Here is a 57,671-nt window from a genome sequence, read left to right on the forward strand (position 1 = left end):
CCAGCCGGTGGATAAAGTGTATACTGGCGTACTCCCTTGCGCAGATTGTTCAGGTATTGAAACAACGGTTCTTTTTAATCCGAATGGTACATATATTGAACAATTAACTTATTTGGGTAAGGAAGAACAAAAAAATACTTTTTTTTCTAGCGGAAATTGGGCTAAAAAAGGTACTAAATTATTTTTGATCGATTCTGCAGAGCAAAAAACCTATTTTCAACCTAGCACTGATGATAAAACAATAGAATATCTCGATCAGGAAGGAAATAAAATAGAAAGCAATTTAAATTATACATTAGAGCAAGTAAAGCCTGACAAAAAGAGCGGAGAATATAGCTATATCGCCGACGCGGCTTTATTTAAAGAATGTAAAACTGGACGTACTTATAGCGTGAGTGGTATCGATTTAGAAAACCAATATCGCGCAACTGGTATTGAAGCGGGTAAACCGGTTTATGTTGAAGTTGAGGGCTATTATACTATCCGTCCTTCGATGGAAGATGGGTTGTTTGATGCAACATTGATCCAGACAGGTGCGATTAAATTTGATAAATTGCGTACTTGTCAGTCTCGCTAATTATCAGTTATATGAAATGCCCAGCTAAAAGAGCTGGGCATTTTGCCTTAATGAGGCTGATTAGTTAAGTTTTATATGCAGAAAATCAACTATCCCAGCAATATTAATATATTCTTTCTCATTATTTCGCCGTTGTTTATATTCAACCTCGTTGTTATCTAAATTACGATCACCGATCACTATCGTATGAGGTATGCCAATAAGCTCCATATCGGCGAACATCACACCAGGCCGCTCTTTGCGATCATCAAAAAGGACATCAATTCCTTTGGCTTGCAAATCACGGTAAAGTTTTTCAGCAACCTCTTTAACACGATAGGATTTATGCATATTCATCGGTAAAATAGCAACCTGAAAAGGCGCAATAGCATCAGGCCAAATAATTCCTTTATCATCGTGGCTTTGTTCAATTGCTGCTGCGACAATCCGCGTGACACCAATACCATAACATCCCATCGTTACCGTTTGATTATGGCCATCTTCATTTTGCACACTGGCCTTCATTGCTTCAGAATATTTAGTTCCAAGTTGAAAAATGTGACCAACTTCTATCCCACGTTTAATTTGTAGAGAACCTTTACCGTCTGGACTCGGATCGCCTTCGACGACATTACGTAGATCGTAAACTTCAGGTAAAGAGAGATCCCGTTGCCAATTGATACCAAAATAGTGTTTATGATCGATATTAGCACCAGCACTAAAATCACTCATCACAGCAACGCTGCGGTCGATAATCGCCGGTATTGGCAAGTTAACAGGGCCTAATGAACCTGGGCCAGCTTTCAGGGTGGCACGTATTTCTTCTTCTGTTGCGAATCTCAGTGGACTTGCGACCAAAGGATGTTTTTCTGCTTTGATCTCATTGAGTTCATGATCACCGCGGATCAATAAAGCAATAAGCTGGTGACCACTCTCTTTTACGGCACTAACAATTAAAGTTTTAACTGTTTTCTCAATAGGTAAATTATGTTGCTCTACAAGTTCGGCAATGGTTTTGGCGTTAGGCGTATCGACAAGACGCATATCTTCAATTGGTGCAGCACGTTCTTCCGAAAGACAAATGGCTTCGGCCAGTTCAATATTAGCGGCATAATCAGAAGCAGTAGAAAAAACAATATTATCTTCACCACTATCAGCTAATACTTGAAATTCATGCGAGGCATTACCACCAATAGAACCAGTATCTGCTTGGACTGCCCTAAAATTGAAGCCAATACGCGTAAAGATTGCACTATATGCCGCATACATAGCATCGTAAGTTTGTTGCAGCGAGTCTTGGTCGGTATGAAAAGAATAAGCGTCTTTCATAATAAATTCACGGGAGCGCATCACACCAAAACGTGGCCTTACTTCGTCACGAAATTTTGTTTGGATTTGATAAAGGTTCAATGGAAGCTGCTTATAAGAAGTCACTTCATTACGAATAAGATCGGTAATTACCTCTTCATGAGTTGGGCCCAACACAAAAGGTCGCTCGCTACGATCAACAAAACGAAGTAATTCTGGACCATATTGCTCCCAACGCCCACTTTCTTGCCATAGATCTGCTGGCTGAACTATTGGCATGGAGATCTCAATTGCACCAGCGCGATTCATTTCTTCACGAATAATGTTCTCAACTTTGCGCAGCACACGGACACCGGTTGGTAGCCAGTCATATAGCCCTGAAGCAAGTTTACGGATCATACCTGCGCGAAGCATCAGCTTATGACTGATAACTTCAGCATCGGCGGGAGTCTCTTTTAAAGTAGAGAGAAGATATTGGCTTGTACGCATTATTAGCTTCCATCAACGACGAATTACTTCCAGTTGGCATTAACCAACCATTAAAACAAAATTATTCCTAGTCTACCAGCGACTTGCTAATGTCAAAAGCGATAACTTAATTTTTTAGCGTATCTAAGGAGAAAACGACCACTATATTCGCTGAAATTCGCCATCTAACGTTAAAATCAAGTAGATGAACAGCATATGTTTTTTCATCAGCAACATTTTTTTTATATGCTGGACGCGGATCTTGGGCTAAAACTTGACGAATAAAACGCTCAAGGAAAGGGTAGCGGGTTTGTTGCTCAATTAGCTGTTTTTGGGCAGTAGCAGCAAAAACAACAGACATTTCACTGACCGGCGCAGCTTGCGCAAATCCAGCAACCGCATTTGGTAAAGATTCGGCAAAGGGAAGATAGGGTTTTATATCAACAACAGGAGTTCCATCAACTAAATCAATACTTCCTAGAGTCAAGCCTACCTCTTTATCACGGATAATTAGATTTTTTAATTCAATTAATGACATACCTATAGAATTAGGACGAAATGGAGAACGAGTGGCGAAAACACCCATTTTAGTATTGCCGCCTAAACGGGGAGGCCTTACCAGTGGGCGCCAACTTTGTTGTATGGCTTGATGAAAAATGAAAATAACCCAAATATGACTAAATTGTTCCAATCCGCGAACTGCATCAGGATGATTATAAGGCGGCAATAGACGCAAATAACCCTGTCCGTCATCAATTAAGCCCGGTTGTCTTGGGATAGCAAATTTTTCTTTATAAGGTGATTCTATCACCCCAATTACGTTAAATTGAAAATTATTCATTGATAATATTCAGTGCAAAACCTTCACAAATAGCAGTTTGATAACAATCTGATGTACTAATTATTTCACAACGGTGCAATAACACGATATTGGCTCCCAGAGAAGAGGCCTTTTTCAACATGTTTTTTTTCGCCAATGGAATACTTACGCTTGGATCTTGTCGATTAGGTTGACATGAAATACCTGAAACAATACCCAGATCCTTATATGGTTTACCTAGCAACGCTTCTTTTTTATCAATAACCTTTACCACAGAACCTTTTTGTGGTGATATTTTGTTGATAACATTTTTTTGTTTTTTTAGCGAGTTATCTTGTTTATTATATTCAGTTGGAGAAAGTAAATTACAGCCTGAGATACAGAGTGTAAGACAACAGAGTAATAGGCGCATATCCATTCCTTTTTAAAGAAAGTAAATAGAACTAAAAATCAGTTTTAGCTATCATAATAGAAATAATTGGCTGAATGAATTTGATAATAAAATAAGCGGATTATATCCGCTTATTTTATTAAAATGTTACTCTTTTTGATAAAGCGATTACCAACCAGGGATAGCACCCCCGTCAAAAATTTTATTCGCTGCTTCAGCGACTTCGGTAGATTGATAGGCTTTAACAAATTTTTTCACATTTTCATTATCTTTATTATCTATACGACTCACGATGAGATTTACATAAGGTGAATTTTTGTCTTCAACGAACAATCCATCTTTTGCTGGTGTTAATTTAGGTTCGGCGCTACTAGCCCAAGTTGTATTAATAATCGCGAGAACAATCTTGGGATCATCTAGACTACGAGGCAATTGCGGTGCTTCAAGTTCAATAAAGTTCAGCTTTTTAGGATTTTCAGTGATATCCAATACGGTAGGTTGTAAACCGGCACTATCACTTACTTTGATTAGCCCTTGTTTTTGTAACAACAATAGTGAACGTCCTAAGTTAGTAGGATCATTGGGAATAGCGATTTGGGCACCATCGGCTAATTGTTCAACGGACTTAATTTTTTTAGAATAAGCCGCAATAGGATAAATAAATGTTTTGCCAACAGCGACTAATTTATAATTGCGATCTTTAATTTGTTGCTCTAAATAAGGTTTGTGTTGAAATGCATTAACATCAATATCGCCTTTGTCCAGAGATTCATTTGGCAGTACAAAATCATTAAAGGTCACTAATTCAACATCAAGCTGATACTTTTCTTTGGCGACTTTTTGTGCAACTTCAGCCACTGCTAACTCTTTGCCCATAATGACCCCCACTCTGATGTGATTAGGTTTTTCTGTTTTTTCACCGCAGCCACTAAAAAATAATATACTTAATAGTGCTGCCACAGCGGCGCTAGTTTTTATTTTGATAGACATAATTACCTCTTTAAGACCCACTAAGACTCAGTTTAACCTTTTTAAGCAGTGATTCTATTTACGTGTTTTTTTCATTAGGTGATTGCCAACAAATTGAATAGCGAAAACTAAAATAATCAGTAAAGCAAGTACCGTATTCATCACAGTTGGGTTATAGGTATAATAACCGTATTGCATCGCAATCTGACCTAATCCGCCAGAACCCACTGCCCCGCCCATCGCAGAGTAACCGACTAACATAATTAACGTAATGGTAGCTGCGTTGACTAAACCGGGTAAAGATTCAGGTAACAAAATTTTAGCAATGATTTGTAGCGGCGTTGCGCCCATTGAACGAGCCGCTTCAATTAAGCCATTGGGGATCTCTAACAGCGTATTTTCAACCATACGGGCAATGAAAGGTGCAGCACCGATAGTCAGTGGAACGATAGCAGCCTGAATACCGATAGATGTGCCGACGATGAATTTAGTTAGTGGAATAATCCAAACCAATAAAATAATAAATGGAATAGAACGAAACACATTAACTAATGCGGACACTGTTCGGTAAAGGGGCAGGTTTTCCATAACTTGGCCGGGGCGAGTCACATAAAGTAATATCCCGATGGGAAGTCCTAATAAAAATCCCAAAAATCCTGACACAAAAGTCATAATAAGTGTATCTAGCATACCATTTAGTAGCAGGATGATCATTTTTTCAGACATAACCTAAGATCTCCACTTTTACATGGTGCTCTTCTAAAAAGGTAATTGATTTTTCAATATCTTCGTCAAGACCATGAAGTTCAGCCAGCATAAAACCAAATTTAACCCCACCGGCGTAATCAATTTGTGAACTTAATATATTAATGTCGATATTAAATTTTCTAGCTACCATTGAAATCAATGGTGCATCGACCGACTTGCCGGTAAATTCCATTTTCAATAATGGCGATAAATCGGCTGCCGGCGCCATCTGTAAACGCCTTTGATAATCTTCAGGAATATCTAATACCAGGGTTGATTTAATAAAATTTTGCGCAATCGGTGTCTTTGGATGAGAAAATACTTCACTCACGCTATCTTGTTCTATTAAGCGCCCTTCACTGATAATCGCGACTTGATCGCATATACGTTTTACAACATCCATCTCGTGAGTAATAAGTAAGATGGTTAAACCTAAACGTCGATTAATATCTTTCAATAACTCAAGAATAGAACGGGTTGTTGCCGGATCCAATGCGCTTGTTGCTTCATCGCATAATAGTACTTTAGGCGAATTGGCTAAAGCGCGAGCTATAGCAACTCGTTGCTTTTGTCCACCAGATAGACTAGCTGGATAGGCATCTTTTTTATTTACTAAACCGACTAGTTTTAATAACTCTGTTACGCGTTGATGGATCTTGGCTTTTGGTATGTTATCTAGCTCCAGAGGCAAGGCAATATTATCGAAAACGTTTCGTGAAGACAGTAGATTGAAATGCTGGAAGATCATTCCGATAGTACGACGTGTGAAAATTAACTCTTTTTCAGAAAGATTGGTCAATGTCTGCCCATCAATGAATACTTCTCCTGATGTTGGGCGCTCAAGCATATTAACACAACGAATTAGCGTACTTTTCCCGGCACCGGAAGCACCGATAACCCCGTAAATTTGGCCTTGAGGAACATGCAAATTAATATTGGCTAATGCGTGAATTGCATGTGTTCCTTGGTGAAAAATTTTATTAATGTTAGAAAGTCTTATCATTGTGATCTACTAAATAATGGAAACAGTGGTGGAGAAAATTCGATCCTATTTAGTATGGATGTTAAGGTGTCTAGACGGCTAAGTCAACAAAAATGTAAATATTGCTCCTGTTCTTATTTAACCGCTTTTCATATAATGAACAAAGTTAAATTTAATGGAGTAATATGGTGAGTCAAAGTATTCCGGCGATTTTCCTTGATCGTGATGGTACTATTAACCACGATCATGGCTATGTTTATGAAATAGATAATTTTCAGTTTATTGAAGGTGCCATTGAGGCGATGCTTGAATTAAAAAAAATGGGTTATGCTTTGATACTTGTTACCAATCAATCAGGCATTGCCAGAGGATTGTTCACAGAAGCGCAATTTCTTGCCTTGACGGAATGGATGGATTGGTCTCTTATTGATCGTGGCATTGAGCTTGATGGTATCTATTATTGTCCTCATCATCCGGCAGCAATTGAACAAAAATATAGACAAATATGCCATTGCCGTAAGCCCAAGGCCGGTATGTTATTGTCCGCGCAAAAACAACTTAATATTGATATGAAAGCTTCTTATATGGTTGGTGATAAGCTTTCTGATATGCAAGCTGGTAAAGAGGCGCATGTTGGGACTAATGTATTGGTTACTACAGCAAAGACTGTCTCTGAAGATGATAAAAAATATGCTGATTGGATTATAAATAGCCTGGCAGATTTACCTAATAAGATAAAAACATTGTCAAAAAAATGAGCTTATTGTTCATAAATAAAGCAAAATTATTTTTTTTAAAAAAGTACTTGTGCAAAGATAAAATAAATCTATAATGCCCTTCCGTTATCGCGACTTATTCATCAACGAGTGAATAAAAGTGTAACGTTAATTTAAGGTGAAAAGCGTAATATACGCCACCTCGCGACTCCGGTCGCACGCTCTTTAACAATTAATCAGACAATCTGTGTGGGCACTCGCAAGACATCATCAAAAACTATTTGAAGATTAAGTCTTGAAGAGTGACAAAACAGTTAATTCATATATGAACTAATAAGCAGTAACGTTATTTTGGGCAACGGTGAAGGCAGTAAAATGTCGACAAAGTAGCAAAAAAAAGCGTTACGGCCAGTAAAACATTCTTTGAGCATCAAACTTTTAATTGAAGAGTTTGATCATGGCTCAGATTGAACGCTGGCGGCAGGCCTAACACATGCAAGTCGAGCGGCAGCGGGAGAAAGCTTGCTTTCTTGCCGGCGAGCGGCGGACGGGTGAGTAAGGTATGGGGATCTGGCCGAAGGCGGGGGATAACCACTGGAAACGGTGGCTAATACCGCATAATCTCTAAGGAGCAAAGTGGGGGACCTTCTGGCCTCACACCTTCGGATGAACCCATATGAGATTAGCTAGTAGGTGGGGTAAAGGCTCACCTAGGCGACGATCTCTAGCTGGTCTGAGAGGATGATCAGCCACACTGGGACTGAGACACGGCCCAGACTCCTACGGGAGGCAGCAGTGGGGAATATTGCACAATGGGCGCAAGCCTGATGCAGCCATGCCGCGTGTATGAAGAAGGCCTTCGGGTTGTAAAGTACTTTCAGTCGTGAGGAAGGTGTTAAGGTTAATAGTCTTAGCAATTGACGTTAGCGACAGAAGAAGCACCGGCTAACTCCGTGCCAGCAGCCGCGGTAATACGGAGGGTGCGAGCGTTAATCGGAATTACTGGGCGTAAAGGGCACGCAGGCGGTTAATTAAGTTGGATGTGAAATCCCCGGGCTTAACCTGGGAATGGCATTCAAGACTGGTTAGCTAGAGTCTTGTAGAGGGGGGTAGAATTCCATGTGTAGCGGTGAAATGCGTAGAGATGTGGAGGAATACCGGTGGCGAAGGCGGCCCCCTGGACAAAGACTGACGCTCATGTGCGAAAGCGTGGGGAGCAAACAGGATTAGATACCCTGGTAGTCCACGCTGTAAACGATGTCGATTTGGAGGTTGTGGTCATGAACTGTGGCCTCCGGAGCTAACGCGTTAAATCGACCGCCTGGGGAGTACGGCCGCAAGGTTAAAACTCAAATGAATTGACGGGGGCCCGCACAAGCGGTGGAGCATGTGGTTTAATTCGATGCAACGCGAAGAACCTTACCTACTCTTGACATCCAGCGAAGCCTTTAGAGATAGAGGCGTGCCTTCGGGAGCGCTGAGACAGGTGCTGCATGGCTGTCGTCAGCTCGTGTTGTGAAATGTTGGGTTAAGTCCCGCAACGAGCGCAACCCTTATCCTTTGTTGCCATCGAGTTATGTCGGGAACTCAAAGGAGACTGCCGGTGATAAACCGGAGGAAGGTGGGGATGACGTCAAGTCATCATGGCCCTTACGAGTAGGGCTACACGTGCTACAATGGCGTATACAGAGAGAGGCGAGCCTGCGAGGGGAAGCGGAACTCAGAAAGTACGTCGAAGTCCGGATTGGAGTCTGCAACTCGACTCCATGAAGTCGGAATCGCTAGTAATCGCGGATCAGCATGTCGCGGTGAATACGTTCCCGGGCCTTGTACACACCGCCCGTCACACCATGGGAGTGGGTTGCAAAAGAAGTAGGTAGCTTAACCTTCGGGATGGCGCTTACCACTTTGTGATTCATGACTGGGGTGAAGTCGTAACAAGGTAACCGTAGGGGAACCTGCGGTTGGATCACCTCCTTACCGAGATAGATGGAATGTGAGTGTTCACACAGATTGTCTGATGAAATCGAGAGTAAAGCCAATCTAAGATTGACTGAAGACCTTGAAGTCCCCTTCGTCTAGAGGCCTAGGACATCGCTCTTTCACGGCGGTAACAGGGGTTCGAATCCCCTAGGGGACGCCACTTCGGTGATTAGAAAGGCCGCACATCAATATTTTGGTGTGTTGTGAAGCTCATGCTGGCTTGCTATGGACTTTACTCAATAATGATTAAGCCAATTCAACGAGTTGGTTTAACAATTATGCTCTTTAACAATCTGGAACAAGCTGAAAATTGAAACACACATTATTGAGAAAAATAATGTGGAGAACTCTCAAACTCCAACGTGAAGTGTATTCGCTGTCAGGAAGGCAGGCATTATGAGCGAGCAGTCAGGAATCGAGGCGGCCAGCGCGCAGCAAGCGCAGCGTACAAAAGTACGTGAGCATTGCGAGCACTGCCCAACAAAGAATTGCTGCACGCGCAGCCATAACCTATCAGAATGATAGTGAAATAAAGACATCTTCGGGTTGTGAGGTTAAGCGAACGAAGCGTACACGGTGGATGCCTAGGCAGTCAGAGGCGATGAAGGACGTGCTAATCTGCGAAAAGCGTCGGTAAGCTGATATGAAGCGTAATAGCCGGCGATGTCCGAATGGGGAAACCCAGTGCATTAATGCACTATCGTTTGATGAATTCATAGTCAAACGAGGCGAACCGGGGAACTGAAACATCTCAGTACCCCGAGGAAAAGAAATCAACCGAGATTCCCCTAGTAGCGGCGAGCGAACGGGGAGCAGCCCAGAGTCAGCATCGATATTAGTATCAGGAGAAGGGTCTGAAAGGCCAGCAATAAAGGGTGATAGCCCCGTATCCGAAGATGTTAGTATTGTGAGCTCGAAGAGTAGGGCGGGACACGTGTTATCCTGTCTGAATATGGGGGACCATCCTCCAAGGCTAAATACTCCTGACTGACCGATAGTGAACCAGTACCGTGAGGGAAAGGCGAAAAGAACCCCGGCGAGGGGAGTGAAAAAGAACCTGAAACCGTGTACGTACAAGCAGGGAGCCCCACCACCAAAGTATTTCTGCACGCTGTTTGGCGGTTTGGCGGAGCGTAGCGACGCCCAACCAATCCAATCAAGCAGTGTAAGTCCCAACGAATCAAGGCGCGTGATTTAGATTGAATCAGGTAAAATCTGATTTAAGACGCATCAGGCCAATTGACTGGGATGGGGTGGGTTGCCGAAGGCAACCGCCGCAAAGTACGGAGTACTTTGGGGTGGGGTGACTGCGTACCTTTTGTATAATGGGTCAGCGACTTATATTCTGTAGCAAGGTTAACCGCATAGGGGAGCCGTAGGGAAACCGAGTCTTAACTGGGCGTTAAGTTGCAGGGTATAGACCCGAAACCCGGTGATCTAGCCATGGGCAGGTTGAAGGTTGGGTAACACTAACTGGAGGACCGAACCGACTAATGTTGAAAAATTAGCGGATGACTTGTGGCTGGGGGTGAAAGGCCAATCAAACCGGGAGATAGCTGGTTCTCCCCGAAAGCTATTTAGGTAGCGCCTCGTGAATTCATCTTCGGGGGTAGAGCACTGTTTCGGCTAGGGGGTCATCCCGACTTACCAACCCGATGCAAACTACGAATACCGAAGAATGTTATCACGGGAGACACACGGCGGGTGCTAACGTCCGTCGTGAAGAGGGAAACAACCCAGACCGCCAGCTAAGGTCCCAAAGTCATGGTTAAGTGGGAAACGAAGTGGGAAGGCTTAGACAGCCAGGATGTTGGCTTAGAAGCAGCCATCATTTAAAGAAAGCGTAATAGCTCACTGGTCGAGTCGGCCTGCGCGGAAGATGTAACGGGGCTAAACCATGCACCGAAGCTGCGGCAGCAACAGCAATGTTGTTGGGTAGGGGAGCGTTCTGTAAGCCGTCGAAGGTGGACTGAGAGGTCTGCTGGAGGTATCAGAAGTGCGAATGCTGACATAAGTAACGATAAAGCGGGTGAAAAACCCGCTCGCCGAAAGACCAAGGGTTCCTGTCCAACGTTAATCGGGGCAGGGTAAGTCGACCCCTAAGGCGAGGCTGAAAAGCGTAGTCGATGGGAAACGGGTTAATATTCCCGTACTAAGGGTTACTGCGAAGGGGGGACGGAGAAGGCTAGGCTATCCGGGCGACGGTTGTCCCGGTTTAAGCGTGTAGGTGGGTCGTGCAGGCAAATCCGCATGGCTATAACACTGAGGCGTGATGACGAGCCACCAAGGTGGTGAAGTAGTTGATGCCAAGCTTCCAGGAAAAGCCTCTAAGCGATAGGTAACCGTTAATCGTACCCCAAACCGACACAGGTGGTTAGGTAGAGAATACTCAGGCGCTTGAGAGAACTCGGGTGAAGGAACTAGGCAAAATGGTGCCGTAACTTCGGGAGAAGGCACGCTGGCGTTAGGTGAAGTGGTTCGCCCATGGAGCTGAAGCCAGTCGCAGATACCAGCTGGCTGCAACTGTTTATTAAAAACACAGCACTGTGCAAACACGAAAGTGGACGTATACGGTGTGACGCCTGCCCGGTGCTGGAAGGTTAATTGATGGGGTAAGCCGTAAGGCGAAGCTCTTGATCGAAGCCCCAGTAAACGGCGGCCGTAACTATAACGGTCCTAAGGTAGCGAAATTCCTTGTCGGGTAAGTTCCGACCTGCACGAATGGCGTAATGATGGCCAGGCTGTCTCCACCCGAGACTCAGTGAAATTGAACTCGCTGTGAAGATGCAGTGTACCCGCGGCAAGACGGAAAGACCCCGTGAACCTTTACTATAGCTTGACACTGAACATTGAGCCTTGATGTGTAGGATAGGTGGGAGGCTTTGAAGTGTGGACGCCAGTTCGCATGGAGCCAACGTTGAAATACCACCCTTTAATGTTTGATGTTCTAACTTAGGCCCGTAATCCGGGCTGAGGACAGTGTCTGGTGGGTAGTTTGACTGGGGCGGTCTCCTCCCAAAGCGTAACGGAGGAGCACGAAGGTTGGCTAATCACGGTCGGACATCGTGAGGTTAGTGCAAAGGCATAAGCCAGCTTGACTGCGAGCGTGACGGCGCGAGCAGGTACGAAAGTAGGTCTTAGTGATCCGGTGGTTCTGAATGGAAGGGCCATCGCTCAACGGATAAAAGGTACTCCGGGGATAACAGGCTGATACCGCCCAAGAGTTCATATCGACGGCGGTGTTTGGCACCTCGATGTCGGCTCATCACATCCTGGGGCTGAAGTAGGTCCCAAGGGTATGGCTGTTCGCCATTTAAAGTGGTACGCGAGCTGGGTTTAGAACGTCGTGAGACAGTTCGGTCCCTATCTGTCGTGGGCGAAGGAAGATTGAGGGGGGCTGCTCCTAGTACGAGAGGACCGGAGTGGACGCACCACTGGTGTACAGGTTGTCATGCCAATGGCATAGCCTGGTAGCTAAGTGCGGAAGAGATAACCGCTGAAAGCATCTAAGCGGGAAACTTGCCTCAAGATGAGTCTTCCCTGACAGCAATGTCCTATAAGGGGTGTTCGAGACGAGGACGTAGATAGGCTGGGTGTGTAAGCGTAGCGATACGTTGAGCTAACCAGTACTAATGACCCGAGAGGCTTAACCTGACAACACCGAAGGTGTTTTGAGAAGAGAGAAGAAATTTTAGCTTGTTCGGAGATTGACTCCTGTAGGAATTTACGTGAATGGCAGTGAGCTGGCGCTAGGTGCATACTGAGGTATGTGAATGAGGCGAAAGGCTGGCCGAGATAGCAGCGTAATGAAACAGGATAGCGAAAAAAGAATTTGTCTGGCGGCAATAGCGCGGTGGTCCCACCTGACCCCATGCCGAACTCAGAAGTGAAATGCCGTAGCGCCGATGGTAGTGTGGGGTCTCCCCATGTGAGAGTAGGGAGCTGCCAGACTTTAATTTAATGCTAATAGCTAAGGCTGTTAGTGAGATAAATCGGGTGGTGCGGTAGTTCAGTTGGTTAGAATACCGGCCTGTCACGCCGGGGGTCGCGGGTTCGAGTCCCGTCCGCACCGCCAATAATATCGGAAGTAAGCCCTGTGAAAATATCACAGGGCTTTTTGTTATTTTTTAAAAATAACTTATTAATTATACAAATATTTTTTATAAAGTATTTTGTTTTTATTTTTCTTGAACTTTAATACGCAAATATGCTTCTAAATAATGAGTTTTATCTATTATCTATATAGTAAGATAGGTTAATAAATATTCGATTTTTAAGGGTTATTTGAGGTGGCAAAAAAAATTTATTCTGTGCGTTATATTGCTGGCCAGCCGGCAAAGCGTATTTTACCTGTATCTGAATATACGCTTGATGATGATTTACCGATAGGGATGCCACTATTCTCAGAAAGTGATGAGTTAAGCATTGTTTCATGGAATATTTATAAACAGCAACGTCCAAACTGGCATTCAGTTTTAAATAAATTAGTCATAGATAAACATTTGATTTTATTACAAGAAGCGCAAACCTCACCTCAACTTATTGATTTTGTTGTCTCTCAACATTTAGTTGCTGATCAAGTGCCGGCAATTGTTTTCCCTCAACACGCCTCTGGGGTAATGACGCTAGCAAGATCGCATCCAATTTATTGTTGTCCATTGCGCGAAAAAGAGCCGTTACTTCGTTTACCGAAATCAGCGTTAATTACCGTTTATCCGCTACATAATGGCCGTAATTTGATGATTATTAATATTCATGCAGTTAACTTTAGTTTTGGTGTGGATATTTATAGTCGGCAGTTACACAATATAGGGGAGCATATTAAAAGACATCAAGGGCCAGTGGTTTTTGCAGGAGATTTTAATACTTGGAGTCGCCAACGTATTAATGCACTTAAACGTTTCACGCGCAGTTTACGAATGAAAGAAGTCAATTTTGATCCCGATGTGCGCACTATAATTTTTGGTTACCCATTAGATTATGTTTTTTATCGTAGTCTGACTCTTCTCGATGCAGAAGTGATTAAAACAGAATCTTCTGATCATAATCCCATTTGTGTCAAATTTAGTATCAAATAGTTTTAATAAGAGAATAGAAAATAGAAATACTGATTCAGCACTTCTATTTTCAACATTATGTTCGCGATCCGATTATGATAGAAGCTATCAATGTTATTTTGTTGATATATTCTCTTTTTTAACAAATAAGTAGTAAGTCATTGACAAGCATACGATCCAAATCATTCCTACGATCAGCGCAATGCGTGTATCTTTAAAAAAGCCTAACAGCACGATAACAAACATCATAAATAAGATAGTGATGAGTGGACCAATCGGCCAAAATGGAACTTTAAATTTCAGTTTGCTTGCTGTTTCAGCGCTCATTTTACGGCGCATAGCAACTTGAGAAAGTAATATCATTAACCAAACCCAAACGGTAGCGAATGTCGCTAAAGAGGCAATTATTACAAAAATATCTTTTGGAATAATATAATTGAGATAAACGCCAATTAGCATGATCACCGACATAACAACCACGGTCATCCAGGGGACACCAGTGCGGCTAACTTTCATAAATGAGCGAGGAGCTTGTCCTTCCTGAGCCATACCATACATCATCCGTCCCGCTCCAAAGATATCACTATTAATAGCAGATATGGCAGCCGTAATGACAACAATATTTAACATATTAGCAGCAGAAGAGATATTTAAATTGGCAAAAATTTGCACAAATGGGCTACCATTCTGCCCAATTTGGTTCCAAGGAAAAATGCACATTAAGACAAATAGCGTTAAACCATAAAACAGTAATATACGCAATGGTACAGCATTAATAGCCTTAGGGATCGTTTTTTCTGGTTCCTTAGCTTCGCTGGCCGTAATGCCGATCACTTCAATACCACCAAAGGCGAACATAACGATTGCTAGCGAGGCAATAATTCCTTCTACGCCATTTGGCATAAAACCACCATGTTGCCAAAGGTTAAATAAACCTGTTGCATGATGTTCGGTACCTTGACCGAAACCGAATAACATAATTGCACCGCCGCCAATGATCATCGCAATAATAGCAATTACCTTAATAATTGATAACCAGAATTCCATTTCGCCAAAAATTTTCACATGACACAAATTCAATGCGCCAATAAAAAGGACAATACTTAATACCCATATCCATTGATCAACATGCGGAAACCAAAAACGCATATAAGTTCCAAAAGCGGTTACGTCGGCTAGACAGACAATTAACATCTCAAAAATATAATTCCATCCAGTTAGAAAACCGGCTAATGGTCCCATATAGTGGCTAGCATATTGAGAAAAAGAACCTGGTACTGGATGATGAACCGCCATTTCACCAAGAGCTCGCATGACCATGAAAACTGCGGCTCCACCGATCATATAGGCAAGCAGTACTGCAGGTCCAGCAGCCTGGATCGCCGAGGCTGAACCATAAAAAAGCCCTGTGCCAATTGCGGAGCCTAACGCCATAAAGCGAATGTGCCTGCCAGTTAATCCCCGTTTAAGTTGATTTGTATTGTTCATGTGTCGTCTTTCCATCTTACTTTTAATGTGCTGGATATGCTCCCAGTTCACAACCTAAAGGGTTTTGATAACTACAAAGCACAAGTTGTTTACCATAACATAAAGAAAGGTGTTCTAGGGATAGATATCTGCAATAATAGGCAAATTATTAAGTTATTTTAGAGAACGTTATGGATTATCCAATTAATCAGATTTTTCAAACAATACAGGGAGAGGGCTATTTTACTGGAGTAGCAGCAATTTTTATTCGTTTACAAGGTTGTCCAGTCGGATGTAGTTGGTGTGATACTAAACATACTTGGGCTAAAAATAAGCAACAGCAACGGCCATTATCGATAATTTTAGCTAAAAAGAGCGACAATGAGGAGTGGGCAACGTGTAGCTCAGAACAAATTATTGATTTATTTGAACAGAGTCATTACACCGCACGTCATGTCGTAATTACGGGTGGAGAGCCTTGTTTATATGATCTCACTGAATTAACTACTAACTTAGAAAAAAAAGGTTATCAGTGTCAAATTGAAACAAGTGGAACACATAATATTTATTGTTCTGAAAAAACGTGGGTAACCGTATCGCCAAAAGTGGCGATGCGTGGAGGTTTTAAGATATTACCGGCAGCGTTAAATCGGGCCAATGAAATTAAACATCCTGTCGGTCGTCAAAAAGATATTGATGCATTAGAATATTTGATTAACCAGCTTGCACCCAATCACCCTGTACCGCATATTTGTTTGCAACCGATTAGTCAAAACGCAAATGCAACTAACCTTTGTATTGAAACCTGTATTAAGCGTAATTGGCGGTTGTCAGTTCAAATGCATAAATATTTAGATATCGCTTAATATATTCAGCACCAAATGGTGCTGAGAATAAAGAGTTGGGTTTATTTACCGCGATAAATACAACCTGCATTGCATGTTTCTTTAATCATTATCGAACTTAATTGTGGCAAAATGGGTTTCATTTTATACCAAATCCAACGTGCAATAACTTCACTGGTAGGATTCTCTAATCCTTCTATGTCATTAAGATAATGATGATCTAATTGTTGCCATAAAGGTTTAAAAGCTTTAGAAATATCGCTAAAGTCAACGACCCAGCCTGTTTGTGGATCAATTTCACCTGTTAATTCTAATCTGACCATAAATGAGTGCCCATGTAAACGTCCACATTTATGTCCTGCGGGAACATGGGGTAGTCGATGGGCAGCCTCAAATTGAAAATCTTTAAAAATTGTTGCGCTCATGTGGCACCTATCAATCGTATTAATGCAAACATTTTATCTGGATGAATGCATTTTTTATATTAGAAACTTTTGATTAATTAGTCTCATTATGTGAATTAAAGATAATTTAATCATTTTAAAAATGAGATAGGGTTATATTATCTTATTATCTTGGTGTTGTGTTATAACTTAATCAATATAAAATAAAATGAAAAGATTTTTCAGCACAATTTTTACTCCAAATTAGAAAAACATTTTGCTAATAAAATATTTTAAATTAATTAACTTATTAGTCAGTAAAAACAAACTTTTTTTTGACATATAGCTAAGCTATACTTTGTCAATGAAAATACCCGTTTGACTCTATTTCATATTTATTTGTCAATTTTTATTAATAACTTATCTGTGATTGGTAGCGTCATGGGGTAAGTTGTGGGATGATGAGTGAGTCTTGCAGGGGGCTTCGATGCGGAAATTAGCGTTGATATTGTTGGCGGTACTTTGCTGGTTACAGTATTCACTGTGGTTTGGTAAGAATGGTGTCCATGACTATTTGCGTGTGAAAAATGAAGTTGCAGCGCTAGAGACGTTGAACATGACATTTAAAGTACGCAATGAACGTTTATTTGCTGAAATAGATGATTTGAATGAGGGACGTGAAGCGATTGAGGAGCGAGCTCGAACTGAACTTGGTATGATTAGACCTGGAGAGTCTTTCTACCGTATAGTGAATGAGAATTCTTTTCCCAAACATAAATAAAATTTTTAATTAATAATATCTTGTCGGGCCTCAAAAATATTTAAAAATATTATGACGAAAAAGTAGTGATTCATAAAAAAACAGTCTAGAACAATGAATAAATTCATATCAAATCATAAAATGCAGATTGCTGCTTTAATACCTGCCGCTGGTATTGGCAGTCGCATGAAAGCTGATTGTGCCAAGCAATATTTGAAAGTAGCGGGGAAAACAATTATTGAGCATAGTATATCTGCCTTACTTAAGCAGACAAGAATTTCCCAAATTATTGTTTCGTTGAATAAAGATGATATTTTTTTTCATCAATTAGCTATTGCAAAAAATCCAAAAATTAAAACTGTTACTGGGGGTTGTCAAAGGGCTGATTCAGTTTTGGCTGGGCTGAATTATTTATCAGACAATTTACAGCTAGATCCTTGTTGGGTTTTAGTTCATGATGCAGCTCGACCTTGCTTACATCAAGCTGATTTAGATAGTATTATTCATTTTATTGATAGTCAGCAATCTTCTTATGGTGGTATTTTAGCTGCGCCAGTAAGAGATACAATGAAACGTTCAATTCAAGGAAAAATAGATATTAGTCATACTGTTGAACGAAGTGAACTTTGGCATGCGCTGACGCCACAATTTTTTCCTTTAGCGTTAATAAAAAACTGTTTGACTCAAGCATTAGCGCAAAAAGCAGTAATTACCGATGAGGCTTCTGCGCTTGAATATTGCGGTTACCATCCTCAATTGCTGGAAGGTAGAGTTGATAATTTGAAGGTTACTCAACCAGAAGATTTGATGTTAGCAGAGTTTTACCTTTCTCGCGTTTTATAAGACTATTGTTAGGAGTATCGTTCATGCGGATTGGACATGGATTTGATGTGCATAAATTTGGTGGAGATGGCCCAATTACAATTTGTGGAGTGAAAATTCCCTATGAACAAGGATTAATCGCGCATTCCGATGGCGATGTCGTCTTACATGCATTAACAGATGCTATTCTTGGAGCAGCAGCATTAGGCGATATCGGTAAACACTTTCCTGATACCAGTCCCGCTTTTAAAGATGCAGATAGCCGCAGTTTGTTACGCGAGGCGTATTCGCAGGTGTTAAAAAAAGGATATTGTATAAGTAATCTAGATATCACAATTATTGCTCAAGCACCTAAAATGCTGCCATATATTGCTGATATGCGCAAAAATATAGCAGATGATCTTGGTTGCCATATTGATGATGTCAATGTTAAAGCCACCACGACGGAAAAACTTGGATTTATTGGTAGAAAAGAAGGCATTGCTTGTGAAGCGGTGGCTTTATTAGTAAAGGATAATAGTCATGACGGTGACAGCACTTCAGTGGCTGCATGGTAAACCAGTAGCAAGCGGAGCAATAAAATTAACCGCTGAAGATTTTATTGTGCGTGAAAATCTCGGATTTTTGCCTGAAGGTGAGGGTGAGCACCTCATGGTTTATGTTAGAAAGAAGGGTTGTAATACCCAATTTGTAGCCGAACAGCTGGCGCGTTTTGTTGGTATTTCTCCACGTAGTGTCAGTTATGCTGGATTAAAAGATCGGCAAGCAGTGACTGAACAGTGGTTTTGTCTTCATTTGCCAGGTAAGGAAGATCCCGATATTAATCAGTTTTCACTAGCAGGATGTGAAATTTTGCTAGCGAAACGACAAAAACGTAAATTACGTATCGGTTCATTAAAAGGCAATGATTTTGAGCTAACCATTCGACAAATTAGTGATCAGCAAGCGGTGGAAACACGTTTGCAACAAATCAGAACATTGGGCGTAGCTAACTATTTTGGTGAACAGCGTTTTGGTCGATCGGGTAATAATCTCGTGCAAGCTGAGCGTTGGGCAAAAGGTGAAATTGAAGTTAAGCAGCGAAACAAGCGTAGTTTTTATCTCTCTGCTGTTCGGAGTGTTATATTTAATTTTATCGTCAGCGAACGTATACTCAATAATAAAATACGTCAGATAATGGACGGTGATGTTATGCAATTAACCGGTAGTGGCAGTTGGTTTGTTGCTAAGAGTGAAGAATTACCTCAATTACAAGAGAGATTGCAGGCTGGTGCAATCCAAATCACTGCTCCGCTTTATGGTGAAAAAGAATTAGGAACTCAATCAGTAGCAAAACTGTTTGAACAACGATGTTTAACCCATTTTTCTGTTTTATTGCCATTACTGCAAGCTGAACGAACAAATTTGATCCGGCGAGCGATCGTCGTTGTTCCACAAAATATGTATTGGGAATGGTTAGAAAAGCAATCCCTAAAACTGTCTTTTTCATTACCTAAGGGTAGTTTTGCCACCAGTGTAATAAGAGAATTAATCAATCAATCGACTAAAAATATTATTGATATTGACGAATAGTATTCGATTAAAAATTAATTTTGTCGATGATAATTCTTATTATATTTATATAATAAAATTTGTAATTTAATAATTATATTAACAGTTTGTTTTTTAAAGATATTACATTTTTTGCAATAAGCAGCATTAAGGTAAAAATTTTATTTTGACATTATCAGTTAGATGTTACCACTTGTTTACAACGCTTAATTAGTCAATGTTGTAATTAACTGAAGCTAAAACAAAATTGACTATAAATAGGTGATTAAATTTAAACAATAGGCATTAAAAGCAAGTGAAAATATTAAAATTTAATCAACAATAAGTTTAATAAAAAAATTAGCGGTTAATAGCTAGGACAGTGGTATTCCTGTTTTTATAAAAGTTAATTTACTTATTTTGTCCATTATCGACTGGTCTTGTTGATAGTATTTAATCAACCATCCTTTATACTTTTTTAATATTTATTATAAATTTTTATTGATTGCTGTATTGCTAGTTAGATATTTGGTTAGGATAGGATATTGACTGGATATTATTTTGGCTTCTCTTGTTGATGTTATTTAAAAACAAAAATTGTAATTAGATATTTTATTATTTTTCAGTCATTTGTTAAAAGAAACAAAATTATATTGTTATTTTATTACACTCACTTACGCTCATATTAGACCTTCATTTTCTATCATAATTTGATGTGTTTTTATTGTTACTTAATGATATTCTTGCTGTAATCTATTATTGACGCTATTTTCAACCCATAATCTTTTTTTCTCATAGATGATAATAGTTGGATAAAATAGCCTGGTTCTTAATATATCGTTCAATATAAATCAACGGGATACAATAATGCTAAGGATATTGCTAAGTAATGATGATGGTGTAACAGCAACTGGCATCCAAACGCTGGCAACTGCGTTACGTAAATATTATTTCGTTCAGGTTGTTGCACCTGATAGAAATCGAAGTGGAGCATCAAATGCATTAACACTTCATAAACCATTACGAATAGCCAAGTTAGCCAATGGAGATATCTCAGTACAAGGAACACCAACGGATTGTGTTTATTTAGGCGTTAATCAGCTTATTCGCCCCTCTCCTGAAATCGTCGTTTCGGGTATTAATCATGGACCTAACTTGGGTGATGATGTTATTTATTCTGGTACCGTTGCAGCAGCGACAGAAGGTCGTCATCTTGGATTACCGGCACTTGCGGTCTCATTAAATGGCGATACACATTTCCAAACAGCGGCAGAGGTAACTTGTCATTTATTAAAATTATTACAAAAAACGCCATTAAAAGCTGGTAATATTCTTAATATTAATGTTCCTGATATTCCTATGGCGGAAATTAAAGGTTACAAAGTGACACGGTGTGGTAGTCGTCATGCTGCTCAGAAAGTTTACTCATCTGAAGATCCAAGGGGAGATATGGTGTATTGGTTAGGGCCTGTTGGAGAAATATGTGATGCGGGCCCAGATACTGATTTTGCTGCAGTAGCAGCGGGATATGTTTCTATCACACCGTTACAAGTGGACTTAACCGCTTATAAGGATCAGCAAGTTGTTAAAGATTGGTTACTAAAAGCAGAGGCAAGTGAGGAATGCTAAAACGGTCAATGAGAGATTTATTGACACAACTACGCCATCAAGGGATTCAAGATGAAGCGCTATTGGCAGCTATTGCAAAAGTTCCTCGTGAGCGTTTTGTCGATGAAGCACTTTCACATAAAGCTTATGAAAATATTCCTTTACCTATAGGTTTTTCTCAGACCATTTCGCAACCTTATATTGTTGCTCGTATGACGGAATTACTTGCGCTTTCTTCCACCGACCATGTATTAGAAATTGGTACCGGTTCGGGTTATCAAACCGCCATTTTAGCGCATCTTGTCGCGCGGGTTTTTTCGGTAGAACGTATCAAGGGATTACAATGGAATGCTAAACGTAGATTAAAACAACTTGATCTACATAATATTTCAACACGTCATGGCGATGGTTGGCTGGGATGGGCTTCTAAGGGGCCTTTTGATGGGATCATTGTCACAGCGGCGCCAGCAGAACTCCCTCTCGTGTTGCTTGAACAGTTGAAAGACGGTGGCCGAATGGTATTACCTGTCGGTGAGAAAAAACAGATGTTAAAAGTAATTAAACGCCAGGGTAATGATTTTCACGCTACAACGGTAGAACCCGTGCGATTTGTTCCTTTAATCCCTGGAAGTTTGGCATGAAATAGGTAATATTTTAGCGATAGATAATTTAAGGTTTTACTAATCTCTGCTTTAATAAACATAATAATTTATTATTTAGCTAGCGCAATAAATTGTCGATTATGACTTACATCATCGATTTTTATTCAAGATTTGTCTTCATGGGAGAAGAAGTATGAATTTTAACAGCCCAAAATTTGCGATTCGCTGGGCAACTATCAGTATAATAACAGGCACAATGTTAATAGGGTGCTCGACACCATATCATCCAGCAGCACCAATTAGTAGTGTCCATGATAGTAGCCGCCCGACTAATACTTATCCTGCTGTCAATACTTCATCCAAAAGTACGCCAATACCCTCTTCTCCTAAAAATATTTCTGTTACCAATCAAAATAGTAGTATAAATCAGCCGATATATCAGCCAGTGATGCCAGCACCTAAGACTAATACCGATGGTCGAATAATTTATAACCGAAATTATGATAATATCCAAAAAGGAAGCTATAGTGGTAACACTTACACTGTTAAAAGAGGTGATACCCTGTTTTATATTGCTTGGATAACAGGCAATGATTATCGTGATCTAGCGCAACGTAATAAAATTACAGAACCTTATAGTTTAAATGTTGGACAAGTACTTAATATTGATAATAGTTCTACCGATTCAGAAATAGTGGTTGCTAATCGTACTCCGAATACAAATGTTGATTCTCAGCCAACTAATGCGTATGCTTCATCTGTCAGTGAGCAAAATTCAGGTAAGATGTTACCGAGAGCAACCAAGCCATTAACACCTTCTACGCCGCCTGCGACAACAGCATCTTCGGGCTTAAATAGTAATAGCGTAGTGAATACAGTAGGTAAGTGGCGCTGGCCGGCCGAAGGGAAAGTGATTGAAGTTTTCTCTGATGTACAAGGCGGAAATAAAGGCGTTGATATTGCTGGATCGCGTGGTCAGCCTGTTTTTGCAACTACAGCAGGAAAAGTGGTTTATTCTGGAAATGCATTACGTGGATATGGAAATCTTATAATAATAAAACATAACGATGACTATCTGAGTGCCTATGCTCACAATGATACTATATTAGTTCGTGATCAACAGGAGGTTCAGGCAGGGCAAAAGATTGCCACTATGGGTAGCAGCGGTACAAGTTCGGTAAGATTACATTTTGAAATTCGTTACAAGGGAAAATCAGTAAACCCGTTGCGTTATCTTTCGCAGCGATAACTTGGACAGATTGCTTGTCAATGCTGTCTGCATTATCAAGGGTAGGAGTGACTGATGAGCCAAAATTCGCTAAAAGTTAACGAGTTATATGACGATTTAGACGAAACTAGCATGGATGCGGAAGCTTTCGATGAAAGCTTGCTAAAAGAAGAGGACTTAAATCTAGAGCAAGATGATGATTTAGATTTATTTCAAAATATTAATCAACGTGTTCTAGATGCAACTCAGCTTTATCTTGGTGAGATTGGATATTCACCTCTTCTGACAGCGGAAGAAGAAGTATTTTATGCAAGGCGCGCTTTACGTGGAGATGCAGCATCACGTCAGCGTATGATTGAGAGTAATTTACGTTTGGTTGTAAAAATTTCTCGTCGCTATAGTAATCGTGGTCTTGCCCTACTGGATTTAATTGAAGAAGGCAATCTTGGATTAATTCGGGCGGTTGAAAAATTTGATCCGGAAAAAGGATTTCGTTTTTCAACTTATGCAACATGGTGGATCCGCCAAACTATTGAACGAGCAATTATGAATCAGACGCGAACTATCCGCTTACCGATTCATATCGTTAAAGAGTTAAATGTTTATTTGCGTATTGCAAGAGAATTGGCTCAGAAACTTGATCATGAGCCAAGTGCCGAAGAAATTGCAGAACGCTTAGACAAACCGGTAGATGATGTTAGTCGGATGTTACGACTAAATGAGCGGATTTCTTCTGTTGATACGCCAATTGGCGGTGATTCAGATAAAGCGTTACTTGATGTGTTATCTGATGATAACGATTCAGGGCCAGAAGGAACTATCCAGGCTAACAATATGAAAGAGAGTATTGTTAAATGGTTGTTTGAACTTAATGCAAAACAGCGTGAAGTATTAGCGCGACGCTTTGGTTTATTAGGCTATGAATCGGAAACGTTAGAAGAAGTGGGGCGAGAGATTGGCCTTACTAGAGAGCGTGTTCGTCAGATACAGGTTGAAGGTTTGCGCCGATTGAAAGATATTTTGCATAATCAAGGCCTTAGTATGGAATCTTTATTTAAGACCTAATATCTTTTCAATATCGCTAATATTATTAAGGTGGGAGGAAAACCCACCTTTTTGTTTGTCATCAGGCGGGCACGCCGCTATAAAATTTAAAATCGCTATCCGGCGTTTGGATTAATTCAGCCTCGATGTTAGCAAAATATTGGATCCTTTGCTGAATGTTTTCACTAGAAATAGCTTGCGCTAAAACTAAATAATCTTGATAGTGGCGAAATTCTGATCTGAGTAGTGAAATATAGAATTTAGCTAAGGGTGTTTCGAGATGGGGGCAAGTTTAGCAAAACGCTCGCAAGAGCGCGCTTCGATATAAGAGCTAATGATTAGTTTATCAATTAATGTATTAGGTTTATGATGACAAATATAGCACTGTTGCAAACATGGATAGGGACAGCGCTTCTGTGTAATAACAGAGAATTACATTTAAAAAAGTCTGTTCACCAGATGTACCTCATTTAAGGGATGGCCATAGTAAAAGGGTGCTGCTTGACCTCTATGCGGCGCCCTGATCGCTTTAATTCCTTATATCATCGTGTCAGCAGTCTGCATCGATTTGAAGCCTAAAGTGGCATTGTTATATTTCAGCTTGACATGATCGCATTCGATCACCTTGTTTCTGTGCTTTATCTGTCAGTACTCAACATCTGGCGGGAATTTTCCCACCTGCTTCAGGAATGCCAGAGCACAACCATTTGCAGGCGCTTTGTCCATATTGATAAATTGGGAAAGCTGCTACTTTTTCACTTTATTAAGCATTTTATCTAGAAACCAATATGCCGCTTTGGTATTAGGGTGTGATGAAAGAGTAAAATCAATGGTGTGAACCCTGTTATTGACAGCCCGGAACAGACAGGGTCAGTGACCATTAATCCTCACCTAGGCTTCATCGATATACCATGGAGTGAAACGGGAGGAATTATGTCAGTACCAATGCAGTGGTTTTTCTATCTCAGGGCGTAGTGTTAAACCCAACGATAAAGGGTAGTGGGATCGACACTTAAAGTTGGCGATAACTGATGCCATATTTGCAGTATCAGTGTACCGCCCAAAGGATGATGTCATGGATAAAGTGTCAGTCTTTAAAAACATTCATATTGGGGAGCATTGATTAAGTCGTTAGGAAAGATTATCAGCGCTCTGATCATTGCAACAGTATCGATTTCTCCTTTTAGCGTATCAATATTGCCAATTTTCTTATCAGCAGAATCTTCGAAAGGTTGTAACCATTCTAATAATGTATCACTGCTCTGTTCATCAACGGCATATTTTCGCAACAGCAGCATAGCACTTTGTGCAGCTTTTAGTTCACATAACAGCTGCTCGCATAAAATAATGGCTAAGTTTTCAGGCTGACTTGCTTTGCCTATCCATGCTGTGACGTTTCACAGGCTAAAAAATGGTTAATTGGGTCAAGTAATTTTGCATCATATAACATAACTATTTCACCATCTCTTTTAACCGATAAATCAATTCTAGCGCCTGACGAGGTGTCAATGCGTCAGGATTTAACTCTTCCAATGTCTTAATGGCTGGTGAAATGGTTTTTTCCACTACTTTTGCTAGTTGTGAATTATCAATAGATTTATTCGCTGGCAGTGTTGAGAGCATTTCTAGCTCGATTAATTTCTGTTTTGCTCGTTGAATAACCTTAGCGGGAACACCAGCCAATGAAGCCACGGCTAAACCATAGCTTTTACTGGCAGCACCTTCTTGCACGTTATGCATAAAAGCGATAGTGTCGTCATGCTCTATCGCATCCAGATGGATATTAACCGCCCCTTCCTGTTTGTCTGCCAAATTGGTTAATTCAAAATAATGTGTAGCAAATAGCGTCATAGCTTTAATTTGACTAACCAGATTTTCCGCACAGGCCCAGGCAAGTGAAAGACCATCATAGGTTGAAGTACCGCGACCAATTTCATCCATCAATACTAGACTTTGTTCAGTCGCATTATGCAGGATATTAGCGGTTTCTATCATTTCCACCATAAAAGTTGACCGACCGGCAGCAAGATCATCAGACGCACCAACCCGCGTAAAGATCCGATCAATCGGGCCAATAATCGCTTTTTCGGCTGGCACAAAGCTACCTATATAAGCGAGCAAGGTAATTAATGCTGCTTGACGCATATAAGTACTTTTACCGCCCATATTAGGGCCGGTAATAATCAACAACCGACGTTGTGGCGACAGATCCAATGGATTAGAAATAAATGGCTCACTCAGAACCTGTTCAACAACTGGATGGCGTCCAGCAACAATTTCTATACCAGGTTTCTCAGTCAATATTGGGCAACGATAGTCTAAAGTCTCGGCGCGTTCTGCCAAATTATTGAGTACATCTAATTCAGCTAAAGCTTCGGCGCTAGTTTGTAACGCTGACAGATGGGGTAGTAACAGATCAAATAGTTCTTCATAAAGTTTTTTCTCAATCGCTAATGCTTTACTTTTAGATGTTAACACCTTGTCTTCATATTCTTTCAGCTCAGGGATAATATAGCGTTCGGCATTTTTTAGAGTTTGGCGACGAACATAATGGATAGGTACCCGATGACTCTGTCCGCGACTGACTTGCAGATAATAGCCATGTACCGCATTAAAACCGACTTTTAGACTATCGATGCCTAATTTCTCTTTTTCCCGCAATTCGAGTTTTTCTAAATAATCACTGGCACCATCGGCCAGAGCACGCCATTCATCCAGTTCGCTATGATATCCGGCAGCAATCACGCCCCCATCTCGCACTAACACAGGGGGTGTTTCAACAATGGCTTCTTCTAACAGGGTTTGCAGCGATGCAAAGGAACTAACACGTAACTGCAAGTTTTTTAGATAGGTAAATTCTATCTTATCTAATATCGCGTGAATATCGGCAAATTGTTGGAAAGCGTGACGCATACGAACTAGATCTCGAGGTCGCGCTGAACGGAGTGCTAAACGGGCAAGTATCCGTTCTAAGTCACCGATTTGGCGTAGAAAAGGTTGTAATTCAAAATGATATGCTTGCAATCCTGCTATTGCCTGTTGGCGATTTAATAAGCTATCTAGATTGCGCAATGGAGTGTGTAGCCAACGTTTTAGCATACGGCTACCCATAGGTGTAACACACTGATCCAGTATGGCCGCCACCGTATTCTCATTACCACCCGATAAATTTTGCGTTAATTCAAGATTACGACGCGTCGCTGCATCAAGAATAATGGTCTCTTTTTGCTGCTCCATAGTGATGCTACGAATATGGGGTAACGCCGTACGCTGAGTATCTTTGACATATTGCAGCAAACAACCGGCTGCTCGCAATGCTAATGTTGCTTTTTCAACGCCAAAACCCATTAGATCTTGTGTACCAAATTGCAGATTCAATTGTTGTTTGGCGGTATCTAATTCGAACTCCCACAACGGACGACGACGTAATCCTTTATTATTTTCAAATAGCTCAACATTTGCAAAATTCTCTGGATAGAGTAGTTCTGCCGGGCGGGTTCGTTGTAATTCAGCGCTAATAGTATTGATATCAGCCATTTCACTAATAATAAAACGGCCAGAAGTAATATCTAAAGTGGCATAGCCATAACGATGATCTTGTTGCCAAATCGCGGCTAATAGATTGTCTTGACGCTCTTGTAGTAATGCTTCATCAGTAACGGTTCCTGGCGTTACGATGCGAACAACTTTACGTTCGACCGGGCCTTTGCTGGTAGCGGGATCACCGATTTGTTCACAGATAGCCACCGACTCGCCTAACTGAACTAATTTGGCTAAATAGCTCTCTACGGCATGATGAGGTACACCAGCCATCGGAATCGGTTGCCCGGCCGATTGTCCACGCTTAGTTAATGAAATATCGAGTAATTGTGCAGCTTTCTTGGCATCATCAAAGAATAACTCATAAAAATCACCCATCCGATAAAATAACAAAATATCAGCATGTTGTGCCTTAAGCCGCAAATACTGCTGCATCATTGGGGTATGGGAAGCGAAGTTTTGGCGATTAGTCATAGTTTTTATTTTTAACTCTTTGAGTTGTATTGTTGCCGGTAAGATTTGCTTGCTTAATGCTATTTTAATTAAATTCTAAACAATTTTCTGTATAAGGAATGAATTTTAAAAATGCATTGGCAGCTTGCTAGCTAAATCTACCTACTGATGAAAAATTTGCTTTACTATACTATGGATAAGCAATAACCAGAAGTCACAGGGTTGAAAAATAGTGCTGGAAAAATTAGCTCCAATATAGGATCTATAGCAGATTTATTGACTAAATTGCGAGTGGAGAGGAAAAAACAGCGGTAACGATTTATTAAGTTACATGTCTCACTGGATGAGTACTCAATCATGAGATAACACAGCCCCAAAATTATTCTCTAGGCTGACGGAAAAAAATGACGCCAATAAATGAAATTATTAATGGTCAGAATCTACTCTTTGCTCAAGCTGTTGTTAAGATAGCGAAAGTAAAAACAATTTGTTATGCAATTGGCTTAAGGGCAGTGGCAGCGAGTTAAATTAAGTTCTGCTTATGTTAGCACACTAGATAATAGTTCAAGTTGCGCTCAAACAACCTTCTCGATGGCAGTTTTCTGATTGTTATGACGGATGAATTAGGCAAAGGCCGCCTGACAGAATGTTATAGCAATTAGATTAGATAAGTTTTTTGCGAAAACAGATAACGCGTTCTATTTCATCAAAGCCCCAATTTTGATGCGCTTCATAGGATAGTGTATTGCCAATTTCGGCATCGGAACAGAGTTCATCAAAGCCCTCTGCAATTAGATCGGCGGTTATTTGACTGATCAACGCCTGAGCAATACCTTGTTGACGATATTCAGGCTTCACCCAGATACCCTCCAAAAATGGAACCGGTTGTTTGCTACAACCATTGGCATATTCACGTAGGGATATTTCGGCAAAACCGACCGCCTGATGATTAGCCAACAGAGCAATATATGCTGCATTCTGCTTGTTACTCAATATGTTATCTATGTCATTAAGATGGCTAGCGCGGGCATGTTTGTCCCACAGCTGCACCCGCATAGCTACCCAAACCATGCGATCGGTTTTCTCCATCTTACGGATCATTATTGACATAGCATTTCCTATTTTCTCAGCAGCGGCACCATTATCTTTTTAGCTATATAAGAAATAACATTAAATAATTGGTTACGACAAATTTTAAACGGCTATATTTGCTCTTTATTCGATAACAATATCATTTAATCGTGCCATTTTACTCAATAAATCGGTTTTATTCGATTTATAAAAAGAATAACCGCATATTTATTTTACATCTTGTTTTAGTTAAAATTATTTAACATTAATTATGACAGGGATGATAATGAAAAAGTTAGTTTTAGCTTTAATTACAATGGGAATGATGAGTGGTTGTGCAACGATAGTGGGTGATAAAACTCAGCGCATACAGATTGATAGCAATCCGTCTGGTGCTGAATTTTCTGTCAAAGATGAAAAGGGCACAATCATTGCTCAAGGAAGAACGCCTCAGGGAATTACATTAGAAAAATCTGAGGGTAGTTATTTTGGTAAAAAGAGTTATGAAATTACTTTGACCAAGGAAGGATTAAAACCGGTTACCTTACCGTTAAAAGCGAGTGCTAATGGGTGGTATGTTGCTGGTAATCTATTCTTTGGTGGATTAATAGGTTGGTTAATTGTCGATCCATTTAATGGTGGTATGTATACACTTCATCCGAAAACCATTAATGCTACTTTATCGGACATATAATTACAGCTATTAGCTATAAAATGATAATTTAAGCCCGCTAGTGGGCTTATTTTATTTTGGTAGAACTGTTTTTAATTAATAGTATTAACCGTTATTTGCTATAAATACTATTTCGCTATTATTAAAATTTATTGGTTTGTCGCATTAATCATTATTACATTTTTATCTTTAACTACCAGAGCAGCTTATTTTGTTATTGAGCAAATTTAATTGCTATTAATGCGACAAAACCGGTTAATTTTAGGATGTTTTTTTGAATTTCTCTTCAAAGAAAGCGCGGGCATCTACAGCATTTGCCTGCGATAAATTGTTATGAATAATTTTGTCGGCATAATAAGCGCTAAAGCGTCCGCAATCATTACCATTTAACAAAGATTGATCGCCATGATATTCGGTAGTGATAACAAAATCTTCAGCTAAATCTAGTCCTTCAGCTGCTTGTAACTGTTCAGTTAAATGCGCCGCGCCACTGTAAAAAGTATCAAGTAAACCGCCTTTAGAATCATGGATTTTGGCTGATTGGATTTTACCGGCATTCATATCCACTTCGAGTAACACAAAATGACCGCGAGTACTCAAGCCAAATTGATTGCTTTGCGCAATTGGAATTAAGGCTTTTACTTGCTGGTGGGGATAAGCATTTTTGATTTCATGCAGCGTCTGGGCAGCAGAACGGCCACCGGATAGTTGACTTTTTGTTTCGCTTGCATTGGTTAAATCATGGCAGGCAGAAGAGACAATATAAGTCGTGTTGTCTATTTGCTTGCTGCGATAACCCGTTTGCGCTACACCGCCATTATAAAAAGGTGCTTCATGTTGCCATTGATTGCTTTTGCTAAAGATATCATCCAAAGCAGAATTTAATTTTGAGGGTGTTAGTTTCTCACCGAAAGTTCCGGTTAAATAATTGAAAAAATTACGCATCCAGGAACAAAAACCGGACTTTTCTGGTGAAGGTGGGTGTCTAAACTCAGTTGGCATGCTGGGTTCAGCAACAGAAATATTATCCCAATCACTAGATAGATTGGGATGAGTGTTTGAGATTATGGTCATAATTTTAACTCCTTAATAAGTAATAGGATAAGTATTTCATCTTAACGCTATTTCAAAGCATCAGTAATTTATCTCATAGCCGCGATAAGTTTGCGCTTCTACAATAATTTTCCCAATAAAACTTATTTATGACTATCAGGATTAAACCTTATTATTATGAAAATCTTTTATTGTTTGCCGTTATCGACAATGCGGCTTTTATACTATTTAATACTAAAAATAATTAGCGATTAATATATAACAGTTAATTAATCTAATTTTGTTATAAAAATATCAATTAAATAAGATAAAAAATAAAAACCGCATTAAATAGTATTTTTTATTCCGTTATTGACCAAAATTAAAAAAAATAAATATTTTTTTTAAAAAACATTACGACAAGATATGTAATGCTATTGGTTATTAAATAAATATTAACCGATGATAAATTCTGCTAAAGCATAACTTAACGAGACTGTTAATGCTTTTTACTCAACGGCAAATAAGTTAGTTATCGATGGTGAAGAAGTAAAGGAACAATTTTATGGCCAGCTATGGAGTTTTAGAAACGGTCGGTGGCGTATCAATCAATGATTTTACTGTAATTAATCAGGCGGCTCAACTAACGGATAGATCAGTAGATGAACTTGATAAAATAATTGAAAGATTTAATAAATATAATCAATCAATACTAGTTGTATCCCTTGCCGGAAAGATCAGCAATATAGCCGATTTTCAATTTGACAAAATTGAAAGCGATTGCCGGTTAAGGAAGGCTGGTTTCCAAGGCAAACAGGCAAGTGGGGCAGTAAATTTTTCTGGTGCAGTCTTATTTAGTCGCTGTAAAGACAAAATGTTTGCTACTGAATATTCAAATATCAATAATCCTAACATAAAAAACTATCTATCAGATTTAAAGACTGAGCTACAAAACTGCGAAGATTGTGATCGAATGGTTGAATTAGAACAAGAGATAGAGGATACGAATCAGTACATTAACTCAAGAAAAGTGGATTTTTCTTTCGGTTTTATTATTGATCCAAACTCAATCACTATACAGAATGCCTTTCCAAGTCAACATAACACAATTAATCGTTTGCATGATAAAATTGAAATCATTGAAGGTAAAGCCTATAGCAGCGGTATTACAGAATCAGATATGTTTAGAGATAAGCATTACCAAGTTAATGAAAAAGGAGTGTTGATCCCGAGAAGTAAACCGCAAGAGGATATTGAAGCTGTCAAGAAACATATTGAAAAAGGAAGATTGGCCGATGCAAATCATTTGAATAACCCCCAGGTTCATTATGATAAGAAATTAAGTGAAATCTTGTTCTTACCTAACGCGGATTATCGCCAATCAATCACTGCTGGATATATTGATCTCGCCAGTGGATTCGAAAACTGTTCAAAAGTTGATATCAATAACTATCTATTTGAAAATTCAGAACAAATAATTTTCTTTAAAAATAAAATGGCAGAAAAACCGCTATGTTTAATTTTCAATAACGAAAGTGGTGGCAGAGAAATAGCAAAAATTAATTTCGCGGATGGTATTCTATCTGTGGTTTGGTAGAGTCGTAAGAGCAGATCTGAATAAAGTTGTGTTATTAAAGTTTATTTTACTTAGCTAATAAGTTAAATAATTCCATGCTGGCTATAGATATGAATTTTGTTCAAAAAAGAGTGAGATGAAATTGAAATAGCTGGGTTTGCTAAACATTACCTTGGTGAATGCGCATTTTCATTGAGGATAACTAAGGTGTTTTTTGGGTGTAATAAAAAGAGGATTAAACTTAGACAAGTATTTTTTTGATCCATAAATAGATGATTGCTAACAATGTTGTTAGTAGAGAAACGCTTAATACAATAATAAAGCCTATCACTTCGCCTTCAAAAGGCACTTTAACATTCATTCCCCAAAAACTAGCAAAGATCATCGGTATAGTTAATAGTATGGTAATGGTTGCCAGAAACTTAAGAAATTTATTTTGATTATTGGCTACCATTGAAGCAACCGTATTCATCATATCGGTAATTATTTTTGAGTAGGTTACGACCACTTCAATTGACTGCTTATTTTCAGTGTATACATCATCTAATAACTCCTCATCGATTTCAGCAAAATAAGAAATTTTATCATAAGCACTGTCTTTTATTTTAATAATTCGCATAACAGCCAGATCATTGGAATGTAATGACATGGAAAAAAAGACCAAACTTCGTTGTAAATCCATTATGCTGATAACATCTTCATTTTTCGTGCTAGTTAATAATTCAATTTCTAACCTTTCAAATTTACTGATAATTAATTTTGTGATGATATTAAATTCACTCGCAATGCCATACATTAAAGCCAGCAATATATTTATGCCAGACATATTTTCACAGTCAATAGTCTCGATAAATTTCAAGGCATTCACTTTATCATATGAAATAATAGTCATATTTTTTTTAGTTAAAAAAATACAAATTGGGCTAATTGAGAATGCGTTATCACCGATTTTTATTGGCGAATTTATAACAGCAAAAATAAAATTACCCCTTAAATCAATTCTCGCTCTCTCTTTATTAGCTAATGCTTTGTTTATAGTTTGTGTCGAGATAGCGGTTTTTTTTGCTAGCGATGCAATATCTTGTTCGGTTGGATTTGCAATATGAATATAGCCATCATTATAATATAATGTCTTCGCCGTATCAGGGTTTTTATTATCCAAATGATAATTAGCCATAAACAATTAATCACTTTCATATCTTAATATTTTATTATGTAATTATTACTCACAATATTGAGTTTATCCATGTGTGTTTTGCAGGTGAGTCTGCTCAATATTATTTCCCAGTACTCACTGGCTAAGCGTTGCCAATTATCTTTGCAAAAGATCTAATGGCTGAAAAGCTATTCCCAAGGTGTTATAAAAAAATAATAGTAATATCACAAATTAGTTATAATCTTAGTACTAGTAGGTAGATTTAATGAATTAACTTATCGATTGTTGGCGAGAAAATCTCTCTAGCAAAAATAGCTAATAATATAGACACTTATAATGCAAGACGATAAATAAAATCGAGTTAATGGGGTTGATATGAAAGAGTTAACAGCAGGCTTTTCTAGAGCTAACCATGTTGGCATTACTGTCAGTAATTTGGCTAAATCTATTGCTTTCTATGAAACTTTAACCGGTACTAAAGCGGTAAACGTTGATGAGATAAGTGGCAAGAGAATGGCGCAGACGCAAGGTTTAGATAATATCCGAATTAAGTTTGCTAATTTTCAACTTGATAATTTGAATATCGATATTCTGGAATATGTGGTACCTGAACCGACCCAAGCTTCTTATTCCAATAACCAAATTAGCGCCATGCATCTTTGTTTCGAAGTTGATGACCTAGATGCTGCGATTAAGCGAATGAAATCGATAGGTATTGAGCCTGATGGAGAGCCCATATTTTTTATGCCAGAAGATGGATTAAAATCAGGCTTTGGTACAGGCGTTGCCTACTTCCGTGATCCTGACGGTACTAATTTAGAAATTATTGCGCCTAAAGGGCCATTTGTGCGTAAAACATAATATTAAGCGAGACATTGTGGCGGTTAGTCGTTTCATTCCATGCTTTCGCTCCACGATCGTTCATTCATTAGCCTTTGAACCGATTGGTTATTTCAGCACGGGTAACTGGGTAAATTTAATCACTGATTGTCTGTTTATACCACTTTCAAGCATCTAGCGGGCTAACGACACTGATTTCAAGGGTTGCAGAATTTGCACGTAATTTGCTCAATCAACAAGTAAAATCAGTGCTTGCCGTAGCTAAAGATTTGGCATCTGATTGAAATATATGCATAGCAGATAATATTGTCCGTTTCTCAAACGGAGCTCACCAATTACTCATAAACACATTCACTTCCCATAAGCCTATGCTAAGCCTTTAATGGTTACAACAAAATAATTTAAATAAATTGCTAATTATTTTCATGATAAGGATAGAAAGATAAAATGAAATTTATACTATCAGTACTGGCTGTTTCCATCTTGTTTTCTGCCAGTTCTTTTGCTGCAAAAGAGATCACAGCTGAAGAGTTTTCTAGCTATACAAAGATCGGTGAGCTATCCGTTAAGCAATCAGGTTTACCTATTGGGAATCATGCAGAATTATTGCACGCAGTTGATAAAAAATGCCAGGATCTCGGCGGGGTAAAAACAGATAATTGTTATTACCTAATTATTGATAAGACAGGTAATGAAACAAACTATCAAAATATTGATGTTGAAATTTTCAAAAAATAACCTTTAGATTTTCTCCGCCCTAAATTAGCCAAATCTAATTATAGAGCGGATAACATATAAGTTATCTGCTGCTGCTTTTTTTAATGAGAAGCTAATCATGATAAAAAAATCGCATTGTTGCTTATTTTATTTTGCTATTATTTTCTACTCAAACATCAGCAGAAGTGATTGTTGCGGTGGGCGCTGAACCCATCTACCCATACGGTTATTATAATTATCCAGCTTATTAATGTGCACACTATGGCTATGATGATGCCGAATGGTTTGTCGAACTGTCAGTATACGTAATATCGGTTACCTAGTTGTATGTAAAAATAAACAAGTAACATATCACTTAGTAAGAGTCTTCTCTATGACCCTAGATGCTTACATCTGCAAAAGACTTTTACTGGATAATATGCGTTAAATTATCGATTATATATCTTCATTTTTTACTTATTAACTTAATTCTGGCTGTTATTATTTTTGTATAAAAAATAGTTGAGTGATTATTAAATCACCGCATCAATATTTATGGATTCAGTCGGTTTTTATTAATGGTTTTTATCATAAAATTGAGTAGTGTGTTAATATAATTCTCTTTTGAAATAATACAATTTGTGATGATTTAAATGTTAAATTTTTTTAATGCAAAATATATTCAGTTATCTGAAAAAAATAAAAATGATCTATTTTTTTTAAGAAAAAGATCATTTAAAGATAGGCTTAACTGGTCAGTTATATGTAAAAATAACAAAGAATTTGATGAATATGACAATAAAAATGTTGATTATCTTTTAGGCTCATATCAAGACCGGATTGTTTGTGGTGTAAGATTTATTGATATAAAAAATAATAATATGATAACCGGAACATTTTATAAATATTTTAAACAAATAAATTTACCTAAAGGTAATTATTTTGAGGCTAGTCGATTATTTGTAGATAAAGAAAGAGTTGTACAATTTGAGTTAAATAAATATTCTATCAGTTTAATGCTTTTTTTATCAATGATTTATTATGTCAGGAATCATAACTATGATGGCCTATGTGCAATAATTAGTTATCAGATGCTGATTATTTTCAGACGTGCAGGGTGGAATGTTGATATTATTAATAAAGGTATTTCGGAAAAAAATGAAGTTATCTATTTAATTACTATGCCTATAGATGGTAAAAATACTTATTTATTAGAAAAGAAAGTTAAATCTAAATATAAAGTTAATGATCGCTGGCCTTTAAATTTTCTATCAAGATGGTAATTGAATCATTTTTAACTCAGTGGCTAATTTTATAGCATGCTTGGTGCTGGATACCCCAAGTTTTTTGACAATATTACCCATGTGAAATTTTATGGTGCCTTGTTTAATCCCTAGCATTTTTGCAATGTCTTGATACGTTCTGCCTATACTGACCCAGTACAAAATTTCATTTTCTCTAGGAGAAAGCCCTGAAGGTTTGTACTGATTACTGTCTTTATCTATTTCATCATAAAGAGATAAAAGTTTCTGATGTGTTTTGATCAATAATTGTTGAAATTTTTCTTTATTGCTATTGCTATTGCTATTGCTATTGCTATTGATAATATATTTATTATTATCATCTAATCCTGTTTCAAAAATAGATAATACAGCTAGGTTAGTTAGATAATCATGCAGAACGAAAGTATGACCTTTATTTATATTATATTTTTTTGATTGTTTGAATATTTTAGGTAGTTTCATCTCTGAATAAATCATTATTTTTTCATCCCAGTGAAAATCGTCCACCCTTTCCATGGCATTTACAATTACAGGGTCAATAAGTTGATAGTTTCCTTTAATATATAGATCAAACCATTCAGTATGATTATTTATTATTATCACATCCATGGGATTAATTTTATTCATCACCAGGTAGGCATATTTTATATCACCATACTTTATAATTTGTTCATCTAAAAAATTTTTTATCTTTCCGTTTATTAAACTATTTTTAAAGAAACCTTTAGCCATTTTTTTGCTCTGAATTAAATTGTTATTAAACATATCATATAATAACTCTAATACATTTTTAATCCCTTATACTCTTTTTCTTTCTTGGGGCGTATGATGCAAAATATTCATTTTATCATGGCCTAATTATTTAGTCTCCTTATTAATATCGGTCTTATTCTTTGATAAATTATTTTTATCTGAAAGGAATTATTCCTTACGCTCTGCTTGCAGCTCCTCTAGGTTATTTTATTAAATATTTTTCCTGCACCGTTGTTATCTGAATTACTAAGAATTTCAATCACAGTGGTTTGCTCTGGCTTTGTTTGTAGTAATACACATTGTCGTTGGTCGGTTGGATAGATTTTTGGTTCGCGATTTCCATCACCTTTCTACTGGATGATATATTTGCCCTGATTAACGGTATCAAGGTTAAGTTCCATTACTTATAGATAACGTATCTGATAATTTTGGCGGTATTTCCGCGGTTTGCTAGCCAAAATTTTGTTATTTGCAGCTCGGTACTTAGATCGTCAATAATAGGATTGAATTTCTAAGCTGCCTATGTGACAGAGAACAACATGATTTATCGGCTGTGTTTGCGCTAATTCTTCTAAGCTGTCTATGGGGCAGTGGAATAGCTATGCGATCTTTTGCCCTTATTTAGTAGCAAAAGAAAAATTAGAATATAAAAAAATGCTGAACGAAATAAGAGAAACAACAAAAGAAGAAATTAAAATATTTTTTTAGATCATTAATGTTAATTATGTAAATTATACGCCGTCATTTTGACGGTATTTTAAATTATTTATAAAAATAAATATCATCCAATGAAATATAATCTATGCCAAAAATAACTTAATAGAAAAATGCTTTTTTGACATCTAAATCATTTATGTGAATATTTGTTGTTGGCTTAAGTTAAATATATTTAATCCAATTTCAATATCGTAACAAATTAAGTTACATGTTGATGTTTCTATTCCTTTAATATAACTTTCTGCTTTTTTAATATTATTATTATTTAAATAATAATAAGCTAAAACTGCTTTTTTATTATATTTAATGATGAGGAACAACAATGAAATGTAGACACGCAAAAAATGCTGATTTGGAAAACGTAAGTAATATTCTAGCATCAGCATTTTCTGAAGAACCGGTACACAAGCTGATATTTCCAGGTCGTGACCGTGATAGTCTTATTGATGTATTACGAAATTTTTTTCGTATTTACGTTAACCTTGCAAGCAAATATGGCGGTATACCGCTTACAGAAAATGATGCTGGGGCTTTGGTCTATTTCCGATCTGAATCGATGGCAATGCCCAAAGAAGAACTGACTAAAATTGATAGTTAGCTACGCAAAGTATGTGGATCAGACTATGCAAAAGCCATAGCGTTTATAAACGGACTTGAGCAACATCATCCACAAACTTTTCATCATTACTATATATCGCTTCTTGCAGTAAAACGTTCTTGCCGAGGTAGAGGTTTAGTCGATGATCTGTTTAGCGAGTTTAATACAATCCTTGATAAAGCCAACTTACCCTGTTACGCTGAATGCACCAGGTTTAGCACACGAACCCTAATAAGACGATGGGGGTGGTTTTGCCATAAGTATTGATGGCTGCCCTAAATTATATCCGGTTGTGCGCTATCCTCAGAACAAAGCTTATTTTTTACCTGTCGGGGGAGAAATAAGATTAAGTTTTACACTTAAGCTGATGGCATGTTTTGCGTTAATAACGCCAAGCTTTTTTACAACATTTCCAATATGGAATTTTACAGTATAAGTACTTATATTAAGTATGGTGCCTATTTCTGAATAGGTTTTTCCAATACTGCACCAGTAAAGTACTTCTGATTCACGGGGTGAAAATATAATCTTCTCGGTTTTATTTTCATTCTGATAGAGTGAAAGCAACATTTCATGAGTATGAATTAACAGTCCCTGAAGCGCATCTTTATTATTATTAATAAAAAAATTAATATCTTTTATTAAAAATTTATCTATATATAGCGATAACAGGGCTAAGTTATTAAGGTGATCATGTAAAACAAAAGCATAACCGCTAATATTAAGCGTTTTTATTAGTTCAAAGATTCTTTTAACTGGCCAAATGGAGTTAATTTTACTATTTTCATACCATGAAAAAGGCGCAAGCTGATTTAATGCCTTGATAACGACAGGATCAATGTTTTGTGTTTTTTGGTTAAGATAATTATTAACAAGCTCATCAGATAAATCACTAATAATTATCATGTCATCGGTGTTTTTCTTATTCATCACAGCGTAGACATAGTTTACCTTGTTATATTTAGCGAATTGTTTATCCAGATGCTGCTTGATATAATTATTTTTTTCTGTATTTGAAAAAAAATTTTTAGGCATTAAATTTTTTCCTATTGCAAGTGATGGTGATATGTTTTTGCTAAACTGCCTTAATGATTTTAGATATCGTTGACTTCGACTGATAGAGTATTTGATTGCTAATCACACAGGATTTTTTCTGCAATAATGTCACCTAGTATATTCCGTTCTATTTGTTGCAGTTGTTTAGCTAAGTGATTGTCATTGGCTACTTTTTGGCTATGTCATCGATATTCTGTTTTTGTTAATAATCTTGCAACTTGTAAGCTGGCTATGGGGCAGTAAACCCGTTAATTTATATCTTGATGTTATCGCAAAACTTCTAAACTGCCTATGTGGCTGTGAACTATTTCAGTCAGATTATGATACAAATTTATATCTTCTAAGCTACTTGTGAGGCAGTGAACGAGACAATAGAACTGTCGGACTTTGCACACACTTTCTAAGCTGCCTAGGTGTAGTAAAGCGAAAGTTGACACAAATGTATCGTCTTTAACTTTTTTAAGCTACCTATTTGGCAGTGAGCCGCCAACGATGAAATAATTGACCTGACCAGATTTTCTAAGCTGCCTATGCGGCAGTGAACTGCGTGTGCTCAATATTGGAATGTCTCTCGACAGCTGTTTCTTTATGAGTATTAATGTGGATATTGCTAGAGAAAATATAATTGGCAGAATCAAAACTGAATGGCTCACTGATTTTTTCAGTGCTGATGTTCCGCTGTAAACAATCACCGTTAAGGCATCAACACCTATGTGTCCATTAAAACAGGCTGATATTTCCGTCTGATCAAGCTTAAATTTATCAAAATAGGGATGCTTTACCCATAGTGATGTAATCAGCTGAGACACCTAACTTATGCGGCCTTATTTCATAGATGGTGTAAGTTTTGCCGTCACGCAGTACAGGTATGTTCTATGTTATTACAGGTAAAGACAAAAAAGCAGTTAGGGCGGGGGATGCACAATTTTGCAGAGTAAACACCGAAATTCCCGAACCGCCATACTGTAATATGCTATGCAGCGTTTGGCTGTTTACATCCATGGTCACGTCAATTGTTTATTTCAGCTAAAGACTATTGCTCCTAATTGTCATCATACAGTTCTACTGAATGATATGGGTTTATAGAGTCATCAGAGGCCCTAAGGTTCTGCTCTAGTGTGGTTAGTCTACGAATACCCACAGATCAATGCTGCGTAACATTGGTCGCCGCTTTTGCTTTTGGCACATAGTAAACAGTCAATCTCGGGAACTTTGAAGCGGTATTTACATTCAGGATTGGTAAAATAACCTACTGTCGTGATTTGCCTTTTTTACCTAGTGTGACCAAAAAACTCGCGCACTTAAGGCGGAGCAATTATGTTAAATAGGCGCTGATTTTAAGAAATAATCTTTTTATGTCCTTTAAAGTGTCATTTCACCACCAACCACCTACTTGCCATTAAATTTTTTTTGCAAAATATCCTTATTTTGTTGTACTGAGCAAACTTTTAACGGTTTGTTTAGCAATATATTTTAATGATAATTAAAACATTTTAATTTTAAACTCATTCCTCATTAGCTTAAGTTGATTTGTAAACTTAAACTAATAAAAGAGATATCACCATGGCAATAATTGATAAACCAAGAAATAAAACCTATTTAATTGGCAACTGGATGCCATCAGATCAGACTACATTAGCAAATTGGATGCGTAAGATTATAGATAAAGCAGAAATTAGTCATGCTCCACTGTTACCGTCTATTCAGAATTTAAAAGATTTCATTGAATCAAATCCAAAAGCCTATATGTTTTTTAATCAAATGTTTGATAATGCAGATAAAAAAGATCCACCTGCTGGATTACCTCAAGTTCGTGACTATCAACATATGTTAGAATTATTCAACGTGATAATGACGCATGCACCAGATTTTGATGAAACAGGACTAGTCGGTTTCCCTTTTAATGCTATTTTAGATTGGTCAATGGCGACAAATTCAGGATGGAGTGCATTTTTAGATGATGAAGTTAATGTTCATTTAAAAGCGATGCTGAATGAATGGGCTATGTTTTTAAAATCACCTGAAAGCACCTATGTATTGAATGAGGATCCTAAACATGGGTGGTTCGGTGAAGATGCTAAAAAAGCAATGCCGACTTTTGTTAGTGATTTTAAATGTGATCCCACAGCTATTCACTATGGTTTTAAATCATGGGATGATTTTTTTACTAGAGAGTTTCGCCAAGGCGTTCGCCCAGTCGCTGAGCCTGATAATAGCCGTGTGATAATCAATGCTTGTGAATCATCCCCTTACCGATTAGCTCGTGATGTAAAATTAAGAGATAATTTTTGGATTAAAGCCCAAAATTATGCACTGCAATATATGTTGGATAACGATCCATTAGTAGATAAATTTGTTGGCGGAACTATTTATCAAGCATTTCTTAGTGCTCTTAGTTATCATCGATGGCATGCACCCGTTTCAGGCACAGTGGTAAAAACTAAGTTAATTAATGGTAGCTATTATTCTCAAGCTCTTAGTATGGGATTCGATCCAGAAGCGCCTAATAAATCGCAAGGATATATCAATGAAGTTGCTACCAGAGCGCTGATATTTATTGAAGCTGATGAACCAACAATTGGTCTTATGTGTTTTATGGCGGTAGGTATGGCTGAAGTATCAACCTGCGAAATTATAGTTTATGAAGGTCAACATATAACAAAAGGTCAAGAAATTGGGATGTTCCATTTTGGTGGTTCTACTCATTGCTTAATCTTTCGTCCAGAAGTTTCATTAGAATTTGATTTACATGGTCAAACACCTGGTTTAGATAGCCATAACATTCCTATCAATTCCCGTATTGCCACTGTTAAATAAAAAACTTAACTTAATGAGTCAATTATATGTTGGCTTATTAGGAGTTGCCTCAGAAAGCTGAAAAACTTATTGGTTTATGCTAAAAGCGCAAGAGAAAGTGAGCCTCAAAAAAAATCACTTCCTCTTGAAATTTATTTAATTACACTTGAGCCTACTTTTATAAGTTACACAATCTGCCATGCCTGCCAGATAAAATAGCGAAACAATGCCCTCGAATGTGATCATGGTATGTTAAAACGGATAATCAATGCTACTTTAGGGGGGCAAATCGATGAAAAACGCTTACGCTATGATAAAGAGATTGAAGTGATGCGGGCGCTATGTAAAGGTCAGACAGAGCTACTATGGCCATCCCCTGGATGAGGTAAGGTTGGTGAACACCGTTTTTGAAATCTTATCCTCTGTTATTGTGCAAAAGCTCCGCCATACTCATGTTTGTAACAGTGCCAAAATAACAGCCATTCTACCATTGTTAGATTTTTGCAACAGTGCCAAAATAACAGACAGTCTACTATTGTTAGATTTTTGCAACAGTGCCGTAGGTTCTCGGAATACCATCAATATTAATATTAGTATTTTTGTGTATTGCTTTCTCGATAAATTTTTACCATGTTAAATAAAGGAAGATACCTGCCTAGCGTTGAACAAAGACAGATAAAACGTCGTAACAATATTATCAAATGTGATTATAGCCAACTGGAGTAGATATCAGTATTGCACTCAGGATCCTATTTGCAATATGCCTTTTAAACTATCAACTAGTGGAGTGGATATAAAATGAAAAAAATCTACAGCTTAGGAAGTTATAGTTTTTCTCTTTTATTTTTCGCATTTATCAAGTTAACTAACGCATCTGAATCTCTAGGCGAGTACTCTATAGTATTTGATGCGGGAAGTAGTAAAACCCGCGCCTATTTATATCAGTCATCAGTAGATAAAGTTACGCAAATTGCTGTATCTAAAGATAGCAAGGCGCTATCAAGTTTTATTTCCAATGTCGATAGTACCGGTAATGAAGTGATCCTACCGTTAATTAAAGAGCTGAGAAGTAAAATTTCTAACGAGGATAATAATATAGAAGTCAATGTATTGGGTACCGCTGGAATGCGAAAACTTACCGATGAGCAACAAAGTGCAATTTATAACAATGTGCGGCAGAGTATTATTCAGGCAGGCTATAAGCCGGGGCAAATTCGTACGATTACTGGCTGGGAAGAGGGGGTCTTCGCTTGGGTGCATATTAATCAGCTTGCGGAGAAACTGGGAACGGATAACACACTAGGTATTATTGAAATGGGAGGTGCATCTACTCAAATTACTTTTGACACTAAAGACTCGAGACTAGCTGGCACACATCCTATTAAACTTAAAGGTAAAATTTACTATTTATGGAGTGAGAGTCTGCTAGGTTTTGGCGCTAATTCAGTACGTTCAGCAATGAATAAAATTAATCTACAGCAAACCTGTTACCCCTTGGGTTATGAAAAATCTTTAGGCTTTAATTTTAATTCATGTGATCAAGCTTATGACAAAGTGATCCACAATGATAATATTGCCTATAGCAAACTGAAACAAACGGCTGAAATTTCTGCATTGAAAAAGACCAACTTTATTGGACTAAGTGCACTTAATTACACGTTAGACTTTTTCGATAATCAAAAACCGGGAAAAGAAAAATTGAAAAAAAGCTTGATTGATAATTGCAAAAGTTATGATGACATTAAAATTTTGCTAGAGCGAGATTCCAGAAAAGACTATCATGAGCCGCAATTTAAATGCTCTAATGGAACATTTGTATATAACCTACTTTACGACTATTTAAAACTGGATAATGGTACATTACAAGGAGTAAAAAAATACAATAATACTGATGTTCGCTGGACAGCAGGTTATACACTTCTATCGACCCAAACGGCAAAAAAATAAATTTAAAATATATTTTTAAGATGAAAATCTATATCTTAGTTGATAAATAGCCTGTTTATCATTGATAAAAACTGAATGATCGGCAACAAAACCTACGCCATCCTATTAAATAATATTACCGGACAAGGCGGACGTATTGTTCTTTCCGGTGACTGACAACAACTTAAATCTTTTGAAAGTGACGTGCCATTTAAATTAACCCTCAAACGCAGTGCCTCTGATACTGTTGTCATACGTGAGATTGTTAGACAAACCCCAGCATTATAAGCGACGATTGAAGCTATGATTGCCGGCAATATCAAACAATCCCTTACAATGATCGCAAGCATTCCAACCACTACCCTTAGTCGAAATAGAAATAGTGATTCACCAACTAACTCAGTTATCGATCTGAAAGAAAAAGAGCTGGATGAAAAATCACTACAATCGTAAATTTTTAAGCTGCCTGCGTGGCAGTAAACTGTTTAAATCACAGAGTGCTTTAATCTCTTCATTTCTAAGCTGCCTACGTGGCAGTGAACCTCTCCATGCCATGATCGGTGTTTTATTGACATTTCTAAGCTGCCTATGTGGCAGTGAACTCAATACAGGAGCGTTCTCAATCGCAACTAATTTTTCTAAGCTGCCTATGTGGCAGTGAACTTGAAATTGCTAGTTATTTTAATGCGTTTACTTTTCTAAGCTGCCTATGTGGCAGTGAACATTTTACATCTTGTTTACCCTGGCCTCAGAAATTTCTAAGCTGCCTATGTGGCAGTGAACACGAGAGGATTCAACCAGAACGTTTTCGTTATTTTCTAAGCTGCCTATGTGGCAGTGAACTGCAGAGGTATGTTGGGCATTGTATTGTTTTTTTTCTAAGCTGCCTATGTGGCAGTGAACATATTAAAAAAACGTAATCAATAAGTTCAAAATTTCTAAGCTGCCTATGTGGCAGTGAACATTTTTCGCGGGCAAAGTTTTGGGATAAGTATTTTCTAAGCTGCCTATGTGGCAGTGAACCTAGCGATAAATCAATTCATGTCAGATGCAACTTTCTAAGCTGCCTATGTGGCAGTGAACAATCCCCCGAAAAATGGGGCACGCGACTTTATTTTCTAAGCTGCCTATGTGGCAGTGAACCGTGTATAGCAGTCTTTTTACTGCCTGTGCTATTTCTAAGCTGCCTATGTGGCAGTGAACGTAAGTCCAAAGAGACTCAAGAGTTTTAGAACTTTCTAAGCTGCCTATGTGGCAGTGAACAGGAGAAAGTGGACGAGTTAAAATAAGCAATTTTTCTAAGCTGCCTATGTGGCAGTGAACTGTCAGATGCAACAGAGTTAAATTCATCCAAGTTTCTAAGCTGCCTATGTGGCAGTGAACTTCCGCAATACGATTTCGGCCAGGGCGTTGTCTTTCTAAGCTGCCTATGTGGCAGTGAACGTTACTCTCGTGCGAGGTTTTGGGATAAATATTTTCTAAGCTGCCTATGTGGCAGTGAACAGCGCTGCCAATTGTCCCAAAGCAGCCTCGCTTTTCTAAGCTGCCTATGTGGCAGTGAACGAAATGTATCGGTTGTAAATTAGAATATGCTATTTCTAAGCTGCCTATGTGGCAGTGAACAGATCCAGAAAATAAAGCCATTGCCGCCGAATTTTCTAAGCTGCCTATGTGGCAGTGAACTTCCGCAATACGATTTCGGCCAGGGCGTTGTTTTTCTAAGCTGCCTATGTGGCAGTGAACCTGTTCATGTTGTTGAGCGCGAAATGAAGTTTTTTCTAAGCTGCCTATGTGGCAGTGAACATATGCGTATGAGTACGCAGGCTGGCGGTATTTTTCTAAGCTGCCTATGTGGCAGTGAACGTTCTGTTATTAGTGGGGTGATGCAGAAGTTATTTCTAAGCTGCCTATGTGGCAGTGAACATTGAGGAACTAAAAAGTCCGTAGAATCTCCATTTCTAAGCTGCCTATGTGGCAGTGAACCTAAAGCTGATATTTATAATGCGGTTCAGCAATTTCTAAGCTGCCTATGTGGCAGTGAACTTTTCGCGTGCGGCGAATATGGCGAGAAGTTATTTCTAAGCTGCCTATGTGGCAGTGAACATGAAATTCGGTTTTTTGCGTGTGGGGAGTATTTTCTAAGCTGCCTATGTGGCAGTGAACAACAAGACCAAAAGCAGCTAAGTTACCCTGCGTTTCTAAGCTGCCTATGTGGCAGTGAACTGGATTTTTATTGGTCAGCTTTTAGTCATTTATTTCTAAGCTGCCTATGTGGCAGTGAACATGTCGGTTCTGCGCACGGTGAGATGAAATTTTTTCTAAGCTGCCTATGTGGCAGTGAACACTCATTCCAGATCATTCTGTACGCACGGAAATTTCTAAGCTGCCTATGTGGCAGTGAACGAAATACTATAAGAATCGGGACCATCTCCGGTCTTTCTAAGCTGCCTATGTGGCAGTGAACTAATACGAGTATGAGAACCACCAAGATACTCTTTTCTAAGCTGCCTATGTGGCAGTGAACTTATGTCTTGGATCCCTGCTGCTATCAATGCTTTTCTAAGCTGCCTATGTGGCAGTGAACTTGTGAACGCTGAATATCAGCGGAAGGAACTTTTTCTAAGCTGCCTATGTGGCAGTGAACTAAAAGCAACTTCGTCGTTTAGACAAAAAAACTTTCTAAGCTGCCTATGTGGCAGTGAACTTATGATTCCCAGGGACACGAACTAGCCCACTTTTCTAAGCTGCCTATGTGGCAGTGAACAGATCCAAAAAATAAAGCATTAGCAGCGGATTTTTCTAAGCTGCCTATGTGGCAGTGAACGAATTCTCATTCGTCAACTTCTTTGGATGTTTTTTCTAAGCTGCCTATGTGGCAGTGAACCTCCACACATAATATAACGCAACTTCCGACGATTTCTAAGCTGCCTATGTGGCAGTGAACGTAGCGAATAATTTTAAACTTGGACTTTGGCCTTTCTAAGCTGCCTATGTGGCAGTGAACCTAGCACACGCCTACTTGATATAAGTGTGCTATTTCTAAGCTGCCTATGTGGCAGTGAACAACCTCGCAAAAAGTGCGGTCTTAAGTTTAAATTTCTAAGCTGCCTATGTGGCAGTGAACAATGATCAACGAGACCTGGAACGGAATTAACGTTTCTAAGCTGCCTATGTGGCAGTGAACGAATATCGACAGCGGGTCCCTTCTGTGGCCAATTTCTAAGCTGCCTATGTGGCAGTGAACTTACAGCTCGATGTTATGGTGCATCAGCCATATTTCTAAGCTGCCTATGTGGCAGTGAACTTGTATCCCATACGAAATCTGAAGCATCAACGTTTCTAAGCTGCCTATGTGGCAGTGAACTTTTTAGACTATTTATTACGTCATCTTCTTTTTTTCTAAGCTGCCTATGTGGCAGTGAACCTCTCGAAAATATGTGATGCGTGGTGGATTTATTTCTAAGCTGCCTATGTGGCAGTGAACTTGATTTTTACTGGCCTGCGTTGTCTCACCTTTTTCTAAGCTGCCTATGTGGCAGTGAACAACTCTTACAAACAGAAAAACTCTCAAAACACTTTCTAAGCTGCCTATGTGGCAGTGAACTATCGGTTGTAAGTTAGAATATGCTCGTCAGTTTTCTAAGCTGCCTATGTGGCAGTGAACGGCTGTTCGGGTACAAATAAGCCCAACTTAACTTTCTAAGCTGCCTATGTGGCAGTGAACATTTTAAACTTGGACTTTGGCCTGATCACAATTTTCTAAGCTGCCTATGTGGCAGTGAACGCGAGACTTGCGACGCCAATTGTTCCTTTTATTTTCTAAGCTGCCTATGTGGCAGTGAACATCAGACTAATGCTAATATTGGACTGATCACTTTTCTAAGCTGCCTATGTGGCAGTGAACATTAAACATTATTTTAACTTTACCAGACGGATTTTCTAAGCTGCCTATGTGGCAGTGAACACACCAAGCGCCAACTCTAAATAACTCAAAATTTTCTAAGCTGCCTATGTGGCAGTGAACATCAACGTGAAGTTGCTGATTTGCGTGCTGCCTTTCTAAGCTGCCTATGTGGCAGTGAACTTGATTTCTATTGGCCTGCGCTGAGTCATCTTTTTCTAAGCTGCCTATGTGGCAGTGAACAAGGTTTAACAACATCACCGGAAAATTGACTATTTCTAAGCTGCCTATGTGGCAGTGAACGTCAGGGTAATGCCGATGATGATAAAGTTTTTTTTCTAAGCTGCCTATGTGGCAGTGAACAATGATCGACAAGACCAGGCACAGAATTCACATTTCTAAGCTGCCTATGTGGCAGTGAACATTTATTGCCAAGGCAATGAAGATGATGATAATTTCTAAGCTGCCTATGTGGCAGTGAACGTGGACTCGTCAAACGAGATTTGATTTCTATTTTTCTAAGCTGCCTATGTGGCAGTGAACGATCATTCGCAAAACGTCTACGAAGGGAAGAATTTCTAAGCTGCCTATGTGGCAGTGAACGTTTTTCTCGTGCCAAATTTTGGGATAAATATTTTCTAAGCTGCCTATGTGGCAGTGAACCGTAAAATCTCTGTATAACGTGTACCGCCGCGTTTCTAAGCTGCCTATGTGGCAGTGAACAATAGCATAAATCAAAATAAATAAGTTGCAACAAGAAGTTAGATAAAAAACAGCATTTTACCCTTCTATTTTTATATTTGCTACAACTTATTGTTTTATAACTATATTTTTAAAGAGCGAAAATTAAAGGTCAAAAATGGGGTACAGTAGCAATTGATTCCTGGTTGGACATAGACTGACTTAATCCATAGCAGGTAAATGTGCCATTTTGCGCCTCTGATCTTTCTATCCGTTTAATAAATAATGGAAATTGACTATGCTTTCCTGTTTGTTGCTTGGTTTGTTGGCTGTCTAACCAAATAAAAGGTAAGTCACTTTGCTTTTGTGGTCGGGTTTTCTCCAGTTGTTTTAAACACTCTATTAATGGTTTGCCGGTTTTGGCCGACCAGCGTTGTGCTTTACTGAGCATCGCCTGTTTAATGCGATTTTCACCTTTAATATGTTGACGGATATAGCTGACAGGTTTTACTTGCAATGGCACCGCTTGAATCGATTTAATATGGACATAGTCGGAAAATCGGGCTAGCCATTGCTCAATATGCAGTTGGTTTAGCTGCTCTCTTTCTGCCGCCAATAAACGTAATTTTTTGCCTAATTGGAAAGTGGAACAAGCGTACTCAGGAAAGGCAACCGCGATTGCGCTTTGAGTCTGATTAACTTTATTGTCCACTAAGGCAATATGCAGTTGTTGATAAATTTTCTGCCACAAGAAACCAAGGCTAATATCGGGATCGGGCAATAAAGTGATTTCCTGATAGTAGTTCATAGCCCACCTTATTTTTCACTTTCACCAAAAACACCGCCGCGGATTAATACGGCCATGACATAATGCTCATCTTCAGTATTGTCTAATTTGCTGCCGCGGGCCCATTTATCAAAATGGCTGTAAAAGTCCTGCTTCTCTTTCGGCGTTCTGTAAGCAATACCTAAATTGGTAACTGCACCATAGGGCTCGATAGCAATTGCGCCGGCGCTACGTTCAGGATCTTGGTAGGCGGGATACCAGGTGTCGATTGAGCGCAATGCGTTACCGATTTTTTGTGAGTGCATAGCCGCGTGCCTAATAACATTGGGTTCAACTTCCGGGCTTGCGCTAGCGCCTTCGTGCCTAGCCGCAGGCCTATTGACATGATAAAGGACTTTACTTTTTTTACTTTTTCCTTTGTCGAGTATTAGTTCTTCACTAGGATAGACTTCTTGTGCTCTGCCTAATAATGCATAAGTGGTGATGTTTAATAGCAGTGCGTCATTTTTACTGGACAGGGTGGCAGCGATTTTATTACCTAACTCATTGATGGCTGTATCTTGTTGTTCAAAATCACGGATACTGTATTGAGTGGCATCAAATGTCCACTGCTGTTCCTGTCCTTGGCTTAATACACTAACCTGGACTTCTATTTTTTCAGCGCCCACTCGATTACGCCATAGAAAACGGGCATTGGCGATATTATGTGCATAGCGGCGGCCAAGTTCTTGGCATCCTTCCCGCTCAATATAGTCGGTTGCCGCTTGTTCATAGCTTTGTTTAAAATTGGCATTATTACAGGCTGAAGGATATTGTACACCGCCTAGTATTTTGAGAGTAAATTGATGTTTTAAGGTGTCCTGATCGGTACCGAGTGCACAAGCATCAACGGTTTGTAGATTGGCTTTTTCAACTTCAGCATTAAGCTTCATCGGGTCATTTTGTACCGCACCTTTTAAACGATTTGAAATTGTGCCACGTACCGATTTTTCCTGTAATGTTAAAGGGAAAGCCTCTTTTTTATTGTCCCAGCATGTGCCATAGAAATAACCGTCAGAGGGCACTAATTTTTTTTCAAATGCTAATACGGAAGTCAAGTCATTATTTTTCGCCATTTTATGTTTCTCCATTAATTAAATTAGTTTTGCTTGTCTTGCTGACATAAATAGAGGTTATTTTCTGTATCAGTGGCGTAATACCAAAAGCTGTCAGCTAGCTGTTCCAAACGATGTACCATTTTGAATTCCCCCAATGTGACAATGCTTTCGGCAAATCGGTGTGGCGTATCAGGGTCACGTTGATTTTGTGCTTTTGCTAAGCTGGATATACCATGGAAACCTGTCGCAATCGGTACAATCCATCCTGCTGTTTTACGTTTGCTGTACCATTCAATTTGGCCATTTTGCTGTTTTTCACACTGGTGATGTACGGTCAGATAATCGAGTAGGGCATCAATAGCATCTTTCCCGGCCTCCATAGCCTCTTTCATCAATTCACGGCGTTCAATCAAGACGTAGCCGGGCATCAAACTACTTTTTAATTGACGTTTTTCTTTATCATTGTCATCGTCGTCGTCAACAGTCCATATTTGCGGATTTGCAAAGGCTAAAATATCGCCACCGGCAATTTTCATGGTGAGTAGTAATTGGCTGATTTTATCTAGCTGTTGTTGGTTTAATGGCTGTTGTTCCCCTTGTTCCATATTTTCATATTCAATTAATAAAGAGACGTCCAGATGGCAGCGTGCTTCTTCAATAAATGAAGCGCGTGAGCCGTCTTTTTCCAGGGGATTGGCGGTACCGATAATCGATTGAACGAAATCACCAGCGCCTTTATAGGTTTGCAGATCACATGCATGGCTAATAACCGCAGTTGACCAAAATTTCAGTGTCGGATAGCCATGCTGATTGAGTTTGCGTTGTAAAGCGTGGCTGAAACCCAGCCAGGCGGTCATAGCCGGGAAACCGATAGTAAATGGGCTGGATAGCGCATTAGCATTATGGATCCGAAGATGGGGTAGATGTAACAGGCTAATTGTGCTCACCTTAGTGACTCCTTATTATTTTCAACGACCAATTGGATTATTTTTTTTAATTCAGCATCACCTAACTGAATGTATTTTTTTTCAATGATTTTTTGGTAGCTAGAAATAAATTGGCGAGCGAGTACTTCAATTAGGTAAGTTAACCAATCATTAGTTTGATTGCGTTCATCTTGCCGATTAGGAAAAAGCCAGATTTTTTGATAATCGGGTAGGTTTTCCGGTAATTTAATATTATTTTCGCTAAATTTCTGACGAATGTGATACATGATTAAAATAATATGCTCGATATACTCTTGTATATAACTATCTCGCTGGTTGCGTAAATTTATATTGTTTTTATCTATATGTAGGAAACAATGAAATGCCTGAAAGGTTTCTTTTATATGAAAAGGATTGAAGGTATCAGTAAAAAAATTGTGTTGTGGCAAGCGTAGTGTGCGAGTTTGCAGGGTAGGTGGCAGAGATAACAGCAAGTGGGCTTTACCGCCGTTTTGGCTGCTTAGCATTGAGGCATTTTGTGGTTTGGTACCACCAAAACTCATGGTAGTAATACCATAGATTTCGCTAAAGCCATGCTCACTATATTCGTTTTTGCTTTTTAACTGTCGTGCTGCTTTGTTTTCTTCCGCAAAGCGCAGCTGGTCGATACGCTGACGTAATTCAAATAAGTAACACGATGGTGTTAATAGCGATAATAGGTGATATCCATCGTCAATTGGGAAGTAGATCTGTTTTATTTTGGAACTGGTTGATGGCTTTGGGTGCTGAGCTTTAATGGCTAATAGGTCAGTTCTAAGGGTATTATAATCATGGCCATCGATTGATAACAGTGATTTGGCTAAATCCGTTTCATTTTCAATATGCTCAAGTAATGATGCTCCATCAGCTAATTTAAGCCGAAGAAAATTCTCAATACCCATTTCTGCGGCATTACCAACTGAATCAATAGTTTTATATACCACATTACCTGAGCGTAAAAAACCGTCATTTTGCCTTTTTCCCGAGTAGATAATTGGTGTGACAAAAGTTTGGTTTTTTAGATTTTTTTTACCTATGCCGGTAGCGGTATGAGTAAATGTACTGGGGTGGGTGGTTAATGCTCGACTATTTATTTTAGCAGCTCGTTCAGGTAGCCAGTTTGCTAAACTAAAAACTCTTTCACATTCTTGCCTTTTTGTATTGATTTGTTCTTCATTGTCGGAGGATTTAAGATTTTTTTTAAGCCATTCTGCTTTGCGTACAGTAAAAAAGGCTTCTATTGCTGGATCTAACATATCGCTACTTGTCCTTTTGTTTTTCGATATTTTATTAATTTAACCTAATAAAAAATCAATATCAACCCATTATATTTTTAATATTAAAAATTTTGTGAATGCAAATATCAGAGAATAAGATCAAAGTGACTGCAATCCTGTAGAATGTTAAAATGTAGTTTCTGCCATATAGGTAGCTTAGAAAATTATTTTTTTCATATTAAATTTTACTGCCACACAGGCAGCCGACTGACTGGCTTATGCCAGTCAGTCAACCACTTTCTCCAATCCCCATTGATCGTTGTAATGATAAGTACAGTGCTCATTATCCCAATGAGTAAAAGTAATTTCGCCAAAAATGTATGAGTTGCCGGGAATTTGTTCGTTTTCCTGTTGTCGTTGATTGATTAACTCGACGTAATCTCGCACCAGCCATAATTTTTGTAGCAAATGTTCTGCTAAAGGTTTTGGTTTGATGCCAAATAGATGTTCAACTGGTACCCAACCACTCTGTTTATCATACAGTTGAAAAACCGGTCGTTGATTTTCTTTAATCTCCATCAGGTATAGTTGGGTTGAAGGCGCGCTACTACGAAATCGGTTCCAGTATTGTGGTAGTCCGGTCATCCACCAACAACCACTGGTGTAACCCCATAGCTGATCAGACGTTTTTCCTGTTGTTGGCTGATTTATTAATCTACCTCTGAGCATAACCGGTACCACATTTTTTTTCGCTGGAAAGATATATTGGCAGCCAAGTGTTTGAGAAATAACATGGTGCTCCAAATCAGCCAGCCTATTTTTAGGCTGTAACTCGGTTGGCTTTTGGATGCGCAGTGTGGCATCGACTGTGGCGCGTAATTGGTTTTCGTCGACTAATTGCGTTAGATCATGAGTTGCTAAAGTATATTTTGCGGCGGTTTCATAACCCGGCTGCGAAAATACTTGCTGATTTTTACCCTGATAGCCTTTCCAGTTGTATTGTAGTAGGGTTATATTGGGTTGTTTAACCGCGGTTTCACGATGGCGGCGCACCCGTCCGGCTAATTGGATCAGCGAACGGTAGGAGGAAGGTTCAATCACTGCCCAATCAAAATCATGATCGCGGCCGACTTCTTCTACTGGTGTGGCGACTAGAATAAAGATCAACTGTTTTGCTTTGGTCTGATTAAGGTGGTTACGGATCACTGGGTCATTCAGTGCGGCGGGTGCTTCTCCCGGCTCTTCCTTGCGTTTAAGTACCGCATCAAGATGTTTTTCCTGTGCATGGCGCAATAACAGTACTTGTTGGCTGTGATAGGCCATGGCCCGAATATCGACCTCTTGCGGCCAAATGGCTTCCAATAAGAAACGGGTTAACTGAATACATGGCTGAATATTTGCCATCCGTACAACACCAAAAGAGACATTAATACCGGTGAGCTTGTCAGGGAAACTGTGCTGTTGGTGTTGAGCAATAATTGCTTGCTGAATAGCCTGAAAGTAGCTTTTTTGCTGATCAGTATCATTTTTATCACGTGGCAATGGCAAAATTGTTGCTTTGCGTCTTGCTGGTTTTTCCGCCAGCCGCTCAGTTCGTTTTTGGATAAATGTCTGATGTTCAGCTTGATAGTATTGCGCAGTTTGTTCACTGTTATTGAGGGTGGCAAGGTGGGCGGTAAATTCATCGACCCAGACGCAACCAACCTGATGATTAAGATGTCGGCTAGTGGCATGCAGATACCAGCCTTGCTGATAGGCATGGAAAAAACTTAATGCCAGATCTGGTGGTATAGTGGCTGATGAGATCATCACTTTGCGCCCCAACATACCGGCCAGATGAATTAATCGGCCAATAGCGACCAGATCTTCGCCCATAAAATCATCAACTTCATCGATTACTAAATCGGAGGACATTAATCTTAGACAGGGCAGAATATAGCGTCCACCACGTGTGGTCTCGGTTGCGGCCATGATATGGTCGATGGTACAAGCTAACACTGGCGCATAGAGTAGAGCGCGATCTTTTGCGCGTCTTAACACAGTGGTCAGCTCTTCTTCTGGCAGAATTCCTTGCCAGGCGTCATCTTGCCAGCGTAATTCGTCGTCACCATCGAATAAATTTTCCACAGATGCTGAGCCCGTTGCCTCATAATCCGTTTCTTGCTCTTCATTTTTCGGCGCTAGTTCATCTTGATGCAACTGTTGGATCGCTTGCGAGCCGATTAAGACCGCTAATTGGCTATTATCGAGCCCGATCCGATCACGGTATTCATCCCCAGTTTGCAATGTCAGTGTACGCAATCCCAATGCGAGTATGAAACGTAGACTCTGTTTATCATCCGATAAAGCTTGCATAATTTTGGCGTTGGCCAGCGTTTTACCACAACCGGTACTGGCCATATTGACGATAAAAAAACCGCTAATATTGTCGTTATTTTCATCGCGATAATGGCTAATTGCCGTTACTGCCTTGTCTTGCCATTGAAAACCTTGTTTGGGATTTTTCTGTGGTTTTAATTCCTTGATATCACAGGCGACTGGCGGTTCACTTTCAAAAAAAGGCAAATATTCCACTACATTTCTCGCCGCTTCTGTAACATTGAGTAGATGTTCATCCAATTTTTGCTTTAATTTTTTACCGCCGTTATTTGGTTCACGTGCAGTGTTGGCATATAAATTAATATTGGTTTGCCAGTTAGGATCGTTATTTTGTGATGAGTAATGATGATCGCCCAACATTAAACATAAGCGAGCATGATGAGCAATTAGGCGCCAACTGCCATTTTGCATTGCTTCCAGGAACAGGGGTAACTGTTGTTTTAAATGGTTGGCCGCTGAACTTAGCGCTGTAAGCCAAGCCGGCGATTGACTGAGTAATCCCTGGGGAAATTCGAAGCACTGACTCACTCGTTGTTGATATTCTTTTTCATCTTGCCGATTTTCGTATCCCCAGTTTTGTTTCAGCCGCTGCAATAATTGGGCTATCGTGTCACTAGTTTGATCTTTTAAATTGTTAATTTCCTTATCAACTCGTAGGGAAGGTAACCGGTGATGGGAAACGATTAACCAACTTAATAGTGATGCGGCATCAGGTAGGTGGGTTAACGGTTTTATCTCCTGTAGATGACTGTGATGTTCTGTTAGCCAATTCTGTAGCTTTGCTTCATCAATGCGCTGAGTAATCAAGGTGTCAAGCCAGCTTGAATCATGCTGAGGTTGGTCACTGGTTTTCACTAACGCACTAAACAGTAATACCGAGATCCATTCATGCCTAATTGGATCACCTTTAGCTGAAATTTTATATTGTGGATCTAATTTAGTTTGAAATAAGCGAGTGGCTTTTCCCCAATCGTGTAATAAGCCTGCCAGACGAGTGAAAGCATCAATTAACGGCAGGTACTTCCAGTTATTTTCATACTGGCTGCCAAGTAGTGATTTTTCCGTGCGGTTAACAGGAACATGGCCTTCGTTATTAAATTTATTTTTGTTACCAACCACCCATAATAATTGAAAACGGGAACGAGATCGTATCCAGTGGCAACTGATAGCACTATTTCTGCTAGCGCTTTGGCGTAACATTTTATGTACGGTTTTTAATCCATTTTTAGTGATCAAGGTTTGCCAGGTGTTATCGCCAATCCGATTGGCAAAGGCATCTAATATTCGGCGTGTTCTTTTCAAAGCATTTTTCTCACACTGAGAAACAAACGTTACCATCATAGATTTTGTTCCTTAATCTGTTGTTCAGAATGGTTTTGCAATGCGATTGCTTTTACGGTGTTAAACATAAAATCCAGTGCTTGATGCTCAACAAATTGTTGTAATACTTGTTGGCGAAACTCCTGTTCGCTGGCATTGTCCTTGGCGCAGATAAAGGCCCATGGCAGAACTATCGCATCTTTAATTAAGTCAGCCACATCAAATACCAGTGCTCCGCGGCGAGTTTTGCCATGCATAACAGCAAAACTATGCGGGATACCTAATACCCATAGGCAACTGGCGGCTAAACCGTATGCTAAGTAATTACCGTGATTAAGGAACTCATTAGTTTTAGTGAGTGATTTATGTTGTCGGATGAAATTTTTCTGGTTGGTATTATTTGCTGCATATTTATATAAAGTTTTCGTCAATTGTGCTTCTGTTGCTAAGAGTTCTGTGGGATCCTTAGCCACTTTGGTGCGCGCATGAAATGTTTCTAAAGCCTTTTGGATTATTTTATTTTGGTAAACAAATTCTTCATTTTTCAATTCACGATCTTTTTCCCAAACTTGTTGTAAATAGTTGATCCGCGCCTGCTGAAACTGCTTTGCGGCGGCTAAACGCTTATCTTGATCAAACCAGAACTGCATCCAGCCTTGCAAATATTCTGTTGGTCGATACTCATTTTGTGGTGTTAGCCACTCGATTTCGGCACCCATAAATAAAGGAGTACCACCGCCGCCACAAAAACCGACCAGTACGCCGGCGGTGGCTAGCATTCGCATAGCGGCTTGAGTGATAGAGGTTCCTGTGCCTAATAGAATTACGGTCGTATTTGCAATGGGAATATTGTAATAGCAGTTTTCATTTTT

43 protein-coding genes, 2 tRNA genes, 3 rRNA genes, 4 pseudogenes and 1 CRISPR repeat array (2 of these 53 only partly in view) are annotated in these 57,671 nt (G+C 39.0%); of the genes and pseudogenes, 28 read left to right on the plus strand and 24 right to left on the minus strand.

Going from position 1 to position 57,671, the window contains the following annotated elements:
* Positions 1 to 577, plus strand: partial view of an envelope stress response activation lipoprotein NlpE gene (gene nlpE / locus QE177_RS02710; protein WP_280551217.1) — the 3' portion only. 86 nt of this gene lie to the left of the window's left edge; 577 of the gene's 663 nt are visible here — the last part of the coding sequence; its start codon lies off the left edge, out of view; the stop codon is at positions 575 to 577.
* Positions 578 to 637: 60 nt separating this feature from the next.
* On the opposite strand, the gene proS is transcribed toward nlpE, so the two are convergent.
* From proS to metN, 6 genes are all read right to left on the minus strand, one after another.
* Entirely contained in the window at positions 638 to 2,353 is a 1,716-nt protein-coding gene (proS, locus tag QE177_RS02715; RefSeq protein ID WP_280551218.1) for a proline--tRNA ligase, read from the minus strand.
* Positions 2,354 to 2,459: 106 nt separating this feature from the next.
* Positions 2,460 to 3,173 (minus strand): tRNA (N6-threonylcarbamoyladenosine(37)-N6)-methyltransferase TrmO, encoded by a 714-nt coding sequence (gene tsaA, locus QE177_RS02720; RefSeq protein WP_280551219.1) that lies wholly within the window; start codon positions 3,171 to 3,173, stop codon positions 2,460 to 2,462.
* Positions 3,166 to 3,564 (minus strand): Rcs stress response system protein RcsF, encoded by a 399-nt coding sequence (gene rcsF, locus QE177_RS02725; RefSeq protein ID WP_280551220.1) that lies wholly within the window; start codon positions 3,562 to 3,564, stop codon positions 3,166 to 3,168. Before rcsF ends, tsaA begins: the two co-directional genes overlap by 8 nt.
* 147 nt (positions 3,565 to 3,711) lie before the next feature.
* On the minus strand, positions 3,712 to 4,533 hold the full coding sequence (locus tag QE177_RS02730) for a MetQ/NlpA family lipoprotein (protein WP_280551221.1): 822 nt from the start codon (positions 4,531 to 4,533) through the stop codon (positions 3,712 to 3,714).
* Between the two features lie 54 nt (positions 4,534 to 4,587).
* Positions 4,588 to 5,238 carry a methionine ABC transporter permease MetI gene (metI, locus tag QE177_RS02735; RefSeq protein WP_280551222.1) on the minus strand — a complete coding sequence of 217 codons (651 nt, stop codon included), beginning with the start codon at positions 5,236 to 5,238 and terminating at the stop codon, positions 4,588 to 4,590.
* Complete coding sequence (gene metN, locus QE177_RS02740; protein ID WP_280551223.1) at positions 5,231 to 6,262, minus strand: methionine ABC transporter ATP-binding protein MetN; 1,032 nt, start codon at positions 6,260 to 6,262, stop codon at positions 5,231 to 5,233. The genes metI and metN overlap by 8 nt, the downstream gene beginning before the upstream one ends.
* Before the next feature lie 167 nt (positions 6,263 to 6,429).
* On the opposite strand from metN, the gene gmhB reads away from it, so the two are divergent.
* From gmhB to QE177_RS02775, 7 genes are all read left to right on the plus strand, one after another.
* Positions 6,430 to 6,999 carry a D-glycero-beta-D-manno-heptose 1,7-bisphosphate 7-phosphatase gene (gmhB, locus tag QE177_RS02745; RefSeq protein WP_280551224.1) on the plus strand — a complete coding sequence of 190 codons (570 nt, stop codon included), beginning with the start codon at positions 6,430 to 6,432 and terminating at the stop codon, positions 6,997 to 6,999.
* 397 nt (positions 7,000 to 7,396) lie between these two features.
* Positions 7,397 to 8,937 (plus strand): 16S ribosomal RNA (locus tag QE177_RS02750).
* Between the two features lie 87 nt (positions 8,938 to 9,024).
* Positions 9,025 to 9,100: transfer RNA gene (locus QE177_RS02755), tRNA-Glu, on the plus strand.
* A 392-nt stretch (positions 9,101 to 9,492) separates the two neighbouring features.
* Positions 9,493 to 12,594, plus strand: a 23S ribosomal RNA gene (locus QE177_RS02760).
* 181 nt (positions 12,595 to 12,775) lie between these two features.
* Positions 12,776 to 12,891: ribosomal RNA gene (rrf, locus tag QE177_RS02765) — 5S ribosomal RNA — on the plus strand.
* The 16S, 23S and 5S rRNA genes sit together here with 2 tRNA genes alongside, the layout of an rRNA operon.
* A 47-nt stretch (positions 12,892 to 12,938) precedes the next feature.
* A tRNA-Asp gene (locus tag QE177_RS02770) sits at positions 12,939 to 13,015 on the plus strand.
* A 214-nt stretch (positions 13,016 to 13,229) separates the two neighbouring features.
* Positions 13,230 to 14,018 carry an endonuclease/exonuclease/phosphatase family protein gene (locus QE177_RS02775; RefSeq protein WP_280551225.1) on the plus strand — a complete coding sequence of 263 codons (789 nt, stop codon included), beginning with the start codon at positions 13,230 to 13,232 and terminating at the stop codon, positions 14,016 to 14,018.
* A 93-nt stretch (positions 14,019 to 14,111) separates the two neighbouring features.
* On the opposite strand, the gene QE177_RS02780 is transcribed toward QE177_RS02775, so the two are convergent.
* Positions 14,112 to 15,485, minus strand: coding sequence for an amino acid permease (locus tag QE177_RS02780; RefSeq protein WP_280551226.1), 1,374 nt, complete (start codon positions 15,483 to 15,485; stop codon positions 14,112 to 14,114).
* Between the two features lie 170 nt (positions 15,486 to 15,655).
* Here QE177_RS02780 and queE point away from each other — a divergent pair, with 170 nt between their 5' ends.
* On the plus strand, positions 15,656 to 16,330 hold the full coding sequence (gene queE / locus QE177_RS02785; protein ID WP_280551227.1) for a 7-carboxy-7-deazaguanine synthase QueE: 675 nt from the start codon (positions 15,656 to 15,658) through the stop codon (positions 16,328 to 16,330).
* A 41-nt stretch (positions 16,331 to 16,371) separates the two neighbouring features.
* Here queE and queD read toward each other — a convergent pair whose 3' ends face one another.
* Positions 16,372 to 16,734 carry a 6-carboxytetrahydropterin synthase QueD gene (gene queD / locus QE177_RS02790; RefSeq protein WP_280551228.1) on the minus strand — a complete coding sequence of 121 codons (363 nt, stop codon included), beginning with the start codon at positions 16,732 to 16,734 and terminating at the stop codon, positions 16,372 to 16,374.
* Positions 16,735 to 17,179: 445 nt separating this feature from the next.
* Between queD and ftsB the strand changes: the two genes are divergently transcribed.
* The 8 genes from ftsB to rpoS all read left to right on the plus strand — a co-directional run bounded on the left by ftsB (position 17,180) and on the right by rpoS (position 24,307).
* Positions 17,180 to 17,473 (plus strand): cell division protein FtsB, encoded by a 294-nt coding sequence (gene ftsB, locus QE177_RS02795; protein WP_026823625.1) that lies wholly within the window; start codon positions 17,180 to 17,182, stop codon positions 17,471 to 17,473.
* Between the two features lie 93 nt (positions 17,474 to 17,566).
* Complete coding sequence (ispD, locus tag QE177_RS02800; protein ID WP_280551229.1) at positions 17,567 to 18,295, plus strand: 2-C-methyl-D-erythritol 4-phosphate cytidylyltransferase; 729 nt, start codon at positions 17,567 to 17,569, stop codon at positions 18,293 to 18,295.
* A 23-nt stretch (positions 18,296 to 18,318) separates the two neighbouring features.
* Entirely contained in the window at positions 18,319 to 18,831 is a 513-nt protein-coding gene (gene ispF / locus QE177_RS02805; RefSeq protein WP_280551230.1) for a 2-C-methyl-D-erythritol 2,4-cyclodiphosphate synthase, read from the plus strand.
* Complete coding sequence (gene truD, locus QE177_RS02810) at positions 18,797 to 19,846, plus strand: tRNA pseudouridine(13) synthase TruD (RefSeq protein ID WP_280551231.1); 1,050 nt, start codon at positions 18,797 to 18,799, stop codon at positions 19,844 to 19,846. The genes ispF and truD overlap by 35 nt, the downstream gene beginning before the upstream one ends.
* Before the next feature lie 825 nt (positions 19,847 to 20,671).
* A complete protein-coding gene (surE, locus tag QE177_RS02815) occupies positions 20,672 to 21,433 on the plus strand; it encodes a 5'/3'-nucleotidase SurE (RefSeq protein WP_280551232.1) in 762 nt (253 codons plus the stop codon).
* Complete coding sequence (locus QE177_RS02820; RefSeq protein ID WP_280551233.1) at positions 21,427 to 22,053, plus strand: protein-L-isoaspartate(D-aspartate) O-methyltransferase; 627 nt, start codon at positions 21,427 to 21,429, stop codon at positions 22,051 to 22,053. Before surE ends, QE177_RS02820 begins: the two co-directional genes overlap by 7 nt.
* A 154-nt stretch (positions 22,054 to 22,207) precedes the next feature.
* Positions 22,208 to 23,263: a murein hydrolase activator NlpD gene (gene nlpD / locus QE177_RS02825; protein ID WP_280551234.1), complete on the plus strand. Its 1,056-nt coding sequence runs from the start codon at positions 22,208 to 22,210 to the stop codon at positions 23,261 to 23,263.
* A gap of 54 nt (positions 23,264 to 23,317) precedes the next feature.
* A complete protein-coding gene (gene rpoS / locus QE177_RS02830; protein ID WP_280551235.1) occupies positions 23,318 to 24,307 on the plus strand; it encodes an RNA polymerase sigma factor RpoS in 990 nt (329 codons plus the stop codon).
* A gap of 61 nt (positions 24,308 to 24,368) precedes the next feature.
* On the opposite strand, the pseudogene miaE reads toward rpoS, so the two are convergent.
* The 5 genes and pseudogenes from miaE to mutS form a co-directional block, all read right to left on the minus strand.
* Positions 24,369 to 24,667 (minus strand): annotated as a pseudogene (gene miaE / locus QE177_RS02835) (tRNA isopentenyl-2-thiomethyl-A-37 hydroxylase MiaE); the annotation flags it as partial.
* Between the two features lie 57 nt (positions 24,668 to 24,724).
* Positions 24,725 to 25,367 (minus strand): annotated as a pseudogene (locus tag QE177_RS02840) (IS6 family transposase).
* Between the two features lie 13 nt (positions 25,368 to 25,380).
* Positions 25,381 to 25,584: a hypothetical protein gene (locus tag QE177_RS02845; protein WP_348519920.1), complete on the minus strand. Its 204-nt coding sequence runs from the start codon at positions 25,582 to 25,584 to the stop codon at positions 25,381 to 25,383.
* Positions 25,585 to 25,668 (minus strand): annotated as a pseudogene (locus QE177_RS15700) (tRNA-(ms[2]io[6]A)-hydroxylase); the annotation flags it as partial.
* Between the two features lie 70 nt (positions 25,669 to 25,738).
* Entirely contained in the window at positions 25,739 to 28,300 is a 2,562-nt protein-coding gene (mutS, locus tag QE177_RS02850) for a DNA mismatch repair protein MutS (protein ID WP_280551236.1), read from the minus strand.
* 383 nt (positions 28,301 to 28,683) lie between these two features.
* Between mutS and QE177_RS02855 the strand changes: the two genes are divergently transcribed.
* Positions 28,684 to 28,806: a hypothetical protein gene (locus QE177_RS02855; RefSeq protein ID WP_280551237.1), complete on the plus strand. Its 123-nt coding sequence runs from the start codon at positions 28,684 to 28,686 to the stop codon at positions 28,804 to 28,806.
* A gap of 136 nt (positions 28,807 to 28,942) precedes the next feature.
* On the opposite strand, the gene aac(6') is transcribed toward QE177_RS02855, so the two are convergent.
* On the minus strand, positions 28,943 to 29,389 hold the full coding sequence (gene aac(6') / locus QE177_RS02860; protein WP_280551238.1) for an aminoglycoside 6'-N-acetyltransferase: 447 nt from the start codon (positions 29,387 to 29,389) through the stop codon (positions 28,943 to 28,945).
* Positions 29,390 to 29,636: 247 nt separating this feature from the next.
* On the opposite strand from aac(6'), the gene QE177_RS02865 reads away from it, so the two are divergent.
* The gene (locus QE177_RS02865) at positions 29,637 to 30,044 is read left to right on the plus strand and encodes a hypothetical protein (protein ID WP_280551239.1); all 408 of its coding nucleotides are present in this window, start codon (positions 29,637 to 29,639) and stop codon (positions 30,042 to 30,044) included.
* 240 nt (positions 30,045 to 30,284) lie between these two features.
* On the opposite strand, the gene QE177_RS02870 is transcribed toward QE177_RS02865, so the two are convergent.
* Complete coding sequence (locus tag QE177_RS02870; RefSeq protein WP_280551240.1) at positions 30,285 to 31,097, minus strand: hypothetical protein; 813 nt, start codon at positions 31,095 to 31,097, stop codon at positions 30,285 to 30,287.
* A 523-nt stretch (positions 31,098 to 31,620) separates the two neighbouring features.
* Here QE177_RS02870 and QE177_RS02875 point away from each other — a divergent pair.
* A complete protein-coding gene (locus QE177_RS02875) occupies positions 31,621 to 32,652 on the plus strand; it encodes a hypothetical protein (protein WP_280551241.1) in 1,032 nt (343 codons plus the stop codon).
* A gap of 220 nt (positions 32,653 to 32,872) precedes the next feature.
* Here the strand turns inward: QE177_RS02875 and QE177_RS02880 are convergent, their stop codons facing one another.
* Entirely contained in the window at positions 32,873 to 33,808 is a 936-nt protein-coding gene (locus QE177_RS02880) for a magnesium transporter CorA family protein (protein WP_280551242.1), read from the minus strand.
* Positions 33,809 to 34,162: 354 nt separating this feature from the next.
* Between QE177_RS02880 and QE177_RS02885 the strand changes: the two genes are divergently transcribed.
* From QE177_RS02885 to QE177_RS02895, 3 genes are all read left to right on the plus strand, one after another.
* A complete protein-coding gene (locus tag QE177_RS02885; protein WP_280551243.1) occupies positions 34,163 to 34,648 on the plus strand; it encodes a VOC family protein in 486 nt (161 codons plus the stop codon).
* A gap of 426 nt (positions 34,649 to 35,074) precedes the next feature.
* A complete protein-coding gene (locus QE177_RS02890; protein ID WP_280551244.1) occupies positions 35,075 to 35,365 on the plus strand; it encodes a hypothetical protein in 291 nt (96 codons plus the stop codon).
* Positions 35,366 to 35,976: 611 nt separating this feature from the next.
* Positions 35,977 to 36,606: an acyl-homoserine-lactone synthase gene (locus QE177_RS02895; protein ID WP_280551245.1), complete on the plus strand. Its 630-nt coding sequence runs from the start codon at positions 35,977 to 35,979 to the stop codon at positions 36,604 to 36,606.
* Here QE177_RS02895 and QE177_RS02900 read toward each other — a convergent pair.
* Positions 36,595 to 37,338, minus strand: coding sequence for a LuxR family transcriptional regulator (locus QE177_RS02900; protein WP_280551246.1), 744 nt, complete (start codon positions 37,336 to 37,338; stop codon positions 36,595 to 36,597). The two genes, QE177_RS02895 and QE177_RS02900, sit on opposite strands and share 12 nt — an antisense overlap.
* A gap of 1,060 nt (positions 37,339 to 38,398) precedes the next feature.
* Between QE177_RS02900 and QE177_RS02905 the strand changes: the two genes are divergently transcribed.
* Positions 38,399 to 38,674, plus strand: coding sequence for a hypothetical protein (locus QE177_RS02905; RefSeq protein ID WP_280551247.1), 276 nt, complete (start codon positions 38,399 to 38,401; stop codon positions 38,672 to 38,674).
* Between the two features lie 315 nt (positions 38,675 to 38,989).
* On the opposite strand, the gene QE177_RS02910 is transcribed toward QE177_RS02905, so the two are convergent.
* Positions 38,990 to 39,709: a LuxR family transcriptional regulator gene (locus QE177_RS02910; protein ID WP_280551248.1), complete on the minus strand. Its 720-nt coding sequence runs from the start codon at positions 39,707 to 39,709 to the stop codon at positions 38,990 to 38,992.
* Positions 39,710 to 41,293: 1,584 nt separating this feature from the next.
* On the opposite strand from QE177_RS02910, the gene QE177_RS02915 reads away from it, so the two are divergent.
* The 4 genes and pseudogenes from QE177_RS02915 (at position 41,294) to QE177_RS02930 (ending at position 44,905) form a co-directional block, all read left to right on the plus strand.
* Entirely contained in the window at positions 41,294 to 42,547 is a 1,254-nt protein-coding gene (locus tag QE177_RS02915) for a phosphatidylserine decarboxylase family protein (RefSeq protein WP_280551249.1), read from the plus strand.
* Between the two features lie 186 nt (positions 42,548 to 42,733).
* Positions 42,734 to 42,941: pseudogene (locus QE177_RS02920) on the plus strand (IS6 family transposase); the annotation flags it as partial.
* Between the two features lie 383 nt (positions 42,942 to 43,324).
* Positions 43,325 to 44,473 (plus strand): hypothetical protein, encoded by a 1,149-nt coding sequence (locus tag QE177_RS02925; protein WP_280551250.1) that lies wholly within the window; start codon positions 43,325 to 43,327, stop codon positions 44,471 to 44,473.
* A 282-nt stretch (positions 44,474 to 44,755) separates the two neighbouring features.
* Entirely contained in the window at positions 44,756 to 44,905 is a 150-nt protein-coding gene (locus QE177_RS02930) for a hypothetical protein (protein WP_280551251.1), read from the plus strand.
* 1 nt (position 44,906) lies between these two features.
* Positions 44,907 to 49,076: direct repeats of the CRISPR family, unit length 28 nt; unit sequence TTTCTAAGCTGCCTATGTGGCAGTGAAC.
* A gap of 130 nt (positions 49,077 to 49,206) precedes the next feature.
* On the opposite strand, the gene cas6f is transcribed toward QE177_RS02930, so the two are convergent.
* The 6 genes from cas6f to cas1f all read right to left on the minus strand — a co-directional run.
* Positions 49,207 to 49,842 (minus strand): type I-F CRISPR-associated endoribonuclease Cas6/Csy4, encoded by a 636-nt coding sequence (gene cas6f, locus QE177_RS02935; RefSeq protein WP_280551252.1) that lies wholly within the window; start codon positions 49,840 to 49,842, stop codon positions 49,207 to 49,209.
* 8 nt (positions 49,843 to 49,850) lie between these two features.
* Entirely contained in the window at positions 49,851 to 50,936 is a 1,086-nt protein-coding gene (csy3, locus tag QE177_RS02940) for a type I-F CRISPR-associated protein Csy3 (protein ID WP_280551253.1), read from the minus strand.
* 23 nt (positions 50,937 to 50,959) lie between these two features.
* Positions 50,960 to 51,865, minus strand: coding sequence for a type I-F CRISPR-associated protein Csy2 (gene csy2, locus QE177_RS02945; protein WP_280551254.1), 906 nt, complete (start codon positions 51,863 to 51,865; stop codon positions 50,960 to 50,962).
* Positions 51,862 to 53,139, minus strand: a complete 1,278-nt coding sequence (locus QE177_RS02950) for a type I-F CRISPR-associated protein Csy1 (protein WP_280551255.1) — start codon at positions 53,137 to 53,139, stop codon at positions 51,862 to 51,864. Before QE177_RS02950 ends, csy2 begins: the two co-directional genes overlap by 4 nt.
* A gap of 246 nt (positions 53,140 to 53,385) precedes the next feature.
* Positions 53,386 to 56,820 (minus strand): type I-F CRISPR-associated helicase Cas3f, encoded by a 3,435-nt coding sequence (cas3f, locus tag QE177_RS02955; RefSeq protein ID WP_280551256.1) that lies wholly within the window; start codon positions 56,818 to 56,820, stop codon positions 53,386 to 53,388.
* A protein-coding gene (gene cas1f, locus QE177_RS02960) for a type I-F CRISPR-associated endonuclease Cas1f (RefSeq protein ID WP_280551257.1) crosses the window boundary here: on the minus strand, positions 56,817 to 57,671 show its 3' portion. The gene runs 123 nt beyond the window's last position; only the last 855 of its 978 coding nucleotides appear in the window; its start codon lies off the right edge, out of view; the stop codon is at positions 56,817 to 56,819. The genes cas3f and cas1f overlap by 4 nt, the downstream gene beginning before the upstream one ends.

Origin of the sequence: Arsenophonus sp. aPb (genome assembly GCF_029873475.1) — a bacterium.
In the GTDB taxonomy this organism is placed as follows: Bacteria; Pseudomonadota; Gammaproteobacteria; order Enterobacterales; family Enterobacteriaceae; genus Arsenophonus.

What these genes read in the sequence shown, in the direction of transcription:
- ispD (WP_280551229.1), top strand. Translation starts at nt 17,567, where the DNA reads ATGAATAAATTCATATCAAATCATAAAATGCAGATTGCTGCTTTAATA.
- QE177_RS02950 (WP_280551255.1), bottom strand. Translation starts at nt 53,139, where the DNA reads ATGTTAGATCCAGCAATAGAAGCCTTTTTTACTGTACGCAAAGCAGAA.
- tsaA (WP_280551219.1), bottom strand. Translation starts at nt 3,173, where the DNA reads ATGAATAATTTTCAATTTAACGTAATTGGGGTGATAGAATCACCTTAT.
- csy3 (WP_280551253.1), bottom strand. Translation starts at nt 50,936, where the DNA reads ATGGCGAAAAATAATGACTTGACTTCCGTATTAGCATTTGAAAAAAAA.
- QE177_RS02855 (WP_280551237.1), top strand. Translation starts at nt 28,684, where the DNA reads ATGACGCCAATAAATGAAATTATTAATGGTCAGAATCTACTCTTTGCT.
- QE177_RS02865 (WP_280551239.1), top strand. Translation starts at nt 29,637, where the DNA reads ATGAAAAAGTTAGTTTTAGCTTTAATTACAATGGGAATGATGAGTGGT.
- queD (WP_280551228.1), bottom strand. Translation starts at nt 16,734, where the DNA reads ATGAGCGCAACAATTTTTAAAGATTTTCAATTTGAGGCTGCCCATCGA.
- QE177_RS02900 (WP_280551246.1), bottom strand. Translation starts at nt 37,338, where the DNA reads ATGGCTAAAGGTTTCTTTAAAAATAGTTTAATAAACGGAAAGATAAAA.
- queE (WP_280551227.1), top strand. Translation starts at nt 15,656, where the DNA reads ATGGATTATCCAATTAATCAGATTTTTCAAACAATACAGGGAGAGGGC.
- surE (WP_280551232.1), top strand. Translation starts at nt 20,672, where the DNA reads ATGCTAAGGATATTGCTAAGTAATGATGATGGTGTAACAGCAACTGGC.
- rcsF (WP_280551220.1), bottom strand. Translation starts at nt 3,564, where the DNA reads ATGCGCCTATTACTCTGTTGTCTTACACTCTGTATCTCAGGCTGTAAT.
- QE177_RS02880 (WP_280551242.1), bottom strand. Translation starts at nt 33,808, where the DNA reads ATGGCTAATTATCATTTGGATAATAAAAACCCTGATACGGCGAAGACA.
- ispF (WP_280551230.1), top strand. Translation starts at nt 18,319, where the DNA reads ATGCGGATTGGACATGGATTTGATGTGCATAAATTTGGTGGAGATGGC.
- QE177_RS02905 (WP_280551247.1), top strand. Translation starts at nt 38,399, where the DNA reads ATGAAATGTAGACACGCAAAAAATGCTGATTTGGAAAACGTAAGTAAT.
- QE177_RS02930 (WP_280551251.1), top strand. Translation starts at nt 44,756, where the DNA reads ATGATTGCCGGCAATATCAAACAATCCCTTACAATGATCGCAAGCATT.
- proS (WP_280551218.1), bottom strand. Translation starts at nt 2,353, where the DNA reads ATGCGTACAAGCCAATATCTTCTCTCTACTTTAAAAGAGACTCCCGCC.
- QE177_RS02730 (WP_280551221.1), bottom strand. Translation starts at nt 4,533, where the DNA reads ATGTCTATCAAAATAAAAACTAGCGCCGCTGTGGCAGCACTATTAAGT.
- metN (WP_280551223.1), bottom strand. Translation starts at nt 6,262, where the DNA reads ATGATAAGACTTTCTAACATTAATAAAATTTTTCACCAAGGAACACAT.
- metI (WP_280551222.1), bottom strand. Translation starts at nt 5,238, where the DNA reads ATGTCTGAAAAAATGATCATCCTGCTACTAAATGGTATGCTAGATACA.
- QE177_RS02915 (WP_280551249.1), top strand. Translation starts at nt 41,294, where the DNA reads ATGGCAATAATTGATAAACCAAGAAATAAAACCTATTTAATTGGCAAC.
- QE177_RS02870 (WP_280551240.1), bottom strand. Translation starts at nt 31,097, where the DNA reads ATGACCATAATCTCAAACACTCATCCCAATCTATCTAGTGATTGGGAT.
- QE177_RS02925 (WP_280551250.1), top strand. Translation starts at nt 43,325, where the DNA reads ATGAAAAAAATCTACAGCTTAGGAAGTTATAGTTTTTCTCTTTTATTT.
- mutS (WP_280551236.1), bottom strand. Translation starts at nt 28,300, where the DNA reads ATGACTAATCGCCAAAACTTCGCTTCCCATACCCCAATGATGCAGCAG.
- QE177_RS02890 (WP_280551244.1), top strand. Translation starts at nt 35,075, where the DNA reads ATGAAATTTATACTATCAGTACTGGCTGTTTCCATCTTGTTTTCTGCC.
- QE177_RS02820 (WP_280551233.1), top strand. Translation starts at nt 21,427, where the DNA reads ATGCTAAAACGGTCAATGAGAGATTTATTGACACAACTACGCCATCAA.
- QE177_RS02885 (WP_280551243.1), top strand. Translation starts at nt 34,163, where the DNA reads ATGAAAGAGTTAACAGCAGGCTTTTCTAGAGCTAACCATGTTGGCATT.
- QE177_RS02845 (WP_348519920.1), bottom strand. Translation starts at nt 25,584, where the DNA reads ATGCTGCTGTTGCGAAAATATGCCGTTGATGAACAGAGCAGTGATACA.
- QE177_RS02875 (WP_280551241.1), top strand. Translation starts at nt 31,621, where the DNA reads ATGGCCAGCTATGGAGTTTTAGAAACGGTCGGTGGCGTATCAATCAAT.
- QE177_RS02910 (WP_280551248.1), bottom strand. Translation starts at nt 39,709, where the DNA reads ATGCCTAAAAATTTTTTTTCAAATACAGAAAAAAATAATTATATCAAG.
- cas3f (WP_280551256.1), bottom strand. Translation starts at nt 56,820, where the DNA reads ATGATGGTAACGTTTGTTTCTCAGTGTGAGAAAAATGCTTTGAAAAGA.
- nlpD (WP_280551234.1), top strand. Translation starts at nt 22,208, where the DNA reads ATGAATTTTAACAGCCCAAAATTTGCGATTCGCTGGGCAACTATCAGT.
- QE177_RS02780 (WP_280551226.1), bottom strand. Translation starts at nt 15,485, where the DNA reads ATGAACAATACAAATCAACTTAAACGGGGATTAACTGGCAGGCACATT.
- QE177_RS02895 (WP_280551245.1), top strand. Translation starts at nt 35,977, where the DNA reads ATGTTAAATTTTTTTAATGCAAAATATATTCAGTTATCTGAAAAAAAT.
- truD (WP_280551231.1), top strand. Translation starts at nt 18,797, where the DNA reads ATGACGGTGACAGCACTTCAGTGGCTGCATGGTAAACCAGTAGCAAGC.
- cas6f (WP_280551252.1), bottom strand. Translation starts at nt 49,842, where the DNA reads ATGAACTACTATCAGGAAATCACTTTATTGCCCGATCCCGATATTAGC.
- ftsB (WP_026823625.1), top strand. Translation starts at nt 17,180, where the DNA reads ATGCGGAAATTAGCGTTGATATTGTTGGCGGTACTTTGCTGGTTACAG.
- rpoS (WP_280551235.1), top strand. Translation starts at nt 23,318, where the DNA reads ATGAGCCAAAATTCGCTAAAAGTTAACGAGTTATATGACGATTTAGAC.